Below are 56,853 nucleotides of genomic sequence, written 5' to 3'. Positions count from 1 at the left end.
CCGGCAACGCAGGCGCCGAGGCGCGGGCTGCCGGAAACCGCCGGCAGCGACTTCGGATCTAGCTTGGCGAGTGCTGCCAACGATGCCGGATCGAGTGCCTTGCCGCCGATATCGGTGACGTGAGCGGAGAGATCACGGATCGTTCCATCCGCATCGAGCAGGCCGGGACGTTCGCTTCCCACCTCGCCATAGCGCAGCAGTTTCATCTAAATCCTTCTCCTGATTGCGGCCTCGTGGCCTTTTGCAAACTTTCCGCCAAGGCGATTGCTCCTTCAAGGAACCGGCGGACCGTACCCATCGACCTGACTACGGACAAGCGCGATCGCCATACAAGATAGCCGGCGCGCGGGATTTTCAGACTGTTCGATCCCCTGTTAAACGCCGGCAACGGGCCAGATCGTCCGGCCCACGCAAGATTTCCGCAGTCAGATCGACCAGCCGCCGTCGATATTGTAGGCCTGCCCGGACGTGTACGTGGCGCCGGCCAGGTAGACGGCCAGATCGGCGATTTCCTCCGGCGTGCCGAGCCGGCCCATCGGCTGGCGGGCGATGAAGGCGGCGCGGGCGGCATCATAGTCGCCTTGCGCGTGCATGCGGTCCTGCAGCGACGGGCTCTCGACCGTGCCGGGGCAGATGGCGTTGCAGCGTATGCCCTTGCCGACATAGTCGGCGGCTATCGCCTTGGTCAGGCCGATGACCGCGGCCTTGGTCAGGCCATAGACGAAGCGGTTGGGCACGCCCTTGGTGGAACTGGCCAGCGAGGCCATGTTGATGATCGATCCGTCGCCGCGTTCCAGCATGCCGGGCAGCACGGCCCGGCTGGTGCGGATCATGGCGCGGACATTGAGGTTCAGCGCGAAATCGAGGTCGCCGTCCTTCATCTCCAGGATCGAGCCCGAATGGACGAAACCGGCGCAATTGAACAGCACGTCGACGACACCGATCTCGGCAAAGGCGGCGTTGACGGCTTCGTCGTTGAGCACGTCCAGCTTGCGGGTCTTGATCCCTGGCGTCTTGGCGAGTTCCGCCAGCAGCGTCTCGTTGATGTCGGTGGCGTAGACGATGGCGCCGGCTTTTGCGAAGGCCAGTGCGCTCGCCTTGCCGATCCCTTGCGCCGCTGCCGTGACGACAACGACCTTGCCTGCCAGATCCGCCATGCTGTTCTCCTCGTCCGCTGGGATAGTCCGGGTCTACCTGCGGCTGGCCAAGGCGTCATGTGCCAGTCACGCGTGATCGTGCAGCCTGCGCCGTTGACCGTTCACTGATAAAGATGTTTTTTCTCGTTAAAGAACATCTGTCCGGGCGTCAAGCCCGAACACGATCTGAACAGTACCGGCAGGCCATCAATCGCCGTAAGGCACCCAGACATTCTTGACCTCGACGGCGCGGCGCAGGAAGGCGTCGCCGGCGGCTTGGTCGGATGCCCAGTCGATGCCGCGGCCATTGCCGCTCCAGACGCGCTTGAGGTTGCCGATGGACTCGGCTTCCGCCTTGGCGCAGGTCTCGGCATCGGCGAACACCCAAAGCCCGTCGACATCGTCATGCTTGGCCAGCACGCCGGCGAGTTCGGCGCTGCGACCGGTGACGACGTTGATGGCGCCTGAGGGAATGTCGGAATATTCGATGACCTGGTAAAGATCGGTCGCCAGCAGCGGGTAGCGCTCCGACGGCACTGCGACCACGGTGTTGCCCATCGCGAGTGCGGGTGCAATCAGCGAGATCAGGCCGAGCAGCGGCGAGGCATCCGGCGCGACGATGCCGACGACGCCGACCGGCTCGTGCAGCGCCAATGTCACGGCACGCGCGGGCGGTTGGTGCACGCGGCCCTCGAATTTGTCGGCCAGACCGGCATAGAGGAACAGCCGCTCGATGGATTGTTCTACCTCTTCCCGCGCAGCCTTGGGCGTGGCGCCGGTCAATTCGGTGAGACGGGCGGCGAACTCGCTGGCGCGGCCGGAAAGGTTCTCGGCCAGATAATAGAGCACCTGGGACCTGTTATAGGCGGTCGCCTCCGGCCAGGCCTTGGCACCGCGGGCGGCGGAGACGGCATCGCGGATATCCTTGCGGCTACCAAGCCCAACTTCGCCGGCAAGCTTGCCCTTGGCGGTGGCGACAGCCAGCGAATAATTGCCGTCCGGCCGTACCTGCTTGCCGCCGATGAACAGCTTTGCCGTACGGTCGATTGCCGCGCCATCGGCCTGCTCGACCGGTTGCGCCGACATCGTCGCCGGCTTGATGACCGGGCCGAGCGGCAATTTTGCCGTGAGATATTCGAACATGCCCTCGCGCCCGCCCTCACGACCGAAACCACTCTCGCGGTAGCCGCCGAAGCCACAGGCGGCGTCGAACATGTTGGTGCCGTTGACCCAGACCACGCCGGCCTTCAATTGCGGCGCGACGTGCAGGGCAAGGTTGACGTTCTCGCTCCACACCGAGGCGGCGAGGCCATAGCGCGTGTTGTTGGCGAGCTCGATCGCTTCCTCGGTGTTGCGGAAGGTCATGGTCGCCAGAACAGGGCCGAACACCTCTTCTTGCGCCAATATGTTAGCCGGCGAAACACCTGTGGCGAGCGTCGGCAGATGGTAGTAGCCGGAGGACGGCAGCGCGGCATCCGGCTGCCAGCAGACGGCGCCCTGTCTGGCGCCTTCGGCAACCAGGCCCTTGACGCGCTCGAGCTGGGTCAGATCGACGAGCGGACCGATATCGGTGTTCTTGTCCAGCGGGCTGCCGACGCGCAGCCGGCTCATCCGCGTCTTGACCTTGGCGATCAGGGCGTCGGCTATGCCTTCCTGCACCAGGAGCCGCGAACCGGCGCAGCAGACCTGGCCCTGGTTGAACCAGATGCCGTCGACCAGGCCTTCGACGGCGCTGTCGAGATCGGCATCCTCGAAGACGATGAAAGCCGATTTGCCGCCGAGCTCCAGCGACAGTTTCTTGCCCGAGCCGGCGGTGGCCTTGCGGATGATCTTGCCGACCTCGGAAGAGCCGGTAAAGGCGATCTTCTGGACGCCGGGATGGTTGACGATGGCGACGCCGGCCTCAGGGCCGCCCTGGACGATGTTGACGACGCCCTTCGGCACGCCGGCACGCTCGCAAATCTCGACGAACAGGATGGCGGTCAGCGGCGTGAACTCGGCCGGCTTCAGCACCACGGTGCAGCCGGCGGCGAGCGCCGGCGCGATCTTCCAGGCCAGCATCAGCAACGGAAAGTTCCACGGGATGATCTGGCCGACGACGCCGACACCCCTATGGCCGGGGAAATCCCTGTCCAGCGCCTGCGCCCAGCCGGCATGGTGGATGAAATGGCGGATCGCCAGCGGCACGTCGATATCGCGGCTTTCGCGGATCGGCTTGCCGTTGTCGATGGTCTCAAGCACCGCGAACAGGCGCTGATGCCGCTGCATGGCGCGGCCGATGGCATAAAGCACCTTGGCACGCTGATAGCCTGAGGCTGCCGACCACTTCGGCAGCGCCTTGGCGGCGGCCGCAACCGCCGCGTCGATATCGGCGGCATTGGCGTCCGAGACCTCGGCCAGCAGCTTGCCGGAAGACGGCTCGCTGGTCTCGAAGGTCTTGCCGCCGGCAGCGGCTTTCCAGTCGCCGCCGATGAACAGCGCCTTGCCGAAATCGCGCGCGGCAAGCCAGGCGTCGGCCTCGTTGCGGGCCTCCGGCGCCGGGCCGTACTCCATGGCGTGGTAGCGGTCGAGAATGTTCATTGGGCGCCTCCTTCACCCTCCCACTTGTGGGGAGGGTCGATCGGCTTGCCGATCGGGGTGGGGGTAAATCTCTCAAGCCATCGCGTGGCGATGATTGGCCGAATAGTGTCCCGTCAGATGGTGCTCGAGCTGGCGCTCGATGTCGGTCAAGAGGCTCGACGCTCCGAAGCGGAACAGGTCCGGCTCCAGCCATGGCCGGCCGAGCTCTTCCTTCATCAGCACCAGCCAGTCGAGCGAGGCCTTGGCCGTGGAAATGCCGCCGGCCGGCTTGAAGCCGATGAGATAGCCGGTTTCCCCGAAATAGGCCCTGATGGCACGCACCATGGCGAGGCCGACGGGCAGCGTCGCGTTGACGCTTTCCTTGCCGGTCGAGGTCTTGATGAAATCGGCGCCCGCCATCATCGCCACCATCGAGGCCAGCATGACATTGCGCAGCGTGGCGAGGTCGCCGGTGCCGAGGATGACCTTCAGATGCGCATCACCGCAGGCGGCGCGCATCGAGACGATCTCATTGTAAAGCTCCCGCCACTTGGCGCCGAACACCAGGCCGCGCGGGATGACGACGTCGATCTCGTCGGCGCCGTCACGGACCGAGGCCTCGATCTCCTGCAAACGGGTCGACAGCGGCGCCAGGCCATGCGGAAAGGCGGTGGAGACGGCGGCGACATGGATGCCAGTGCCGCGCACCGCATCGACGGCGGTGGCAACGAAGGGGTGGTAGACGCAGACGGCGGCCGGGCGGATGGTTTCACCTGATATGCCGAGGCCCTCGACAATGTCGCGGCGGAACGGGTTGATCGCCTTGGCGCAGAGCCGGCGCACGCGCTCCTCGGTGTCGTTGGAATTCAGCGTCGTCAAATCCATGCAGGCGACGGCGCGCAGCAGCCAGGCGGCCTGGTTGTCGGCCTTGATCGAGCGCCGCTTGGTCAGGCTGGCGACGCGCCGTTCCAGCGCCGAGCGATTGACGCTGCGCACCGATTCCATGAAGCCAAGGTCGAGCTTCATGCCGGGGTTGCGCGCAATGCGATGGTCCGGTGGAACGGCTGTATTGGCGGCGGCACGCGCCGGCAGCGGCGTCACCTTGGACGAGCCGACATCGGCTTCGCGGATTGTGCTGCTCATCTCCTGCCCTTTCATTCAGCGACGTGTGCCGAAGATAGCCCGTGAAGCCGTACTTCACGAGTCCTGCGGGCGGTCATAACCGAAAAAGGCGGCGAAAGCAGCAATTTTTGACCGTGCGGTCAAAAACGTAGACTTCGAGATGTTGGTGCGGCTCAGCCGACGAAGGCGCGCTCGACGACAAAAGTCGCCGGATGGCTCAGCGAGCCTTCCTCGAAGCCGAGGCTTTCGGCCAGTTCCTTGACGTCCTTCAGCATATGCATCGAGCCGCAGATCATGATCCGATCGGTTTCCGGGTTGAGCTTGTCGATGCCGAGATCGCTGTAGAACTTGCCGGAGCCGATCAGCGCGGTGATGCGGCCCATGCGTGCCGATTCCTCGCGGGTCGTCGAATTGTAGAGCGTGACGCGCCCAGTGGTCAGTTCACCGATCAGCGGGTCGCTTTCAAGTGCTGCGACCAGCTCCTGGCCGTAGGTGAGTTCCGCATTGTCGCGGCAGGTATGGGTCAGGATCAGCTGATCGAATTTTTCGTAGGTGTCGGGGTCGCGCAGCAGGCTGGCGAAGGGCGCGATGCCGGTGCCGGTCGAGATCATGAACAGCCGCTTGGCCGGCGTCAGTGCGTCGACCACCAGCGTGCCGGTCGACTTCTGGCGCATGATGACGGTGTCGCCGACCTGGATCTTCTGCAGCTCCGAAGTCAGCGGGCCGTCCGGCACCTTGATCGAGAAGAATTCCAGCTCTTCGTCCCAGGCTGGGCTCGCCACCGAATAGGCGCGGTACACCGGCTTCTCTGCATTGGGCAGGCCGATCATGACGAACTCGCCGGAGCGGAAGCGCAGCGACTGCGGACGGGTGATGCGGAACGAGAACAGCCGGTCGGTGTAGTGCTTCACCGAGACCACGGTTTCGGCATAGACATTGGCCGGAATCGGGAACTGCAGCGGTCGGGCGCCGACGGTGTTGAGAGCGGATGTGGTGTTCATCAAATCCAACCTTCTGGCCCAGCTCACGGACGCGGGCGCCAAACCTTCACCTGCGCGCCCGGACCATTCAGGTCCCGGCGTGCTGTTCGCACACTCCAAAGCGGCAAGCTCTTGTGTCCGGAATTTATTAGTATACAAACGATATTTGCGTCAAGATGCTCCCTTAAAACAGCTTTCCAAACTGACGCATATCCGTAGTCCGCGCATTTCGGGTTTCGACGATGGAAGAGAATATTTCGGCGCAAGCGCGCGATCCCCAGGGAAATGTCGTTGCCGGTATCGATGTCGGCGGCACCTTCACCGACCTGCTCCTGATCGACGGAAGCGATGGCGGCAGGGTGTATCTGGCCAAGACGCCGACCACGGTCGACAACCAGGCCTTCGGTGTCGTTTCGGCGCTCGGCGCCACCGGATTTCCGATCGACGGCATCGACCTCATCGTGCATGGCACGACCACCACCACCAATGCGGTGCTCGAACGCCGGCTGGCGAAAACCGGCATGATCACCACGCGCGGTTTTCGCGACGTGATCGAGCTTGGCCGGCGCACGCGGCCGCAGGCCTATGGCATGACCGGCAGCTTCGTGCCGATCATCCCGCGCAATCTCAGGCTCGAAGTGTCGGAGCGCGTCGAAGCGTCGGGTGCGATACGCACACCGCTCGACGAGGCCGAAATGCGCGAGGCGGTAAAGACGCTGATCGCGGCCGGTTGCGAATCCCTCGTCATCCATTTCCTGCATTCCTACGCCAATCCGGCGCACGAGCGGCGCGCCACCGAAATTGCCGCCGAGCTCTGGCCGAACGGCTACATCACGGCAGGCCATGCGCTGCTGTCGGAGGCGCGCGAGTTCGAGCGCGGCGTCACGGCTTCGGTCAACGCCTCGGTGCAGCCGATCCTCGAGCGTTATGTCGAGCGGCTGCGCAAGGAACTGGCTGCAAAAGGCTATGCCCGCGACTTCCTGATCATGAACGGCAATGGCGGCATGATCTCTGCCCGCTTCGTCACACGTGAATCGGCCAAGACTGTCATGTCCGGTCCGGCCTCGGGCGTCATCGCCGCCGCCTACACCGGAAAACGTGCCGGCTTCGAAAACCTCGTCACCTACGACATGGGCGGCACTTCGACCGACGTGGCGCTGATCCGCAATGCCGAGCCGGCTGTCTCGAACGAGATCGAGATCGAATATGCCATGCCGATCCATGTGCCGATGGTGGCGGTGCACACGGTCGGCGCCGGCGGCGGCTCGATCGCCCGCGTCGACGCGGCCGGCCTGATCCAGATCGGCCCGGAAAGCGCCGGCGCCAATCCCGGCCCGATCTGCTACGGGCGCGGCGGCCTCGATCCGACCATGACCGACGCCAATCTGGTGCTCGGCCGGCTGGCGCCGAAGAAGCTGCTGGCAGTCGAAAACCCGGTCACATCAGAGCGCGTCACCGGCATCTTCGAGGAGAAAATCGGCAAGCCGACCGGCCTGTCCGGCGTCGAGGCGGCGGGCGCGGTGCTGCGGCTCGGCAACATGAAGATGGCCGGCGCCATCCGCATGGTGTCGGTGTCACGCGGTCATGACCCCCGTGATTTCGCGCTGTTCGCCTTCGGCGGCGCCGGGCCGCTGCATGCGACTGCCCTGGCGCGCGAACTCGGCCTGCCCAAGGTGTTGGTGCCGGCGCGTCCAGGCATCACCAACGCGCTCGGCTGCGTCGTTGCCGACCTGCGCCACGACTTCGTCAACACCATCAACCAGCCGGTGTCGGTACTCGACGAAACGCATCTTTACGCAGTATTGGAACGGCACCGAAACGAAGGCGAGGAGCTGATCGGCAAGGAAGCGGTAAAGCCGGAGACGATCCGCGTCACCCACTCCGCCGACATGCAGTTCGTCGGCCAGACCCACATCATCAACGTGGCGCTGCCGTCCTCCTCGGTGACCCGGGCAACGCTGCAGCAGCTTTTCGAAAAGGCCTATTTCGCCCGCTTCAAGGTCGAGCTGCCGGAAATCCGAGCCAATCTCGTCAATCTCAATACATCGGTCACCGGCGTGCGTCTGGCGATCGATCTGTCGCGCCTGATCGATCCGGCGGGGCGCTCAGCAACGCTCGACGAGGCGCGGCGCGAAATCCGGCCGGTCTGGTATGCCGGCCGTTGGCACGACACGCCCGTATATGCGCGCGAGAAGCTGCCGCTCGATGCTATCATCGAAGGCCCGGCGATCCTCGAACAGATGGATGCCACCACCGTGCTCGAACCCGGCGACCGCGCACGCAGCGACGCTGACGGCAACATCATCATCGACATTGGCGAGGCCTGATATGGCAAAGCTCGACGCCATCACCCTTTCGGTCCTCCAGGCGGCCCTGCAGCAGGTCTGCGACGAGATGGACCTTACGTTCTCTCGCGCCGCTTTCTCGCCGGTCATCGCCGAGGCCAATGACCGTTCCGACGGCATCTATTCGGCTGTCGACGGTTCGCTGATCGCGCAAGGCAGCCAGGGCCTGCCGGTGTTCGTCGGCGTCATGCAATATTCGACCAGGATGGTGATCGAGATGATCGCCGACGGCCGTTGCCTGGCGCCGGAACCAGGCGACATCTACGTCGTCAACGACCCCTATCTCGGCGGCACCCATCTGATGGATGTGCGCTTCGCCATGCCGGTCTACCGGGACGGCAAGATTTTCTGCTGGCTATCCAACACCGGCCACTGGCCCGACATTGGCGGCTCGGTGCCGGGCGGATTTTCAGCCTCGGCGACTGCCGTGGAGCAGGAAGGCCTGCGACTGCCGCCCGTAAAACTGTTCAAGAAGGGCGTGCTCGATCCGGAAATCTACGCCATCATCTGCTCCAACATCCGTGTCGCCGACCAGCGCATCGGCGACATCCGCGCCCAAGCTGCCGCACTGCTGATCGGTCGGGACAGGCTCAATGGAATCCTGGATCGTTACGGGGATGAAACGGTTGTAGAGGCGATCGCCGAACTGCGCCGCCGCGCGGCCGAGCAGATGCGCGCCAACATCTCAGCCATTCCCGACGGCACCTACCATTCGAAGGCCTTTGTCGATTCCGATGGGGTGGTCAACGAGCCGCTGATCATCGCGCTCGCCGTCGAAAAACAGGGCGACACGCTGACCTTCGATTTCACCGGTTCGTCAAAGCCCTGCGCCGGGCCGATGAACAGCGTGCTGGCGACGACCCTATCCTCGGTCTATCTCGCCATGCGCCACATTTTCCCGGATGTACCGATCAGCGCCGGCGCGTTTGAACCCCTGATCGTCAAACGGCCGGAAGGCACGTTCCTCGACGCCAAATATCCGCGGCCCGTCTCGGGCTGCGCCGCCGAGGTGTCGCAGCGCATCGCCGAGGCGGTGTTCGCGGCGATGGTGCAGGCATTGCCGGACAAGGTGACCGCCGCACCCGCCGGTTCCAGCGGCAATTTCGCACTCGGCGGCAACGACCCGGCACGCGGCCGCGACTACGTCATGTATCAGATCTCCGGCGGCGGTTATGGCGGCAATTCAGGCCATGACGGCCTGACCAATGGCTGCTCGACCATCGGCATCTCCAAGTCGCCGCCGGTCGAGATCATGGAACAGGCATTCCCGGTGCTCTACCGCCACTACGCCTTGCGTGAAGGCTCCGGCGGCGCCGGCAAGCATCGCGGCGGTTTCGGCCTCGCCTATGAGGTGGAAATCCTGCGCGGCGACGCCCGCGCTTCCTTCGTCATGGACCATGGCCGGTTCGGCCCGCAGGGCGCGCTTGGCGGCAAGGACGGCGCCGTCAACACGGTGACCGTCTTCCGCAACGGCGAGGAACACGTGCCGCCGCATTTGTCCAAGGAACAGGACATTGCGCTCAAGGCCGGCGACCGCGTGCGCGTCGGCACGCCGGGCGGCGGCGGCTATGGAGATCCGCTGCAGCGCGATGCCGATCTTGTGCTGCGCGACGTGGCGCTGGGGTACTACACATCAGAGGAAGCCACCGAGAAGTTTGGCGTTGTCCTCTCGGCCGGGGAGTTGGCCATCGACCGGACGGCCACCGACAAGCAGCGCGTCGGCTAACACATCACCGATCGCTCGCCTGGTCTGCTCGCCGCGCCGCGATCGCCGTAGCGCATGTCGTTTCCGTCTCCGCCGCGCGCCTGGAAGACCGTAGACTTCCCGCTTTCAACGGGGATCTCGAACATGCGTCTTTTCGGTCGTTTCGTGCTTGCCGCTTCCGTCGCCCTCACCCTTGCCACGGGTGCCGCCTCCGCCCAGGACAAAAAACTCAGGATCGGCACCGAAGGCGCTTATCCGCCCTTCAACTACGCCAGCGCCGACGGCACGCTGGGCGGCTTCGACATCGAGCTGGGGAAGGCGCTGTGCGCCGAGATGAAGGCTGAGTGCGAGTTCAGCGTGCAGGATTTCGATGGTTCCATACCGGCGTTGCAGGCCGGCAAGTTCGACGCCATCATCAACATCACCATCACGCCCGAACGGGCCGAGAAGGTCGAGTTCACCCACAAATACTACCAGACGCCGCCGGCCATCGCCGTGCCGAAGGATTCGACCATCGCAGGCACCTCGCCGGACGATCTGAAGGGCAAGGCGCTCGGCGTGCAGACCGCGACCATCCACCAGAAATTCGCCGACCAGAAATATGCAGGCTCGACGGTCAAGGCCTATCCGACGGGCGACGATGCCCGCACCGACATGGCCAATGGCCGCCTCGACGCGATGATGGACGGGTCGATCATCTTGACCGAGTGGTTGAAGAAGCCAGACGGCGCCTGCTGCAAGCTGCTCGGCACGCTGACCGCCGATCCGGCCATACACGGCCCCGGCGTCGGCATCGCCCTGCAAAAGGGCAACAAGGAACTGGCCGACAAGCTCAACGCGGCCATCGACGCGCTGCGCGCCAATGGCAAGTACAAGGAAATCAACGACAAGTACTTTTCCTTCGACGTCTACGGCAGCTGAGAACGACAACATGCCTTCCGGCAGCGCCGGCTGGCGCTGCCGTTTTTCTTGAATGATGGAGACTTCCTTGGCTGAGCGGCGTTCCCCTTTCTACAGCAGCATCGTCGGGCTGGGCGCGACCATGGGTCGTGTCGGGGGCGATTTCATCTCCGCTAAAACCTATTCCGGCATTGCCGACGAGCATCTGAACACCCGCAAAAATGTCGGCGTGCAGGATCTCAGCACCATGGGCAAGATGGACATCAAGGGGCCGGACGCCGAGGCGCTGGTCAACCATGTCATCGTCAATAATGCCGCTGCCATGAAACCGGGCCAGGTCCGCTATTCCACGGTGTGCCGCGAGGATGGCGGCATCATGGACGACCTCACCGTGTTTCGGTTGGGTCCGGAGCACTTCATGCTGGTAACCGGCTCGGTCAACCGCCTGAAGATGCTGCCCTGGCTGTTGCATCACGCGCAGGGTCGCAAGGCCTATGTCACCGACATAACCGCAGCCATCGCCTTCCCGACCATCCAGGGCCCGCGCTCGCGCGAACTGCTGAAAGCGTTGATTGCGGATGCCGATCTAGATGGACTGAAGCGCTGGTCGTTCACGTCAGGCCACATCAACGGCACGCGGGTGCTGATCTCGCGCACCGGGGTCACCGGCGAGCTCGGCTTCGAATTGTTCGTGCCGGCCGACGAGGCCGCTTCGGTCTGGGATGCGCTGATGCGGACCGGCCGGGACTTTGGCCTGAAACCCTATGGCGTGCTGGCAATGTTCACGCTGGGCCTGGAAAAGGCCTATCCGGCGCACGGCATCGACATGGACGAGAGCCGCACCCCGTTCCATGTCGGGCTCGACCGCTGGATCAAGTTCGACAAGGGCGATTTCGTCGGCCGGCAAGCGTTGCTCAAGGTTCGCGACAAGGGCCTCGAAGAGCAATGGGTCGGCCTGATCCTCGACGGCGACACGCCGGCCGCCACCGATGCCAGGGTCCTGGCCGATGGCGAGGACGCTGGCACCGTCACCTACAGCGATCACGGCTATTCCCTGGGCAAGGTGCTGGCCACGGCGCACCTGCGGCTGCCTTTCACCGCGATTGGCACCGAACTCAGCATCGACATCGACGGCAGGCCGAGCCGTGCGGTCGTGGCGCCGATACCGTTCTTCGATCCCGAGGGGGGGAGGTTGCGCGGCTAACTGGGCTTACCCTGGAAATCATTTTGGTCTCTCCTCAATGGTTATGATATTGTCTCGAAATGAAGTCTCCTAGCTCACGAGCCAGCCGTTCAGCCAAGACCGGCCAGTTCGTGCTGACCAGCGAGCGCGGCGAGAAAATCAGCGCCGTGGAAGGCATGACCTTATCGCCTCGCATGGCGAAATTACTCGCCCTAGGCGTACGACACGGACTGTCCGGTGATGAGCGGCGTTCGCTCATCAAGGAAGAAATCCGCAAGAAGAAATAGACGTTGGTCTACGCCGCTGAGTTCGATCCGCTGTGCTACCCCGGCACGACGGTGCTCATTAACCTGTTGGACATCCGCGACCAAGCTGAGCTTGATGAAGTCGAGCTCGCGCTGTTCCTGACTCGCGCTGACGAGCCATTGCCGGCAGGCGAACTCGACTACCGTCACTATCTCGGCCTGCACCGGCACCTGTTCCAGGATGTGTGGCTGGGCCGGTCAGCCGCGCACCATCCGCATCGGCAAGGCCGGCAATTGGTTCTGCTATCCCGAACACATCGCCACCGAGATGGCGCGGGTCTTTCGCGAACTCGGCAATCCCGACCGCTTAGCTCATCTCGACGGCACCAGCTTTGCGAAGCATCTGGCGCACATCGTCGCGGAGATCAACGCCGTGCATCCGTTTCGCGAAGGCAACGGCCGAACCCAGCTCACCTTCCTTGCGATGCTCGCCGAGCACGCGGGCCTGACATTCAATGACGACATCCTTGAACGGGATCGCGTCATTCAAGCCATGATCGACAGTTTCAGCGGTTCAGAAGCGTCATTGCAAGCACTGATAGAAGACATCATCGCCTAGTTCGTCGGCCTAACAATCACCCCCGTCTATCCAGCCTCGCCACCAACCGATCCCCCACCCATTGGATGCCGCAGACCAGGATGATCAGCACGATGACCACTGCGATCATCACCGACGTCTCAAAACGCTGGTAGCCGTAGCGGATGGCGAGGTCGCCGAGGCCGCCGGCACCGATGGCGCCGGCCATGGCTGACGCACCGATCAGCGTCACCAGCGTCACCGTGAAGCCGGCGACGATGCCGGGCAGGGCTTCTGGCACCAGCACCTCGCGGATGATCGTCCAGCGGTTGCCGCCCATGGCGCGCGCCGCCTCGATCAGCCCGCGATCGACTTCGCGCAGCGACACTTCGGCGATGCGCGCATAGTAGGGCGTGGCGGCGATCGACAGCGGCACGATGGCTGCCCATGTGCCGATCGAGGTGCCGACGATCAGCCGCGTCACCGGGATCAGCGCCACCAGAAGGATGATGAAGGGTACCGAGCGGAAGCCGTTTATGATGGCGCCGAGCGCCCGGTTCACCCAAAGGCTTTCGGCAATGCCGCCGCGTTCGGTAGCAATCAGCGCCAGGCCGAGCGGCAGGCCGAAGACCAGCGAGATGAGGCCGGAGGCGGCCGTCATCAGCACCGTCTCCCAGATCGAACGCAGCAGAAGTTCAAACAGGATTGGCGACATGGCCAAGCACCTCCACCCGCGCCTGGCGGGCCTTCAGGAATGTGATGATGTCAGCAAGATGATTTGCATCGCTGCCGGGAACCGACAGGAACAGCGTGCCGACCGGCTGCTGCTGGATATGGTCGATGCCGCCATGGACGAGGCGGAAGGCGCCTGGAACAGCCGTGGCAAGGTCGGACAGCAATGGCCTGCTTGCCGCTTCGCCGGCCACATCCACGCGCAGGATCGTCTCCGGGCCGGCTGCCGGCAGCAGCCGGGCCGCCAGTTCGGCTGGCAGCTGCGGCCGGATGGCGCCGAGCAGGCTTTTGGTGATGTCTGATTGTGGGTCGGCAAACACCGACCAGACCGGCCCTTGCTCGACGATGCGTCCGGCGTCGATCACCGCCACGCGGTCGGCGATGGAACGGATCACCTCCATCTCATGGGTGATCAAAAGGATGGTCAGGCCAAGCTGCCGGTTGATGTCCTTGAGCAGTGCGAGGATGGAGCGCGTCGTCTCCGGATCGAGCGCCGAGGTGGCTTCGTCCGACAGGAGCAGCGCCGGGCGCGCGGCAAGCGCCCTGGCGATGCCGACCCGTTGCTTCTGGCCGCCCGACAGCGACGCCGGATAGGCCTTGGCTTTCTCCGACAGGCCGACGAGATCGAGCAGTTCGGCGGCGCGCTTCAGTCGCTCGGCTTTCGGGCGGCCCTCGATCTTCAGCGGCAGCGCCACATTGTCCTCGACGGTCTTGGCCGACAGCAGGTTGAAATGCTGGAAGATCATGCCGATGCGCCGCCGCAGCGGCTGCAGGTCGCGCTCGCCGAGCCGGCTGATCTCGCGGCCCTCGATGAACACCTCGCCGGAGTCAGGCCGTTCCAGCCCGTTCAGGCAGCGGATCAGCGTCGATTTGCCGGCGCCGCTGCGGCCGATGATACCGAGGATCTCGCCCTTGCGCACGGTCAGCGAAATGCCGTCGAGCGCCGCCGTCACACCGAAATGGCGCTTCAGGTCGACAAGGCGCACGACATCCTGAGATGCGTCGGGCCGGGTCTGGGTCGGATCGGCGGTCTTCCCGGATGCCGTGATATGCTGGTTCATGAATATTCCTGTTCCCGAAAACGCAATCGCGGCCCGCGCCTGAGCGCGGACCGCTGTTGCTCTCGAACCGGGCTTCCGGCCGAGGACCGGATCAATAGGCGCTGAGGCCGGTGCCCTTGTAGACCTTGTCGAACTCGGCCTTCACCGCCTCGTTCTGATAGGAAGCCACCAGCGTCTTCACCCAGGCCTCGTTCTCGTTACCGGTCTTCACCGCGATGAAGTTGCGGTAGGGATTGTCGGCGATAGGCTCCTGCGCGATGCGGTTTTCCGGCGACAGGCCGCTTTTCAGCGCCCAGTCGGTGTTGACTACGGCCGCATCGAGATCCTCGACCGAGCGGCCGACGATACCGGCGTCAAGTTCCTTGATCACCACCTTCTTCGCGTTCTCGGCGATGTCGGCGGTGGTGGCCAGAATGCCGGTGCCATCCCTGAGCTTGATCACGCCCTCGTTCTGCAGCACGCGCAGCGCCCGGCCTTCATTGGATGGGTCGTTGGGCACGCCAATGACCGCGCCCTCGGGCAGGTCGGCAACCTTGCTGAACTTCTTAGAGTAGAGGCCGATCGGCCAGACGCCGGTATAGCCGACACGGACGATGTGGTAGCCTTGCGTCTTGATCTGGTTGTCGAGATAGGGCTGGTGCTGGAAGGCGTTGGCGTCGATCTCGCCGCGCTCCAGCGCCTCGTTGGGCTGGGTGTAGTCGTTGAATACCACCGTCTCGATGGCAAGGCCCTTTTCGGCGGCTTGCGCGACGACGACGCGCCAGACGTCCTCGTCCTCGCCGCTGATGATGCCGACCTTGATCGCCTTCTTGTCCTCGGCAAACGACGCATGCGGTGCAATCAGGCTGCCGATCGCGACGACCGAGGCGAACAGCAGAGCAAGGCCACTGCGCCGGTTGACGGTTGACCCAGGGGAAGATGGCAAAGTGTTCTTGAAGTCAGTCATGATTGATCTCTGCGGTTGTGAGTCATGGCAGCGAGGCGGATTGCCTAGCCTTGGTCGCATCCTCAGAAATTCTATCAAGTTTATCAAAGAACGCGTTTCGCCATTCTCGCCAAAGCCGGGAATATCCTCTCAAAATTTTCAAGAGCGTGAGCAAAAGCCGCCGCTTGACCGGCCGCAGCGGATCGCGGCGCGATCTTGCGCGCGTCTGGAGGTCGTCAGATTCTCAGAGAGCTCAGCGTGCCGTCAAAGCGCGATCCAGGCCGTCTTCAGTTCCAAATATTTCTCCAGCGCGTGCAGCGACTTGTCGCGGCCGAAGCCGGACTGCTTGACGCCGCCGAGCGGCACGGTGATGTCGGCGCCGCCATAGGTGTTGACGTGGACGACGCCGGCATTGATGGCGCGCACCATGCGATGCGCGGTGGAGAGATTGGCGGTCCACACCGCGGAGGCAAGCCCGTAGATGGTCGAATTGGCGAGCCGAACCGCCTCCTCCTCGGTCTCGAAGCGCATGACGCCGAGCACCGGCCCGAACACCTCCTCGCGCGCCAACTGCATGTCCTGCATGACATTCTCGAAGATCGTTGGCGCCATGTAGCTGCCACCGGTCTCGGTCAGCATCCGCTGGCCGCCGGTGACGAGACGGGCACCTTCTTCCGTGGCCCTGGCGACGAAACCGAGGTTCTTGTCCAGCTGTTCGGCGCTCGATACCGCGCCGACATCGCTGGTGAGATCAAGCGGATCGCCGACTTTGAGCCGCATGGTTGCCGAGAGCAGTTCGTCCATGAAGCGGTCGTAGACCGCTGACTGGACGAGAAGCCGCGAGCCGGCGACGCAGACCTGGCCGGAATTGCGGAAGATGCCATTGGCCGAGACGACCGCTGTCTGTTTCAGGTCCGGGGCGTCGGCAAAGACGATGTTCGGCGACTTGCCGCCGAGTTCGAGGAAGACGCGCTTCAGATTGGAGCGAGCGGAATATTCGAGCAGCCGCCTGCCGACCGGGCCGGAACCGGTGAAGGCGATGGCGTCGACATCCATATGCAGACCGAGCGCCTCGCCGGTGACCGCGCCAAGCCCGGTGACGACGTTGAGCACACCGGCGGGCAAGCCGGCCTCGCTTGCCAGTTCGGCCAGCCGCAGCAGCGTCAGCGAGGCGATCTCCGGCGGCTTGACCACCACGCAATTGCCGGCGGCAAGTGCAGGCGCGATCTTCCAGGCACCGATCATCAGCGGGAAATTCCACGGCACGATGACGCCGACGACGCCGAGCGGCTCCTTGTGGATCAGTCCGAGCACATTCTCGGCCGTCGGTGCTATCTCGCCATAGACCTTGTCGATGGCCTCGGCATAGTAGCGGATGGTGCCTGCCGCCGACAGCGGTTCTGCCTTGTAGGCCATGCCGATCTCGGTGCCGTTGTCGCGCACACCGAGCACGGCGAGCTCATCGGCGTGTTTCTCGACCAGCTCGGCGAATTTCGTCAGCACCTTCTTGCGAAAGGCGGGTGCGGCGCGCGACCACGAGCCCTTCTCGAACGCCTTGCGCGCCGACTTCACGGCGCGGTCGATATCGGCGGCGTTGCCGTCGGCGATGCTGGCGAAAGGTCGGCCGTCGATCGGCGACGTCACCGGCAGGCTTGCGCCGCTTGTTGCCTCGACCTGCACGCCATCGATGAACAGGCCCTGCGCGCCGATCTCCGTCTTGCGCAGCGTTTCGATGGCATTCTGACTGATCATTGGTGACGGACTCCAAGGGAAACATGCAATGTGATTGGCGCGCGGAATTCCCAGCCGCGAAACACCGGTTCCCTGCTCGGCACAAGGCTGAGATCAGGGAAGCGTTGGAGCAACAGCCGCACCGCAAGGCACATCTGCTCGCGTGCGAAGAACCGGCCCGAACAGAAATGATGGCCGAAGCCGAAGGCGGCATGGTTGCCTTCGTTGCGGTTGATGTCGAAGCGGTCGGGATCGGCAAAGCGGCTCTCGTCGCGGCTTGCCGAAGCGACGAGGGCGGCGACGGCAGCGCCGGCCGGGATCGTCACGCCGCCAAGCTCGACTGCCCGCGTCGTCTGCCGCGTCTGCGTGCCGATCGGCGCCACCCAGCGCAGGCCCTCGTCGACCGCCCTCGGCACGAAAGTCTCGGGATCGGCGAGCACCTGCCGCAATTGCTCGGGATGGGCCAGCAGGCCGGCGAGGATCGAGCCGGCGCCATGTCCGGGCTCCTGCATGCCGCCAAGCAGGATGACCTTGATGCTGGGCATCAGAAAGTCGATCGGCCGCGTCGTGCCCTCCGGCATGCCGTCATGCAGCATATGCGACAGCGCCGAGTCATCTGGCTGGCGCGCAAGTCTTTCCAGCGTCGGCAGGATGGCGTCGCCGACCTCGGCACTGGTTGCGTCGGCGATCTCCTGCCGTTTCGGATCGTTCTCGAAATTGATGGCGCCCTGGGCAAGGCCGTAGAACCAGCGGCGCAGCGTCGGCATATCGATGCCGGCAAGGCCGAGCGAGCGCGCCAGGCTGAGCGTCGACACCGGCTCGAAATAATCGGCCATCAGCTCGGCGGAGCCCTGGTTGACGATCCGGTCCAGAAAAGGTTCGGCAATCGACCGCACGAGGTCGCCGGCATAGGCGGCGACGGTGCGCGGCCGGTATTTCGGGTCGACGCCTTGGCGCAGTTGCTTGTGCGTCTCGCCATCGGTGGTCAGGATGGTCGGCTTGCCGAAGGAACGCTCAACTGGTGACGAGCCGACGACGGCGGAGAAGATCTCGGGCGACTTGGCGACGCTCTCGACATCCTTCCAGCGGGTGACGAACCAAAGATTGACCGCCGGCACGAAAGCGACCGGCGCACTGCGCCTGAGCTCTGCATAGATCGGGTAGGGATCGGCTTCCAATGCCTCGACGGTGATATTTTCGGCAAAGCTCAAATCCGCCACTCCCCTTGTGGTGTAAGGGGCGGCGTGGCATGCCGCCCCTTTGCTTTTCTCAATCTTTCAGCGGCTGGCCGAGGTTTTTGAACGCGACCGGATCGCGGCTCTTCAGCGCGCTGGCCAGCAGCAGGCCGACGATCGCGGCGATCAGCACCAGCCCCGGCAGGAACACGCCAAGGAAACCGCCGGCTCCCGACAGGCTGCCGAAATTGATGACGATCAAATAGATGATGATGACGAAGGCGATGAAGGTCAGCCCGGGCAGGATGGTGGTCTTCAGCGCATTCTCGTGGGCCGCCGGGTTGGCGCGGAAGAACATCACCACGGCAAGCGATGCCACCGCCATCATCACGATGACGCCGAGCGTCGCGACATTGGTCAGCCACGAAAACAGCGCCAGCACCGGATCGAGGCCGAGCACGGCGAACAGGCCGACAACGACCGCGGCGAGCACGCTCTGGACGACGGAAGCGACGTGCGGGCTCTGGTGCACCGGATGCGTCACGCCGATCGTCTGCGGCAACAGCTTCTCGCGGCCCGAGACGTAGATATAGCGCGCAACCGCATTGTGGAACGCCAGCACGCCGGCAAACAGGCTCGACACGAACAGGATGCTCATCGCCTGCGAAAGCATCGTGCCGGCGTAGCGGTCGGACAGGCCGAACAGGAAGGTCGTCGGATCCTGCAATCCCTGCAGCGTCGGCAGCAATTTGTCGACACCGGCGCCGACCGCCATCAGCCATGCCGTGAGCATGTAGAAGACGCCGATCAGCACGACCGAAAAATAGGTGGCGCGCGGAATGGTGACCTTTGGGTCGCGGGCTTCCTCGGCATAGATCGTCGTCGCCTCGAAACCGATGAAGGCGGCGAAGCAGAACAGGATGGCGATGGCCGGCGAGCCGCTGACGATCTGGCTCCAGCTGAATGGCGCCGCCGACAGGCCGCTATCGCCGCCGGTCTTGAGGATGGCGATATCGAGGATCAGCACCACAAGATATTCGCACAGCACCAGCACCGTCAGGATCTTGGCGGAGAGGTCGACCTGCCGATAGCCGAGCACGGCGACCAGCGCGATGGCGATGAAGCTCCACACCCACCAGGGCAGGTTGATGCCCCAGCCGGCGAACAGGCCGGCGGTTGCGGCGCCCAGCAGGCCCATGACGCCGATCTGCATGGCGTTGTAGGACAGGATGGCGATCAGCGCCGTGGCGCCGCCGGCCATGCTGCCGAGGCCGCGTGCGGCATAGGCATAGAAGGCGCCGGCATTGCCGACATGGCGTGACATGGCGACATAGCCGACCGCGAACAAAAGCAGCAGCACGGTCACGATGAGATAGGTGCCGGCAAAGCCGGCGCCATTGCCCATCAGCATGCCAAGCGGCGTGCCGCCGGCGACTGCCGTGAGTGGGGCGGCCGCAGAAATCACCATGAAGGTGATGGCGCCGACGCCAAGACTGTTCTTGCGCAGCCTGTTGGCCGGCGCCTGTTCCGAGACTGCTGTCATTGATCCCTCCTGTTTGCAAACCCTTGAGTTCGCCGGCCGAATGGCCTGTCCCATGCACTCTGGTGGTTGGTTCATTATTTGAACCGTTATTTTGAATATAGACTTGCAAACAATGCTGATGCCTGTCAAGTTAATTCACACGTTAAATGATTGTCCGAACCGGGAGGCAAATTTGAGTACGGTCGGAAAAGCGATCTCGCTTCTGGAGCTGTTCAACGTCGACGAGCCCGAGCTCGGCCTGTCCGATCTGGCGCGCCGCTCGGGCTTGGACAAGGCGACGACAAGGCGGCTGCTGGTAGCGCTGGCCGGCCGTGGTTTCGTCGAGCAGGATGCGGGTACGCGGCACTATCGCCTCGGCGCCGGCCTGTCGCGGCTGGCGCGCATCCGCGAGGCGCGCTTTCCCTTCCTGCAGACGGCCGTTCCGCTGGTGCGGGACCTGGCCGCATCGACGGCCGAGACCGTGCATTTGTCGGAATTCGGCGTCGACAGGCTGGTCACCGTCCATGTCGAGCATCCAGCATGGGCAAACCGGGTCAACATCGACATCGGCCAGTTGCTGCCCCTGCATTCGACCGCGTCGGGCATCGCCTATCTGGCCTTCGCCCGCGACGAGACCGTCAAAGCGTGCCTGGCGGGTTCGCTCGACGCCTTCACGGCCCATACGCTGATCGAGCCGGCCGCCATCTCAAGATCCATGGGCGAGGCGCGCGATCGCGGCTATTCGATCTGCGACCAGGGCTATGAGGAAGGTGTGATCAGCGTCGCGGCGGCAATCCGCGGGGCGGATGGCTTTGCGCTCGGCACCATCGCGGTGGCGGCGCCAAAGGCCAGAACGACGGCGGCCGCGATCACGGAGCGGGGACTTGCCGTGAGGGCGGCGGCACGGGAGATTTCCATGCGCCTCAACGGTGAAAACCTGCAAATCTTGAGGAGGCAGGCCTGATGCCCTCGGAGACAGCACCCCGCATCCTGGTCATCGGCACGGGCGACACAAAGGCCGAAGAGCTGTTGTTCATGAAACAGTGCATCGAGCAGTCGGGCGGCAGCGCCGTGATGATGGATGTCAGTGTGCTCGGCGACCCGCCCTACAGCCCGGACCAGGATAAGCACGCCGTGGCGCGGGCGGTGGATGTGACGATCGCCGAGATCGTTTCGAGCGGTGACGAGAACACCGCCATGACGCTGATGGCCGGCGGCGCCGTGCAACTGGTGCGCAAGCTCCATCAAAACGGCGAGATCGACGCCTTCATCGCCATCGGCGGTTCGATGGGGACAGATCTGGCGCTCGACGTGGCGCTTTGCCTGCCGCTCGGCGTGCCGAAATTCGTCGTCTCGACCATCGCCTATTCGCACCTCATCCCACCCGAGCGCGTCGCGCCCGACCTGATGATGATCCTCTGGGCGGGCGGGCTGTACGGCCTCAACTCGATCTGCAGGCTGGTCCTGTCACAGGCCTGTGGTGCGGTCGTCGGCGCGGCGAAAATCGTGCTGGCGTCGCGCGTGTCGGCGCGGGCAACAGGCCCGACCATCGGCATGACCTCGCTCGGCAGCAGCTGCCTGCGCTACATGAAGACGCTGAAGCCGGCGCTGGAACAGCGCGGCTATGACGTTGCCGTCTTCCACACCACCGGAATGGGCGGCCGCGCCTTCGAATCGATTGCCGGTCAAGACCATTTTTGCGCGGTGTTCGACTTCAGCCTGCAGGAAATCACCAATCATCTCGCGGGCTCAGTCGTCAGTTCCGGCGCCGACCGGCTGGAGAATGCCGGTGCCCGCGGCATTCCGCAGATCGCAGCACCCGGCGCGGTCGACATGGTCGACCTGCCGACCTGGCAGGATTTGCCGGCTAAATTCTCGAAGCGGCCGTTTCACGCCCATAACAGGCTGATCGCTTCGATCACCGTCGATGCCGACGATCGCCGCCAGGTCGCCAGGACCATCGCCGCCAAGCTCGGTGCCGCCAGAGGCCGCTCCGCCTTCATCCTGCCCTCCCAAGGCATCCAGGAATGGGACGTGGAGGGCGAGCCGCTCTATGAGCCGGAAGCCCTGGCCGCCTTCACTGACGAAATTCGCAAGGTCATTCCCGCCGGCGTCGAGTTCCACGAGATCGACGCTCACATCAACAGCGACGACTTCGTCGGCAAGGCGCTCGAGATCTTCGACCGCTGGGTCGAGGAAGGCATCGTCCCGCGCGGCAAGCCGGCCGAGGGAGTGGCGGCGTGAGTGCTGTTCCCGCCCAGGCGCTTGTCCTCGATTTCGGCGGCGTCGTCACCCGCACGCTGTTCGAGACCCACGCCTTGACCGAACAGGCGCTCGGCCTCGCGCCGGGGACGCTGCAATGGCGCGGGCCGTTCGATCCGGGCAGCGATCCGCTGTGGCGCGCCATGCAGGCCGACGAGATCAGCGAGCGTGACTATTGGCGCACACGCACAAGCGAGGTCGGCCGTCTGGTGGGCGAGGACTGGCAGGCTATGGAGACCTTCGTCCGGCGCGCGCGAGGGGCCGAGCCGGAAAAGGTGGTGCGGCCGGAGGCTGACAGCACCATTCGCACGGTGCATGCCGCCGGTTTTCGACTGGCCATCCTGTCCAATGAACTCGACCTGTTCTACGGCGCCGACTTCCGCCAGCGGCTGCCGTTGCTCGGCCTCTTCGATGTGATCATCGACGCCACTTACACCGGCATCCTCAAGCCCGACCCGCGTGCCTATGCCTTCGTCAGCGAGGCGCTCGGCGTGCCGGCCGGCGCTTGCGTCTTCGTCGACGACCAGCGGCGCAATGTCGATGGCGGCTGTGCTGCCGGCATGCGCACGGTGCATTTCGACGTCGCTCGCCCGGCTCATTCCTATGCCGAGGCCCTCGGCCATTTCGACCTCGTCCCAGTTGCCTGAGATTTTTGCGGAGTCCATTATGCGCGACATCAATTTTCTCACCGAAACCAACGCCAAGCCGATCTGGCATCCGATGGCGCATCCGGCCGAGATGCGGGCCAACCCGCCAAAGGTGATCATGAAAGGCGAGGGTGTGATGGTCACCGACATCGCCGGCAACACCGTGCTCGACGCCGTCGGCGGCCTGTGGAACGTCAATCTCGGCTACAGCTGCGACCCGATCAAGAAAGCGATCGCCGACCAGCTTGGCGCGCTGCCCTATTATTCCGGCTTTCGCGGCACCTCGACCGGCCCGTCGATCGAGCTCGCCTACGAACTCTGCGAATGGTTCGAGCCAGAAGGCATGGTGCGGACGTTTTTCACTTCGGGCGGCTCGGATTCGGTCGAAACGGCACTTCGGCTGGCGCGGCAGTACTGGAAGATCCGTGGCCAGGCCGACCGCACCAAATTCATCGCCTTGAAGAAAGGCTATCACGGCACGCATTTCGGCGGCGCGTCGGTCAACGGCAATGCCAATTTCCGCCGCAACTACGAGCCGCTGCTGCCGGGCGTCTTCCACATTCCCGCGCCCTGGACCTTCCGCAACCCGTTCGACGAGACCGACCCAGTGCGGCTGGCAAAACTCTGCGCCAAGGCGCTGGAGGACGAAATCGCCTTCCAGGGTGGCGACACCATCGCCGCGTTCATCATGGAGCCGGTTCTCGGCGCCGGCGGCGTTATTGTTCCGCATGAGAGCTTCATGCCGCTGGTGCGCGAGATCTGCGACCGCCACGAGATCCTTTTGATCGCCGATGAAGTTGTCACCGGCTTCGGCCGCACCGGCGCATGGTCGGGTTCGCGTCTGTCCGGCGTGAAGCCCGATTTCATGACCATCGCCAAGGCGATCACTTCGGGTTATTTCCCGCTCGGCGCCACTTTGATCGGCGCCAAGGTCGCCGATGTCTTCGAGGCCGACAAGACCAGCTTCGGCGCCATCGGCCACGGCTATACCTATTCCGGCCATCCTGTCGGCTGCGCCGCGGGTCTGGCGGCGCTTGCCGAGACCAAACGGCTTCGCCTGAACGAAAACGCCGCCGCGCGCGGCGTCGAACTCGCAGCCGTGCTGGAGGGGCTGAAGGCGAAGCATGCGATCGTCGGCGATGTCCGGTACAAGGGCCTGATGGCGGCACTGGAGCTGGTCTCGGACCGCGCGACGAAAAAGCCCGCCGACAAGAAGACTATGGCATTGGTTTCGGAGGCGGCCTACGAGGCCGGCGTCATGCTGCGCGTCTCCGGTAACGCCATCATCCTGTCGCCGCCGCTTATCGTCAGCGCCGCGGATGTCGCGAGGATCGGCGAAGCATTGGATGCAGGCCTGTCGAAGGTCTGACGGTTTATTGGAGAGAACGGAGTTTCGAGACGCAATGACTCAACCGCAAGAAGCGCTGGTTAGCCGGCGCTCGCGCCTGCTCGGTGCGAAATCGCAATTGTTCTATGACGAGCCCGTGCACCTGGTGCGCGGCGAAGGCGTCTGGCTCTACGATGCCGACGGCCGCAAATATCTCGACGCGTACAACAATGTCGCCCATGTCGGCCACTGCCACCCCTATGTGGTCGAGGCCCTGTGCCGGCAGGCAAGCCTGCTCAACACCCACACGCGCTATCTGCACACCGCCATCCTCGACTATGTCGAGCGGCTGACCGCGACCTTCGATGCCAGCCTGTCGACCGCCATCCTGACCTGCACCGGCAGCGAGGCCAACGACATCGCGCTGCGCATGGCGCAGGCCGCCACCGGCCGCATGGGTATCATCGCCACCGACGCCACCTATCATGGCAACACCGCGGCGGTTTCGCAGCTCAGCACCCGCATGCCGCCGGTCGGCGGCCGCGCCCGCAATGTCAGGCTGGTGCCGGCGCCTGACAGCTATCGCCATCCGGATGCGATGGCCAACGGCAAAGCCTTTGGCGACGCGGTGCGCGAAGCCATCGCCGCGCTGGCAAAGGACGGTATCGGCCTGTCCGGCATCATCCTTTGTCCGCTGCTCGCCAATGAAGGCTTTCCGACGCTCCCATCCGGCTTTTTCGACGACGCGATGCGCGCGGTGCGTGACGCCGGCGGACTGGTCATCGCCGACGAGGTGCAGCCTGGTTTCGGCCGCACCGGCAGTCATTTCTGGGGCCACCAGCGCGCAGGCTTCGTTCCCGACATCGTCACCATGGGCAAGCCGATGGGCAACGGCCATCCAATCGCCGCCGTGGTCACATCAAGGGAGATATTGGCGACCTTCCGCAACGCCTTCCGTTATTTCAACACCTTCGGCGGCAATCCGGTTTCCTGCGCGGTGGCCAATGCCGTTCTCGACGTCATCGAGCAGGAAGATCTCGTTGCCAACGCGCGTGACGTCGGCGCCTATGCACTCAACCTGCTGCGCCCGCTCGCCGATCGCCATGAATGTATCGGCGAGGTCAGGGGCGCTGGCCTGTTCTTCGGCGCCGAACTGGTTCACGACCGCAAGACGCGCGAACCGGCGCCCGACATTGCCGAGCAGGTCGCCAACCGGATGCGCCAGCGCGGCGTGCTGATGGGCAAGACCGGCATCCACGGCAATGTGTTGAAGATCCGCCCGCCAATGCCGTTCTCCCGCGACAATGCCGACTTCCTGATCGGCGTCCTCGACGAAGTGCTTGGCGAAGTCCGCGGAGTGAAGGCGTGAGCGCAGTCTCCGCGCAATCCGAACCCGAGACGGCAGCCGATGTCACGGCGCTGGCCAGGCGCGCGCTCGCCCATTGGGGCATTGATGAGGGTGAGCCGGAGCTGCTGAAATTCCGCGAGAACGCGGTCTTCCGGATCCGTCTACCCGATGGCCAGCCGGCCGCCATGCGCATCCACCGGCTTGGCTATCACACGGACGCCGCCCTGCGCTCGGAACTGCAATGGATGGGTTTTCTGCAATCGGCCGGCATCGCCACGCCATCTGCGGTCGCCACGCCGGCTGGCGAACTGTTCGTGCTTGTCAGCGCGAACGCCTCAATGCAACCCCGGCAAGTCGATTGCCTGAGCTGGCTGGAAGGCCGCGCCGTCGGCGCGCGAGGCGTGCCGCTGGATTTTACGCCCGAGCAGGCAAGACAGATCTTTACCGAGATCGGGCGAACCATCGCCCACATGCACAATGTCACAGCAGCCTGGACGCCTCCGTCCGGCTTTGCCCGCCATGCCTGGGATTTCGACGGCTTCTTCGGCGCGAACCCGAATTGGGGGCGTTTCGAGACCTCGCCCTTCCTCGACGGTCCTCGCCGCGAACTGGTTTTGCGGGCGCGCGAAAAGGCCGTGCGCGCGCTATTGACGTATGAACGCAGTGCCCGCAATTTCGGCATCATCCACGCCGACCTGGTGCGCGAGAATGTGCTCGTCCATGATGGTGCGATCCGCATCATCGACTTCGACGATTGCGGCCATGGCTGGCACATGTACGACCTTGCCGTCGCGCTTTACCAGAACCGCGATGAGGCGATCTACCCGCTGATCGAGGCCGCTTTGCTCGACGGCTATCGGCAGGAGCGGGCGCTGACGGCGCGCGACATCGCCGCGCTGCCGCTGTTCTCGGCCTTGCGGGCCTTCGCCTTCCTCGGCTGGGTGCAGAGCCGCGTCGAAGGCGACATCACCAGGGAGGTCGGCCTGCGCATGTCGGCCATCGCAGCCGATGTGGTGATTGCCTATCTGCATGGCGAATAGGGCCGATTGATAAGAACTGGCGGAACCGTCAGCCCTTCGCGAAATGGATGCTGACCGTGCCCGAACTGCCGAAATCGGCGACGATCGTGTCGCCGGGCCGTGCCTCGACCGGACGCACGAACGACCCGGAGAGAACGACCTCGCCAGCCGCGATCGACATGCCGTAGCGGGCAAGCCTGTCGGCCAGCCAGGCGACACCCATCGCCGGATGGTTGAGCACGCCGGCGCCAAGCCCGGTCTCCTCGACCTCGGCATTGCGCGAGACGATGGCGCCGATCCAGCGCATGTCGGCTTCATCAGGCCGCTGCGGCCGGCCGCCGATGACGATGCCGGCATTGGCGGCATTGTCCGAAATCGTGTCGAAGAAGGTGCGTACCTTCTTGGTCTCGGCATTGACGCGCTCGATGCGCGTATCGAGGATTTCCAGCGCCGGTGTGATGTAGTCGGTGGCGTTGAACACGTCGAAGATCGTCACGCCGGGGCCTTTCAGCGGCGCCTTCATGATGAAGGCGATCTCGGCCTCGACGCGCGGCTGGATAAAGCGGCCGGCCGGAACCGTCGCGCCGTCATTGAAGAACATGTCGTCGAACAGCACGCCCGAATCCGGCGTGTCGATGGCGAGCGCATATTGCATCGCCTTGGAGGTGAGGCCGATCTTCCAGCCCTTCGGCTTCAGCCCGGCATCGATCTTGCGCGTCACCAGCGCTGCCTGCACGCGATAGGCATCCTCCATCGTCGCCTCGGGAAAATCGAGGCTGAGCAGCCGGATCTGGCGGCGTGAGCGCTCGGCCTCGAACAGCCGTGCCGCGGCGTCTTCCACTTGCTCCGGGGTCATGCTGCTTCCTCGTCGACGACGCCGTTTTGAAGCATGCCAATGCCATCGGCCTCCACCTCGATCACATCGTCCGGCTTCAGCCAGATCGGCGGCTCGAAGCGGGCGCCGGCGCCCGTCGGCGTGCCGGTGACGATGATGTCGCCCGGCACCAGCGTGGTGAAGGTCGAGACATAGGCGATAATCTTGCGAAACGAGAAGATCATCCGGCTGGTGCGGTCCTGCTGGCGGATTTCGCCATTGACGCGGGTGGTCAGCGCGATGTCGGCGATCTGCGCCTCGTGGGTGAACGGCACCAGCCAAGGGCCGATCGAGCCGGTGCGGTCGAAATTCTTGCCTTGCGTGACGTTGAACTTGGCATGCCGCACCCAGTCGCGGATGGTGCCTTCATTGCACAGCGACAGTGCCGCGATATGGCCGAGCGCGTCGGCTTCGGCAATGCGCCGGCCGCCCTTGCCGATGACGATGACGACTTCGCCCTCGTAGTCGAGCTGCGGTGATTCCGGCGGCCGCACCAGCGGCGCGTCGTGGCCGACAAACGAACGGGGAAAGCGGACGAACAGCGAAGGATTGGAGGGTGCTGCCTGGCCGTCCTTGTACTCCTCGTTGCGGTCCGGATAGTTGACGCCGACGCAGATGATCTTTTCCGGCGACGGGATCGGGATTTCATAGGCGATGGCGTCGAGCGGGAAATCGGTCGGGAAGGCCTCCGCCTCTTCCGCCAGCCGCCGCAAGGCCCCGGCCTCGATCACTTCGCGCAGTGTCGGCCACTGGCCGTGGCGCGCCGACAGGTCGACGGCGCCCTTGCTCGTGATCGCGCCATAGCGCGCCTTGCCGCCGACGGTGAAGGTGGCGAGCCGCCCATGTGCAATCATCAGGGTCTCCTCGTAAGGTCCATCGTCACGGCGCAATGATCGGCGAGGCCGTCAAATCCGGCTGGCGCGCCTTGGCGCCGGCGAAGGTGCTGCCTTCCTCGAACCAGCTTTTCGGCGCCGGCGCACCCCACAGCGTCTGGCGCTGCGGGTCCTTGAGGTCCCATTTGATCGGCTCGAGGTCCGGGTCGACTGTCTGGTAATCCGAACAGTAGATCTCGATGCGGTGGTTGTCCGGATCACGGACATACAGGAAGAAGGCATTGGAGATGCCGTGCCGGCCGGGACCGCGCTCGATGTTCGGCAAATAGCCCGTCGTTGCCATCAGGTCGAGCAGGTCGATGATGTTGAGCGGCGTCGGCACCCAGAAGGCGACGTGGTGCAGGCGCGGTCCGGTGCCGTTGGTGAAGGCGATGTCGTGCACGCCGCCCTTGCGGTGCGTCCAGGCCGCCCACAGTCTTCCGCTGCTGGCATCCTCGGTATACTCGGTGACGCGGAAGCCGAGCTCGTTGTAGAAGGCGACGGATTCGTCGACATTGGGCGAGAAGCAGTTGAAGTGGTCGATGCGCAGCGGTTTCACGCCCTTGTAGAGCGCATACTTCTGGTGGATCGGCGGCAGCCTTTCCATCTGGGCATAGAATTCGAGCGGAATCCCGTGCGGGTCGCGCGTCCGAAAAGTGCGCGACTGGTAGGGCCGCTCGACCCATTCCACCGGCAGGCCCTTGCCCTTGAAGAAATACTCGGCCTTGTCGAGGTCCTCGTCCGAAAAGACCTTGAAGCCGAGATCGCGCGCTTCCGGCGTCGTCGCCTTGCGCAGCACGATGCAGTGATGGCCACGTTCCTCCATGGCGCGCAGGTAGATGGCGCCTGATGTCTCGTCGGTAACCTGCAGGCCGAGCGTGTCGACATAGAAGGCGCGGGATTTGGCGAGGTCGGTGACAGCCAACTCGACATGGCTGAGGCGCACGATGTTGAAGGCGGGGTAGAGATTGGGTTTGGGCAAGGGCATCCGATTTCCTCCGGTCAGCCGCCGAGTTTCTGGATCGCGTGCGCCGTCGTCGCGAAGGCGACGTTCTTCGTCTCCATGTAGAAGTCGAAGGAATGGTCGCCGCCGTCGCGGCCGATGCCGGAATTCTTGACGCCGCCGAAGGGGGTCGGCAAATGCCGCACGTTCTCGGAGTTAACCCAGATCATGCCGGCCTCCAGCGCATCGGTGAAACGGAAGGCGCGGGTGACGTCAGAGGTCCAGAGATAGCCGGTCAGGCCGTATTGCGTGTCGTTGGCCAGCGCCAGCGCTTCCGTCTCGTCGTTGAACGCAATGGCGCTCAGCACCGGCCCGAAAATCTCCTCCTGCGCGATGCGCATGCCGTTGGTCACGTTGGTGAACAGGGTCGGGCCGACATAACAGCCGCCTCCCGGTCCATCGACCTTGCCGCCGCCGACGGCCAGCGTCGCCCCCTCCGACCTGCCGATGTCGATATAGGACAGCACCTTCTTTTCATGCACCGGATGGATCAGCGGCCCGACCACCGTTTTCGGATCGAGCGGGTGGCCGACGACGATGCGCTTCGCCCTCTCCGCGACTTTGGCGGTGAAGCTTTCATAGATCGAGGCTTCGACCAGAAGCCGCGACGACGAGGTGCAGCGCTCGCCATTCAGCGAATAGATCATGAACACGGCGGCGTCGGCGGCGCGCCCGAGATCGGCGTCGGCAAAGACGATCACCGGGTTCTTGCCGCCAAGCTCGAAATGCACGCGCTTCAGCGTGCCGGCGCCTTGCTTCATGATCATCGAACCGGTGCGGCTTTCGCCGACAAAACCGATCGCCTTGATGTCGGGATGCTCGGTCAGCGCCTTGCCGGCGTCTTCACCAAGGCCGTTGACCAGGTTCCATACGCCTTTCGGCAGGCCAGCCTCCTCGGCGATCTCGACCAGCAGGCGGGCGGTCAGCGGCGAGAATTCAGCCGGCTTATGAACCACGGTGCAGCCGGCCGCCAGCGCTGGCGCAATCTTCCACGTCGACAGCATGAACGGTGTGTTCCACGGCGTGATGATGCCGACCGGGCCGATCGGCACCCGCGTCGTGATATTGACCTGGCCTGTCGTACGCAGTGTCTCGCCGTCGCGCGCTTCGGGCGCGCGGTCGGCGAAGAAACGGAAATTCTCGGCACCGCGCAGCGCTGCCTTGGCCATGAACTTCAGCGCCTGGCCGGTATCCATGCATTCGACAAAAGCGATCTCCTCGGCGCGCGCTTCGATTGCGTCGGCGATTTTGTGCAGCAGCTTCTTGCGTGCCTCGCCAGGCATGGCCGCCCAGGCTGGGAACGCCGCCTTCGCCGCCTTGGCGGCGCGGTCGATGTCGGCGGCCCCGCCGCGCGCGACGCTTGCCAGCGGCTTGAGGTCGACCGGCGACAGCGTTTCGAACGTCGCGCCATCGAGGGCCGGCACCGCCTCGCCGCCGATCTGGTTCAAAACGCCATCGCGCTTGAAGCGGGCCAGATAGGCCTCGGCCTTTTTCAGATTGCCTTGCAGGTCGGACATGTCGGGTTCCGTCACTTGCCGCGCAGCCGCGGGTGGATTGCGTTTTTCTTCCAGCTGAGCACCGGGTCGATTTCCCGGATTTCGAGCGACAGGGCGAAATGCGGGGTCTCGAACAGGGTGGCAAGGTATTCGCTCACCGCCGCGAAGACAGCCTCGCCGGTCCGCTTCTTCTCGTCCGGGCTGCGGCCGGTGCCGATGCGAAACGACATGTCGAGAAAAGCGTTTTCCGGCAGGCTGTCGGCCATCGCGTAGGCCTCGGCGCGAAAGGCCCGCACCCGCACGGCGCCGGTCTCGAACAGCCCGGTGTCCAGCACTGTGCGCAACACCAGCGCGCACAATTCGTCCATATCGACCTTGGCATCGAGATTGGCCGAATACTCGATGGAGAAGTGAGGCACGGCGCTTCGTTTCCCTGGGTTATTGCTTTGTTGTAGTTAACGCGTTAATTACATGCGGCATCCGCGAAGTCAAGTCTTGCATCGGCCTTGGCGCAACGATACGGGATGGCAGGAACGGGCCCCGGCAGGCGGATTCGGCCGAGGGAAGGCCTGTTTCGATCGCAAGCGTGGGAGGCTCTTTTTTGCTGCCTGAAAATACCCGTCGTTCCCTGCCGATGGCGCTGCTTCATGCCCGCGAAGCGGTGATGGCGCGGTTTCGGCCGATGCTTGCGGCGCATGACGTGACCGAACAGCAATGGCGCGTGCTGCGTGTGCTCAGCGAAGCCGGCCCGGTCGAGGCGACGGAACTTGCCGATCGCGCCTCGGTTTTGCCGCCCAGCTTGACGCGCATCATCAAGGCGCTCGAGGGACGCAAATTCATCACCCGCAACAAGGCCGAAGGCGACGGCCGCCGCGTCGTGCTGACCATTGCGCCTGCCGGCTCCGCCCTGATCGACGCCCTGTCGCCCGAGCGTCGCGTCATCTATGACGACATCGAACAGCGTTTTGGGCATGAGAAGCTGGAGCAGCTCCTCGACCTCTTGGAGAGCTTGATCGACGGCGAGAGCTGAGCGGTCGGTCCTGGCCGTTTCGTCCAGGCTCACCCGCCAAAGCTGCCCAACCGTGTCGGCTGCGTATAATTCCGGTCGACATAGAGCAGGGCCGAGCCGCCGCTGCCGTGCCGGACATCGATGACGCGGCCGATCATGACATTGTGCGTGCCGACGACATGCACGGTCTCGATCTCGCAATCGAAGTTGACGATCGCATCCGACAGCGCCGGCGTGCCGGAGGTCAGCGTCTGCCAACGCGCCGAGGCGTAGCGCGCCTCCATGTCCCTGGTCGCGCCGGCGAACTTTCCCGCCAGATGCATGTGGTCATGCGTCAGCACGTTGACGCAGAAGCGCCGGTTGGACAGGAACATGGCGGCCTGCGTCGAGCGCCCGTTCATGCACACGAGCAGCGTCGGCGGCTCGTCCGAGACGCTGCACATGGCGGTGGCGGTGAAGCCGCCGCGTCCTGCCGGCCCGTCTGTGGTGACGATGTTGACCGGCGCGCAGACCCTCGCCATGGCGTCGCGGAAATCGGCTTTCGAAATCTGCGTGGCCATGTGATTTCACTCGGCCGTTGAGACAAGCGGATTGAACCAGGTATCGCCGGTCCAGCCATTCTCGTCATAATCGGCCATGCAGGTGTCGACCAGCTCTTCCATCGCCTTCAGCCGCCCGCCGCGCTCGGCGCCTTTCAGCACCTGCAGCCGTACCTCTTCCGGCGCACCGGCATAGTTGAGCTCATAGAGCGCGTGGCGGCCGCCGAACTCGGTGCCGGTCGCATCCCACAACAGCTTCATGATCTTGATGCGTTCGATGTGGCCCATATCGTTGGAGCCGCGCACATATTGCGACAGATATTTGTCGATCTCGGGGTTGTTGAAGTCGCGCACCGACGACGGCAGGTAGATCAGCCCCGAGGCGATCACCCGGCGCACGGTGTCGATGACGCGCGGATAGGCTTCCGACATGAAGGTGCGGTAGGCAAGCGCGGCTTCCAGATTGGGCAGCACCGCGCCATTCGCCCACGGGATCGGGTTGTAGGCCATGGCGTTGGAAAAGCTCCAGAACATGTGCCTGAGCGCAATGACCTCGCCCAGTGCCGCCTGGTTGCCGCGGAAAGCATCGCCGCCCGTGGCGCGCAGCGCCTTGGCCAGCAGGCCGGCGAGAAAGTCGAGCTTGACGGCGAAACGCGTGCAGCCCTGGAAGCAGTAGCCATGCATGAAGCCGGAGGCCGGATGGAAGGACAGGATTTTTTGCGCATCGCGCAGCACCAGCACGTCCTCCCAGGGGATGAAGACATTGTCGAGCACCAGGATCGCGTCGTTCTCGTCGAAGCGCGACGACAGCGGATAGTCGAAGGGTGCCGCCACCGTGTTGGCCGTCTGCTCGTAGGAGACGCGGCAGAACATCTTTATCCCCGGCGCATTCATCGGCACGATGAACATCACCGACAGCGACGGATCCTCGGTCACCGTCGCCGACCCTTGCGCCAGGAAATTGTAGTGCGTCAGCGCCGAGGACGTCGCCACCACCTTGGCGCCGGACACGTAGATGCCGGCGTCCGTCTCCCTGTTGATGTGGACGAAGACATCCTTCACCTGTTCGGCCGGCTTGTGGCGGTCGATCGGCGGGTTGACGATGGCGTGGTTCATGAACAACGCGGCTTCCTGCGCGCGTTTGTGCCAGGACAGGGCATTGTCCTTGAACGGCCCGTACCAGTCGGCATTGGCGCCGAGCGTGTTCATCAGCGCCGCCTTGTAGTCGGGCGTGCGGCCCATCCAGCCATAGGACATGCGCGACCACTCCGCGATCGCCGCCTGCTGGGCAACAAGCTCGGCGGAAGATTTGGCAACGCGGAAATATTTGTGGGTGTAGCCGCCCGAGCCGGTGTCGGTCGGCGAGGTCAGCGCGTCCCGCCGCTTTGGATCATGCAGGGCGTCGTAGAGGCGCGCCAGCGACCGCGCCGAATTGCGCATCGCCGGATGCGTGGTGACGTCGGCAATGCGTTCGCCGTTGATATAGACCTCGCGGCCATCGCGCAGGCTCTCCAGATACTCGGCCCCGGTGAATGGGCGTGCCTTATCAGTGCGGAAGTCTTCTGATCGCATGATGGTCCTCCTCTTAAGCCGTAACCCTAGCGCCCTGGGCATTGATCGGTTATGGACGGAACGGCAAAACCAATTGGACTTTTTCCGGCGTCATGAGCCAGAGATACATCCCCGACTTCTTCGTCTATGGCGAGCCGGTGCGGCCGCTCGATGTCGGTTTTCTGCATGTCGAGACGGTGCTTGCGCGCAGCAATATCCATCTTGGTGAGGTCGCCGCGCACAAGCACCCGCAGATGGGTCAGATTACCTTCTGGACCAGCGGCTCCGGTACCTACCGCATTGAAGACCGGTCCTGGGACTTTTCGGCGCCTGCCGTGAGTTTCGTGCCGAGCACTATCGTTCACGGCTTCTCGATCGGCCCCGGCACCGACGCCATCGTCGTCTCGGTCGCCGACGGGGCGCTTACGGCCATCGCGGCTCACAGCCTGCTGCCGCTGGACCGGCCGGTCTTTGCCGACGGCATGCCGCAGCACGCAGCGTGGGCCAGATTGGCGGCGGTGCTGGAGATGATCGCCGCCGAATACGCCGAGGCGCAAGCCGGCAAAGACAGGGTCCTGCAGGCGCTGATCGCCGTCGCGCTCTCCCACATCGCGCGCCTCAGTCCCGAGACAAAGGATGCCACGGCGTCTTCTGATGCCTCACTGGCGTTGGGGCTGCGCCGGCTCGCCGATGCGCATTTCCGCGACAACTGGCCTGTTGATCGCTACGTCGAGGCGCTGGCCACGACGCCGCATCTTCTCGACAAGGCCAGCCGCGCGGTGCTGGGCAGCGGCGTCAAACGCGTCGTCAGTGAGCGACGGCTGCTGGAGGCCAAGCGGCTGCTGTTGTTCACCGTACGCTCGGTCGAGGACATCGCCTACGAGATCGGCTTCGACGACCCGGCGTATTTTTCACGATTCTTTCGCGCGCGGGTCGGCGAAGCGCCCGCGTCCTGGCGGCGGAAACAGTTGCAGGGTCATTGATGGGTGACCATGGATGCGGACCTTGGCGCGCCGTTCCGGCGCGAGTCCGCTTCCGCCAGGGCGTTGGCTTCCCGACCGGCCATGATGCAGCCACAGCCACTTTTTCGTGAAGCTGAACGGGTTGATCCGCTCGCCTGTCCGCCTAGGTAGAAAGGAGCGGCGGGCGCCACGCAAAATCTGACAATCGGGCAAATCTGACAGTCGGCATGATATTTTCCTGCATTCGAAAGCTTGGCCTCGCTGCTCTCTGTGTCGGCATACAGTCTTCCTGCGTCGTTCCCGACGATACGTCGCGTATCGCCAAGGTTGATCCAACGGCGGCGGCTGCCCGCAAGGAGATGGTCGGCCTCAGCGAAGCCGATGTTCGAATGTGCGCCGGGTTTCCGACCGCCACCGCCGACGCCGGCCAATCGGGCCAGATCTGGACCTACAAGCGCATCGTCCAGCGCGGCAATCTCAGCATTGTGGTTCCGACGTTGGCGGTCGGCGCGATCCCGGCGGTCGGCGGCTCCGTCAATGTCGCTCCCGGCGGCTATTGCGATACGCAAATTCGCATGGTCGATGGCCGCGTCGCCGAAGTTGCCTATGCCGGCGACAACAATTTGCCGAACAGGCGCGACGCGCTTTGTGTCAGCACGGTGGACGCCTGTGTGGACTATGCTCGCCAACATGGTCAGCGGCCGGCAGCCAGATAGCAGGGCTCCGAACCCAGGTTAGCAAAAGGCTTGACGACGGCCAGTTCGGCGGGTGTCGGCACCTTTGTGCTGGCAGCTTTTCACGATAGGAATTTTTTCTTGACTCGGTGACGGCAGCTATGCTACATTTTTGCCTATGGTGCTGATTTGCGCCAGTGACCCGCCGTACAGGCGGGTTTTTCTTTGATGCTCCGTCAGCCAGCGCGCCGGCGAAGGCTCCGAAGAAACCCGTTAACCTGAGTTCGTAGCCTTGGCGGATATCGTTGAGGGCTTGACTGGACCGCCGGACCGAATACGCTAGCGCAAAATACCGGCTCTGATCGCCGGGCGGCAAGTATGCCTCGTATGCCTCGCCCTTCCGGCGCTGGCTGCGGGGCATTGTCATTTTTGAGGATCTGTTTGAAACGGCGCATCGAGATCGGCATCCTGTATTCCCGCTCGGGGAGCTATCAGCTCGTCTCCGATGCGTGCCGCATGGGCGCCATGCGCGCCATCGCCGACATCAACGCCGACCGGAACTCAGGCATCGAGCTGGTGCCGGTCGAGCGCGATCCGCAGAGCAATGCGGACCGCTACGCGACGCTGTGCGAGGATATTTTCAGGACCAGCGGCGCGCGCCATGTCATCGGCTGCGTCACCTCCTGGAGCCGCAAGGAAACCATCCCGGTGCTGGAGAAGGCCGGCGGCATGCTCTGGTACGCCTGCCCCTATGAGGGCTTCGAGGCAAACGAGCACGTCGTCTATATGCATGCTTGCCCCAACCAGCATCTGGTGCCGCTGATGGCCCATGTCGTGCCGCGTTTCGGCGCCAACGGCTTCCTGCTCGGGTCGAACTACATCTGGGGCTGGGAGATGAACCGCGTCGCGCGCGACCTGATCGCCGATGCCGGCGGCAAGGTGCTGGGCGAGCGTTACCTGCGCATCGGCGAGACCGACGTGTCGCGGCTGATCGCGGAGATCCGCGCCACGCGGCCGAACTTCATCCTCAACAATTTGATCGGCACCTCGTCCTACGCCTTCCTCGCGGCCTATCGCGACCTGGGTCACGAGGATGCCGCCTTCAGTCCCGAGACTTGCCCCGTCATCTCCTGCAACCTGACCGAAGGTGAGCTGCCGGCGATCGGTGAATCCGGCAAGGGACATCTGTCGGTCGGGCCGTATTTCGCGCCGCGCCCGGCTGCCTTTGCCTCATCCTTCGAGGCCTCCGCCTATGCCTCGGTGCAGGTGATGGCCGACGTGCTCTCCAGCAATCCCGACGCCGGTCCGGCGGAATTCTCCAAAGCCTTCGCCGAACGCCGCTTCTCCACCCGGCTCGGTCCGATCGCCATCGACGCCCACTCGCAGCACGCGACACTGCCGGTGATCATCGGGCGCATCGCGGACGGCTTCTTCGAGGTCGTCAGCCGCGAAGACGAAGTCGCGCCGGATCCGTATCTGTCGCGCTACGACCCGGCAAAAACATTCGGCCGCCCGCGCCTGAGGGTGGTGTCGTGACCAGAGCCCCACGCATCCCCAATCTCGGCGGCGCCAGGGCGTTTATCCTGCATCGCCCGCATCCGACGGTGCAGGCGATCACCAGGCAATTGTCGGCCATCGGGCTGATCACGCTGGATTGCTGGCCGGAACTGCCGCCCGAGGCGCTGGCCGCCGATTTCGTCTTCTTCGACGCCGATCTCGGCTTTGACGAGCAGTTTCCGTGGAAGCCGGGCGAGGCACCGATGCCGCTGGTGGCGCTGATCGGTTCCGAGGCGCCGGGCCGCATCGAATGGGCGCTGTCGCACAAGGCCGATGCGCAGCTGCTGAAGCCGGTCGGCAATGCCGGCGTCTACAGCGCGCTGCTGATCGCGCGCCAGAGTTTCGAGGCGCGAAAACACCTGGCCAGCGAGATCGCCTCGCTTCGCCAGCGCGTTGCCGAACGCCAGACCATCGTGCGCGCGGTGACGGCACTGGCGAAAGGCGCCGATGATGGCCGCGCCTATGCGCAGCTGCGCTCGCTGGCGATGAGCTGGCAGATCAGCGTCGAGGATGCCGCGCGGCGGATCGTGGCAATGACAAGCGAAGAAGCAACGGGCGAAGAAGGCGACGATGACCAGTCCCATCGCGCCTGATCTCACCGCGCCAGGGCGCATGCCGGTCAAGCCGCGCGCCGGCGTCTGGCGCCGGCTGGTCAGGCGCCGTCTGGCTCTGCTCGGGCTGGTCATCGTCGCCATCGTCGTTGCCGGCGCCGTGCTGGCGCCATGGCTGACCGGCTATGATCCCAACGAGCAGATGTTCGACGGCCTGACCATCGAGGGCTCGCCCTTGCCGCCGGATGCAAAATTCTGGCTGGGCACCGACTTGCTCGGCCGCGACCTCCTGACCCGCATCCTCTACGGCGCCCGCACCTCGCTGATCATCGGCATCGTCGCCAATGGCGTGGCGCTGTTCATCGGCACGCTGGTCGGTGTTGTCGCCGGCTATTTCCGTGGCTGGATCGGCAGCGCGCTGATGCGTTTCACCGATTTGATGATGGCGTTTCCGGCACTGCTGCTCGCCATTTGCCTGGCCGCGGTGTTCGAGCCCAGCCTGTGGATCGTCGCCATGGTCATCGCTTTGGTCAACTGGGTGCAGACCGCCCGCGTCATCTACACCGAGACCTCATCGCTGGCGGAGCGTGAGTTCATCGATGCCGAACGCACCATCGGCGCGAGCGCGCCGCGCATCCTGTTTCGCCACATCCTGCCGCATCTCTTACCGACCATCATCGTCTGGGGCACGCTCGGCATTTCGACCACCGTGCTGCTTGAGGCGACACTCTCCTTCCTCGGCATCGGCGTCCAGCCGCCGACGGCGTCCTGGGGCAACATCATCTTCGAGAACCAGACCTATTTCCAGGCCGCACCCTGGCTGGTGTTCTTTCCGGGTGCCGCGATCCTGGCGCTGGCGCTCGCCTTCAACCTGATCGGCGATGCGCTGCGCGACATTCTCGATCCGACGCAGAGGGGCCGGGCATGATCGCCTATCTCGGCCGCCGCCTCATCCAGTCGCTGCTGATCCTGCTCGGCGTCTCGCTGATCACCTTCGCGCTGCTCTATCTCCTGCCGGCCGATCCGGTGCGCCAGATCGCCGGCCGCAGCGCCACGCCGCAGACGGTCGAGAACATCCGCCAGCAGCTCGGCCTCGACCAGCCCTTCATCGTCCAGTACTGGCGCTATCTCACGAAGCTCGTCAGCGGCGATTTAGGCCGCTCCTACATCCAGCGCTCCGAAGTCACCGAGCTGATCGTCTCGCGGCTGCCGGCCAGCCTGTTGCTGATGGTCGGCGCCATCCTGTGCGAGCTGTTGCTCGGCCTGAGCATGGGCCTGATCGCCGCCGTCAAGCGCGGCACCGCCACTGACCAGACGCTGATGGTCGCCTCCTTCGTCGGCGTCTCGGCGCCGCAATTCGTCGTCGGTCTGCTGCTGCTCTACGTCTTTGCCGTGCGGCTCAGCTGGTTTCCGATCGGCGGCTACGGCACCTGGCGTCATCTGGTGCTGCCGTCACTGACCATGGGAATCCTCGGCGCCGGCTGGTACGCGCGCATGATGCGCTCGTCGATGATCGACGTGCTGCGCCAGGATTACGTGCGCACCGCCCGCGCCAAAGGCCTGGCGCGGCGAGCTATCCTGTTCCGCCATGCGCTGCCCAACGCCATCCTGCCGGTGATCGCCATGATCGGCATCGACATAGGCATCTTCATGGGCGGCATCGTCGTCGTCGAAAGCGTATTCGGCTGGCCCGGCATTGGCCAGCTCGCCTGGCAGGCCATCCAGCGCGTCGACATCCCGATCATCATGGGTGTGACGCTGGTGTCGGCCTTCGCCATCGTGCTGGGCAATCTGCTGGCCGACATCATCGCGCCCTTCATCGACCCCCGCATCAAGCTCAGATGAAATGAAAACCAGACAGAGAAAGGGAACATAAAAATGAAAAAGTTTCTCGCATCCACGGTAGCGGCATCGGCGCTGGCGCTGATGCTCGGCATGACGAGCGTTCGCGCCGAGGACGCCGTCGATCCGAACGCCAAGCAGGGCGGCGCCATCACCATCACCTACAAGGACGACGTCGCCACGCTCGATCCGGCGATCGGCTATGACTGGCAGAACTGGTCGATGATCAAGAGCCTGTTCGACGGGTTGATGGACTACGAGCCGGGCACCACCAATTTGAAACCCGACCTCGCCGAAAGCTACGAGATTTCGCCCGACGGCAAGACCTTCACCTTCAAGCTGCGCCATGGCGTGAAATTCCACAATGGCCGCGAGATGACGGCCGACGACGTGAAATATTCGCTCGACCGCGTCACCAATCCGAAGACGCAGAGCCCCGGCGCCGGCTTCTTCGGCTCGATCAAGGGCTATGACGATGTCGCCGCCGGTAAGGCCGAGAGCCTCTCCGGCGTCACTGTCGTCGACCCTTACACGGTCAAGTTCGAACTGACCCGCCCCGACGCCACCTTCCTGCATGTGATGGCCATCAACTTCGCCCATGTCGTGCCGAAGGAAGAGGTCGAGAAATACGGCGCCGATTTCGGCAAGCATCCGGTCGGCACCGGCGCCTTCAAGCTCGCCGAGTGGACGCTCGGCCAGCGCATCGTCTTCGAGCGCAATGCGGACTACTGGCACAAGGGCCTGCCGCATCTGGACAAGATCACCTTCGAGATCGGCCAGGAGCCGATCGTGGCGCTGCTGCGCCTGCAGAAGGGCGAGATCGACGTCCCCGGCGACGGCATTCCGCCAGCAAAATTCCAGGAGGTGATGGCCGATCCCGAGCAGAAGGCACGCGTCGTCGAGGGCGGCCAGCTGCACACCGGCTATGTCACCATGAACACCACCATGGCGCCGTTCGACAATGTTAAGGTGCGCCAGGCAGTCAACATGGCGATCAACAAGGCGCGCGTCATCCAGATCATCAACGGCCGCGCCGTGCCGGCCAACCAGCCGCTGCCGCCGTCGATGCCGGGCTACGACAAGGAATACAAGGGCTATCCCTATGACGTCGCCAAGGCCAAGGCGCTGCTCGCAGAGGCTGGCCACCCCGACGGCTTCGAGACACAGCTGTTTGCCATGAACACCGATCCCAACCCGCGCATCGCCCAGGCGATCCAGCAGGATCTGGCGGCGATCGGCATCAAGGCAAGCATCCAGTCGCTGGCGCAGGCAAACGTGATTGCCGCCGGCGGCGACAAGGCCGGCGCACCGATGATCTGGTCCGGCGGCATGGCCTGGATCGCCGACTTCCCGGATCCGTCGAACTTCTACGGCCCGATCCTCGGCTGCGCCGGTGCGGTGCCCGGCGGCTGGAACTGGTCGTGGTATTGCAACAAGGATCTCGACGCCAAGGCGGCCGAGGCCGACTCGGTGGTCGACCCGGCTAAATCAGGCGAACGCGACAAGATGTGGAGCGCCATCTACGACAAGGTGATGGAAGACGCGCCCTGGGCGCCGGTCTTCAACGAGCAGCGCTTCACCATGAAATCGGCGCGCATGGGCGGCGCCGACAACCTCTATGTCGACCCGGTTCATATCCCGATCAACTACGACAATGTGTACGTAAAAGATGTGCAATAACTGCGACTACACCATCCACGGGCGCCAACATCATTTCGGCTGGGACAATTCGTTTGCCCCGGCCGAGCGGGTGGCGCCCGGCTCGACGATCGAGTTCCAGTGCCTCGATTCCTCCGGCGGCCAGTTGCAGGCCGGCAGCACGGTCGCCGACGTCGCCAAGCTCGACTTCGCCACCGTCAATCCGGTGACCGGGCCGATCTTCGTCGAGGGCGCCGAGCCGGGTGACGCGCTGAAGGTGACGATCGAGATGTTCAAGCCGTCCGGCTTCGGCTGGACGGCCAACATTCCGGGCTTTGGGCTGCTCGCCGACGACTTCAAGGAGCCGGCGCTGAACATCTGGAAATACGACGCTGCCTCGCTCGAGCCGGCGCTGTTCGGCAAGAATGCGCGTGTGCCGTTGAAACCCTTCGCCGGCACCATAGGCAACGCGCTGGCGGAAAAGGGCCACCACTCGGTGGTGCCGCCAAGGCGTGTCGGCGGCAATCTCGACATCCGCGATCTCGCCGCCGGCACCACGCTCTATCTGCCGGTGGAAGTGGCGGGCGCGCTGTTTTCGGTTGGCGACACCCATGCCGCGCAAGGTGACGGCGAGGTCTGCGGCACGGCGATCGAAAGTCCGATGGACGTCGTGCTCAAGCTCGACCTGGTCAAGGATGCCAGGCTGAAGACGCCACGCTTCACCACGCCAGGCCCGGTGACGCGCCATCTCGACGCCAAGGGCTATGAGGTGACGACCGGCATCGGTCCGGACCTGATGACCGGCGCCAGGGAAGCGGTTGCGCAGATGGTCGACCTGCTCGCCGGTCGTTATCACATCGACCCAGTCGAGGCCTATATGCTGGCCTCGGTCTGCGGCGATCTCCGCATCAGCGAGATCGTCGACATGCCGAACTGGGTGGTGTCGTTCTACTTTCCGCGCTGCGTGTTTGAATGAGGAGGGGGGTGTGCCGGAGTAAATCCCTCTCCGGGTCACGCGCGCAATGATCGCTGCCAGCGAACCCATACTCGACATCGCCAACCTCTCCGTCAGCGTGCGCGGCGAGGAGGGCGAGCGCGAGGTCGTCTCCGACCTGTCGCTGACGTTGTCTCGTGGCGAGACGCTGTGCATTGCCGGTGAATCCGGCTCCGGCAAATCGATGACCGCTTTGGCCATCATGCAGCTTCTGCCGCAGCCTGCCGCCAGGATTTCATCCGGCAAGGTCCATCTCGGCGATACAGATCTGACGATTCTGGACGAGCGCCGGATGCGGCGCATTCGCGGCAACCGCATCGCCATGATCTTCCAGGAGCCGATGACCTCACTCAACCCGGTGCTGTCGATCGGCCGGCAGCTCACCGAATCCATCGAGGCGCATACCTCCCTGTCGCAGAGCGAGGCTCGCCAGCGTGCCATCGAGGCGCTGAAGGCGGTGCGCATTTCGGAAGCCGAAAGCCGGCTAAAGCAGTTTCCGCACGAACTGTCCGGCGGCATGCGCCAGCGGGTGATGATCGCCATGGCGCTGGCGCTCGAGCCGGACGTGCTGATCGCCGACGAGCCGACGACGGCGCTCGACGTCACCGTGCAAGGCGAGGTGCTGGAACTTTTGCGCGATCTGCAGCGCCAGCATGGCACCAGCGTCATCCTCATCACTCATGACATGGGCGTCGTCGCCGAAATGGCCGACCGCGTCATCATCATGCGGCATGGCCGCATGGTCGAAGAGGGAAAAACCGCTGACATTTTCGCCAGGCCGCAAGCCGGCTACACGCGCGAGCTGCTGGCCGCCGTGCCGCGCATCGGCAGCGGTATCGGTCGCCAGGAATCCAGGAGTGCCGAGACGGCAACGCCGGCCAATGTCGCTGACGTCAAGGACCTGCATGTCCGTTTCGACCTGCATGGCGGCTTCTTCGGCCGGGTCACTCGTCGCGTCCACGCCGTCGAAGGCGTCAGCTTCTCGATCGCGCCCAACGAGACGCTGGCGCTGGTCGGCGAATCCGGTTGTGGCAAGTCGACCACCGCCAAGGCGCTGGCCGGACTGGTGCCCTACAGCGGCGACATCGCCATTGGCGGCCGCAATCTGTCCGGCCTCGGCCGCGACGAGCGCAAGGCGGTGCGCCGCGACGTGCAGATGATTTTCCAGGACCCCTATGCCTCGTTGGACCCACGCATGCGTGTCGGCGACCTCGTCGCCGAGCCGCTGCTGATCCACGGTATCGCCTCGAAGGAAGAGCGCAGCGAGCGTGTCGCAGCGCTGTTCGAGCGCGTCGGCCTGTCGGCCGACCAGATGGAACTCTATCCGCATGAATTCTCCGGCGGCCAGCGCCAGCGCGTCTGCATTGCCCGCGCGCTTGCACTGCGGCCGAAGCTGATCATCGCCGACGAAAGCGTCTCGGCGCTCGACGTCTCGGTGCAGGCGCGCGTGCTCGATCTGTTGAAGGAGTTGCAGCGCGAATTCGGCGTCGCCTATCTCTTCATCTCGCATGACATGGCGGTGGTCGAGAACATCTCCGACCGCGTCGCCGTCATGTATCTCGGCCAGATCGTCGAGATGGGCACCCGCGACCAGGTCTTTTCCAACCCGCGCCATCCCTACACCAGGCGCCTGATCGAAGCCGTGCCCGTGCCCGATCCCGCGCAGCGCAGAAGCCGCTTCGCGCGCCTCGACCAGGAAATCCCGAGCGCCACCCGCAGGATCGGCGAGGCGCCGCTGAAACTGGCGCTGAGGGATGTCGGCAACGGCCACCTCGTCGCCGCCGAGGGCTGAGCCGGCACTGCCGCCGGGCGGTTCACATGTTTGTGTCTCTATCTCTCGCCCAAGGCTCGCGTTCCGCCGCCAAACCGTATCGCTTCGAACACTAAATCCCTAACGGCCTCTTGCCCTCTGTCCCTATCCTCCTCATGTTCAATACCATTGCGATGATCGATCGTAGGAGGGTCGGTCGGATTTATCGCTATGGGAGGAAGTCAACCATGAAGGTAAGCCTTTTCGTTTCCGCGGCACTTCTCGCCGCATCCGCGATCCCCGCTTCGGCCGCCGAAATTTCCGACGGCAAGGTCAAGATCGGCATCCTCAACGACCAGTCGGGCGTCTACGCCGACTTCGGCGGCAAGTGGTCGGTCGAGGCGGCCAAGATGGCCGTTGAGGATTTCGGCGGCAAGGTGCAGGGAGCGCCGATAGAAATCATCAGCGCCGACCACCAGAACAAGCCGGATATCGCCTCCAACATCGCCCGGCAGTGGTACGACACCGAGCAAGTCGATGCCATCATGGAACTGACGACCTCTTCGGTAGCGCTCGCCGTCCAGGGGATTTCCAAGGAAAAGAAGAAGATCGACATCGTCACCGGCGCGGCGACCACGGAGCTGACCGGCAAACAGTGCTCGCCCTACGGCTTCCACTGGGCCTATGACACTCACTCGCAGGCGGTGGGTACCGGCGGCTCTCTCGTGCAGCAGGGCGGCGACAGCTGGTTCTTCGTCACCGTCGACTATGCATTCGGCTATTCGCTGAAGGATCAGACCACCAAGTTCGTCGAAAGCCATGGCGGCAAGGTGCTGGGCGAGGTGCGTTATCCCCTGGGATCGACCGATTATTCGTCCTTCCTGCTGCAGGCGCAATCGTCGGGCGCCAAGGTCATCGGCCTGGCCAATGCCGGCCTCGATACCTCCAACTCCATCAAGCAGGCGGCCGAATTCGGCATCGTGCAGGGCGGTCAGCGTCTTGCCGCACTCCTGTTCACGCTGGCCGAGGTGCATGGGCTTGGCCTTCAGGCGGCGCAGGGCGTCGTGCTGACCGAAGGCTATTACTGGGATCGCGACGACAAGAGCCGCGAATTCGGGCAGCGCTTCTTCAAGCGCACCAACCGCATGCCGAACATGATCCAGGCCGCGACCTATTCGGCGGTGACACAGTATTTGAAGGCGATCGACAAGGCCGGCACGGACGAGACCGAAGCCGTCGCCAAGCAGCTGCATTCGATGCCTGTGGACGACGCGGTGATAACCAACGGCAAGGTGCAGGCGGACGGCAACATGGTCCACGACATGTACCTCTACCAGGTCAAGTCGCCAGCCGAGAGCACCAAGGATTGGGACTACTACAAATATCTCGCCACCATTCCAGGCAACGAGGCCTTCCTCAGCGAGAAGGAAAGCGGCTGTCCGACGGCCGGCCAGTGATCGGCGCGGCCGATGGCGCCGACTGACCTGGACGCGAACGAGCCGCGGGTTGTGCTTTCCGCCCGCGGGTTGCGACGCGACTTTGCCGGCTTCATCGCCGTCAAAAACGTCGATCTCGATGTCCGCCATGGCAACATCCATGCCCTGATCGGACCCAACGGCGCCGGCAAGACGACCGTCTTCAACCTGCTCACCAAGTTCCTGGCGCCGACCAGCGGCAGGATCGAGCTGCTTGGCCACGACATCACCCGCACCTCGCCGGCCAGGGTTGCGCGGATGGGGCTGGTGCGCTCGTTCCAGATATCGGCGATTTTTCCGCACCTCAGCGTGCTCGACAATGTCCGCGTCGCGCTGCAGCGGCCGGGTGGTCTTGCCGTTCAATTCTGGCGCTCGCTCGCGGCGCTCGACCGGCTGACCCCGCGCGCCGAGGAATTGCTGCGCTCGGTTGGTCTCGACGACGCCAGGAACAGGCTCGCCGGCGATCTTTCCTATGGCAGGAAACGCGTGCTGGAGATCGCCACGACGCTCGCGCTCGATCCGAAAGTGCTGCTGCTGGACGAGCCGATGGCCGGGATGGGGCATGAGGACGTGGCCACGGTTTCCAGCCTCATCCGTTCGGTTGCCAGGGATCGCGCCGTGCTGATGGTTGAGCACAATCTGACCGTGGTGGCCGACCTTTGCGACTGGATAACGGTCATGCAGCGCGGCGAGGTGCTGGCCGCTGGCGACTACGCCACCGTTAGCCGCGACGAGCGCGTCAAGATCGCCTATATGGGCACCGCCGATGACTAGTGCCGCACCTCTGCTTGCCGTCACCGGCCTCAACGCCTGGTATGGCGAGGGCCATGCGCTGCACGGTGTCGATCTGGAAGTGTTTGCCGGCGAGACGGTCACGCTGCTCGGCCGCAATGGCGTCGGCAAGACGACGACGCTGCGCGCCATCATGGGGTTGATCCGCAAGCGGACCGGCCGGATCGCCTTCGACGGCAAGGACCTGATGCGGCTGCCGCTGCACCGCACCGCCCATCAAGGCATCGGCTTCGTGCCGGAGGAGCGCGGCATCTTCGCAACGCTGACCGTGGACGAGAATCTGGTTCTGCCGCCGGTCGTCGCGCAGGGCGGCATGAGCGTCGAAGAGATATTCGATCTGTTCCCCAATCTGAAGGAGCGGCGCAACAGTCCCGGCACCAGGCTGTCGGGCGGCGAACAGCAGATGCTGGCGATCGCGCGCATGCTGCGAACCGGCGTGAAGATGCTGCTTCTCGACGAACCGACGGAGGGGCTCGCTCCCGTCATCGTGCAGCGCATCGGCGCGTTGCTGGCGACGTTGAAAAAGCGCGGCATGACGATCCTGCTGGTCGAGCAGAACTTTCGCTTCGCCAGTCGTGTCGCCGACCGTTTCTATCTGATGGAGCACGGCAAGGTGGTGGCGGGGTTTCCGGTCGGCGAACTGCCGGACCGCATGGCGCAGCTCCACGAAGTCCTGGGTGTATGATGGCGCCATGACGATGATCTTCGGAATCCCGGTTCAGGCCTTCCTCGGCCAGTTGCTGGTCGGCCTGATCAACGGCTCGTTCTACGCCATGCTGAGCCTGGGCCTGGCTGTCATATTCGGCTTGCTGCGCGTCATCAATTTCGCCCATGGCGCCCAGTATATGTTCGGCGCCTTCGTCGGCTACCTGCTTCTCACCCATCTCGGCATCGGCTATTGGCCCGCTTTGATCCTTGTGCCGCTGATTGTTGGCGTCTTCGGCGTCGTGGTCGAGCGCCTGGCGCTGTCGAGGCTGTACGATCTCGATCCGCTCTACGGGCTGCTCTTCACCTTCGGCCTCGCGCTCGTGCTCGAAGGCATCTTCCGCTACTATTACGGCGTCTCGGGAAACCCTTACGCCGTGCCGCCGCTGCTTGCCGGCGGCACCAATCTCGGCTTCATGTTCCTGCCCAACTATCGCGGCTGGGTCGTGGTCGCCTCGCTGATCGTCTGCTTCGGCACCTGGGCGCTGATCGAGAAGACCAGGCTTGGATCCTATCTGCGCGCGGCAACCGAGAATCCCCGTCTCGTCCAGGCTTTCGGCGTCAACGTGCCGTTGCTGCTGACCCTCACCTACGGCCTTGGCTCCGCGCTGGCCGGGCTTGCCGGCATTCTAGCAGCACCGATCTATCAGGTGAGCCCGCTTATGGGATCGGACCTCATCATCGTCGTCTTCGCGGTGGTGGTGGTCGGCGGCATGGGATCGATCCTCGGTGCGATCGTCACCGGCTACATGCTTGGCCTCGCCGAGGGCCTGACCAAGGTCTTCTACCCCGAGGCCTCCAATCTCGTGGTCTTCGTCATCATGGCCATCGTGCTTCTGGTCCGGCCGGCTGGCCTGTTCGGAAGGGACGCTTGACATGTCGGAAGGGACATCTGACATGACCGAACTGACGCTTCGCGAGGCATCGGCCAAAACCTCGGCACGGCTGGAATGGATGCTGGTCGGGCTCGGCATCCTGGCGCTGCTGGTAGCGCCTTTCCTGATCTATCCGATCTTCCTGATGAAGATGCTGTGTTTCGCGCTGTTTGCCTGCGCGTTCAATCTTCTGCTCGGCTATACCGGGCTCTTATCGTTCGGCCACGCCACCTTCTTCGGCGGCGCCGCCTACTTCACCGCGCATGCCGTCAAGGTCTGGGGCTGGCCGCCGGAAGCCGGCATTCTGCTCGGCATGGCGGGTGCGGCCTTGCTCGGCCTTGTCATGGGCTTTTTCGCCATTCGCCGGCAAGGCATCTATTTCGCCATGATCACGCTGGCGCTGTCGCAGATGTTCTTCTTCTTCTGTGTGCAGTCGCCCTTCACGCAAGGCGAGGACGGCATTCAGGGCGTGCCGCGCGGCATGTTGCTTGGCGTCCTCGACCTGAACGTCTCGCTGAACATGTATTACTTCGTGCTGGCGGTGTTCCTGATCGGCGTCTTCGCCATCTGGCGCATCGTCAACTCGCCGTTCGGCATGATCCTGCGCTCGATCCGCGAGAACGAGAACCGCGCCATTTCGCTGGGCTATTCCGTCGCCAACTACAAGCTGGGCGCCTTCGTCATGTCGGCGGCCCTGGCCGGGCTGGCCGGCTCGCTCAAGGCGATCGTTTTCCAGTTCGCCACGCTCACCGACGTCACCTGGCAGATGTCGGGCGAGGTGATCCTGATGACGCTTCTCGGCGGCATCGGCACCATGGTCGGGCCGATCATCGGCGCCAGCCTTGTCATTGGCCTGGAAAACACGCTTGCCACTTCCGGCTTTCCGGTGACCATCGCCACCGGCCTCATCTTCATGGTGTGCGTGCTGATCTTCCGGCGCGGCATCGTCGGCGAATTTTATGCGCGGATTTTCAAGCGGGCGGGCAAGGACTGAGCAGTTCAAGCTGGCGGCTGAATACCTGACCGCTCGATTGTCCGGTTGCGTCCTAGTTCTGCCGGTAAGGAACTCGGAACCTGGGGGGCCGCACGCCAATGTTGGACAACTACGCGGTGGACGGGTTTGGCGTGATCCACCAGGTCGACTCCAAACCGATCAAGTATGACAAGCAGTACATTTCCTATTACGAGGACCTGAGTGACCGGACCATCAAGCTCGGATATCAGCGACTCGGCTGGGTGCTGGGGATCACTGGCGAGATCCCCCGGTCCGTGTTGGAGATTGGATATGGCACCGGCACATTCATCGAAGCCGCGAAAATAACCGGGGTCGCCGACTGCGCCGGCTGCGACATAACCAGGTTTCCGCTGCCCAAGGGCGTCCGCTTCGTCGATTGGGATGAGGCGCTCTCCAGCTCGTGGGATCTCGTCGCCATGTTCGATGTGCTTGAGCATATCCCGGATCTGGGTTTCCTCGCCCGGCTTAAGGCCCGCTACCTGGCCGTCGCCGTCCCCTATTGCCGCTGGCGCGAGCTCGGCGCCGACGGCGACGCCTGGTTCCGGACGTGGCGTATGCGTCTTCCCGACGAGCACCTCCACCACTTCGATCGTGACTCGCTGGTGGCATTCCTCGCACACAGCGGCTTCGAATGCATGACGCTGAACGGCTTCGAGGACGGGATCAGACTGCGCCCTGGCGAAGTGGGTCCGAATATTCTGTCCGGATTCTTTAGAAAGCTATAGACCTCGATCAAATCGATGCGGCTGCTTGGGACCTGGGGCAATCGCGACAATCGCCCGATCGGTACGGGAGCACTGCTGTGGGCAAATCGTGATGCGCGCATTCTTTCGATTGGTTGCCGTTATGATCGTGGTGTCCGGCGTGACCGGCTGCACCAGTGTTTCCTACTACGCGCAATCCGTGCAGGGTCATCTGCGGATCATGACGGCGCGCCAGGATGTCGGAAAACTGATCGAGGACCCTTCGACGCCGAAGGCATTGCGCGCTCGAATGGCATCGGCGAGCGCCATACGACAATTCGCAACGGATGAACTGGCGCTGCCCGACAACAACAGCTACCGCAGCTACGTCGACATCGGTCGGGACTCGGTGACATGGGCCGTCTTCGCCGCGCCGGCATTCTCGCTGACGCCGCGAACATGGTGTTTTCCCGTTTTCGGCTGCGTGCCCTACCGGGGATATTTCTCCAGGAAGTCCGCAATTGAAACCGCTGCCGAACTTCAAGGACAGGGCATGGATGTCTATGTGACGGGCATCACCGCATATTCCACGCTTGGCTGGTCGAGTGACCCGCTGCTGAGCACGATGTTCAGCGAGGATAAAACCTACCTTGCAGGGCTGGTGTTCCATGAACTGGCCCACCAGCGCGTCTACGTGCACGACGATTCCGCATTCAACGAGTCGTTCGCTGTCGCCGTCGAAACGACCGGCGTGAAAAAATGGCTGCGCGCGGCTAGCGATACCGCAGCATTGCGCCGTTACGAAGCCGCCCGGAGACGCAAAGCTGAATTTCTTGCGCTGGTGTCGCGGACCCGGGACGAGTTGACGCAAGTCTATTCCAACGCCGGCACCTCGGAGCAAAAACTGGCCGCGAAGACGGCGGCGATCGAACGGCTGCGGATGCGCTACCGACACATGCGCGACAGGCGCTGGGGCCGATACCGGGGATACGATGCCTGGTTCGCTTCCCCGATCAACAATGCAAAGCTCGCCGCGACTTCCGTCTATAGCGATCGGGTGACCGCGTTTCTCCGCCTGTTCGATCTGTGCTCGGGCGACTATGTCAGGTTCTATGCGTCGGTCCGACGGATTGGCGCACTGGACCAAGCTCACCGTACCGAAGCCCTTGCGGCGGCAGATCGCTGTTATTGAGTCGGCCAAATGGGAGGGCCCGGAGCGTCGGAGAACATGCGTCCGAAACCAACCAATCACGGTTGAGATCGCGCGCGGTTCTACTGGTCCGAAAACTTCACGCTCACGCCGCGTTGCCGAAAATAAGCCTGCATCAACTTGCGGCCCGAGCGGTTGTTCTGCGCCAGCTTGGTCGGATCGAACACCGCCTGTTTGATCCCCTCTCGCGTCAGCGCCGCCTTAAGCGCCGCGATATGTGTGTCGATGTCGGCATTGTCCGCCCGGAGCGAGGCATAGATGCTCTCGGTCGCCTCGGCCACGGTCAGTTCGCTCATTGGTGTCGTCCTTTGGTTGGTTGGGCGGCGCTTAGCACAGATTCGCGGTCCGCCGATACCGAGACCGTCAGTACAAAGCGCCCGTCGTGAAAGCGAACCGTTCCTTATGGGGCTTCGTAGAGTTCCAGCGGCAATCCATCCGGGTCCCTGAAAAAGGTAAACCGTTGGTCTGTGTATGGGTCGATCCGGACTGGCTCGACGGCAACGCCTGCGGCTTCCAGGCGGATAATCACGGGATCAAGATGAGCCACCGCGAATGCCAGATGTCTCAGGCCTGTAGCCTCTGGGTGGGACGGCCGCATCGCCGGCGCAGGGAAGGAGAACAATTCCAGTTGGGCCGACCCGATCCGCAGATCCGCCTTCCATGACTGCCGCTCCTCCCGATAAACCTCCCGGATCAGATCGAGGCCGAGGAGTTCGACGTAGAACCGTCGCGACCGGTCGTAGTCGGTGCAGATGAGCGCGACGTGGTGAATGGCGTTCAGCATGCTGCTAACCCTGGTCAAGCTGGGAGATGAGGCCAAGGCGCTTCAAGGCCTGGATCGTCGCGCCCTCGCCACGGTGCTGATCAACCCCGAGCCCATTATCCATAACACCCGCGTTCCACCGCCAGCCGCCGCACCAGCGCCAGCACGGCATCGATGGTCGGGGTCGGCTTGTCCGTTAGCCTGCCAAGTTCCTGCACCGCGCTCACCAGCGCGTCGATCTCCATCGGCCGGCCACGCTCCAGGTCCTGCAGCATCGAGGTCTTGTGCTCGCCGACATCGCCGGCGCCCTTGATGCGCCGGTCGACCGCGATGGGAAAACGCACGCCGAGGCTTTCGCCGATCGCCTGCGCCTCCAGCATCATGGTGCGGGCGAGCGTGCGGGTGCCCTCGTCGGCGACGATCGCGGCAAGCGTGCTGCCGGTCAGCGCCGAGATCGGGTTGAAGGAGAGATTGCCCCACAGTTTTACCCAGATCTCGCTGCGGATGTCTTCGCGCACCGGCGCCTGCAAGCCGCCCTTGACCATCTCCTCGGCCAGAAGCGTGACCCGTTCGCTGCGCTCGCCCGAGGGTTCGCCGAGCGAAAAGCGTTTGCCCTCGACATGGCGGATGAGCCCCGGCGCATCGACCTCGACCGCGGGATAGACGACCGAGCCGATGACGCGGTCCGGTCCAATCCGCTGCCAGATCGCGCCGCCGGGATCGACCGCGTTCAGCCTGGTGCCTTCGAGCGGCCCGCCGACGCCGTGGAAATACCACCACGGCACGCCGTTCTGCATGGTGACGACTGATGTGTGGCCCCCAAGCAGCGGTGCGATCTGGTCGAGCGCCGGGGTGAGGGAATGGGCCTTCAGCGCCAGCACGACATAATCCTGCACGCCAAGTTCCTCGGCCTTGGCGGCGGCCCGGACGGGGACGGACGTCTCCTGGCCGTCCTCGATCAGGCGCAGGCCATCTGCCTTGATCGCTTCCAGATGGGCGCCGCGCGCGACGATCGAGAGATCGGTGCGGCCGGCGGCGGCAAGCTTGGCAGCGAGATAGCCGCCGATCGCACCGGCGCCGAAGATGGTGATCTTCATCGTCAAAGCCCGAGTTTGGCGGCAAGGCCGATGCGCTGCAATTTGCCGGTCGCGCCCTTGGGGATCTCGTCCAGGATCAGGATCTTGCGCGGCACTTTGAAGTCGGCAAGCCGCGTCGCGGCATAGGTGCGGATGTCGCCCTCGGTGGCGCTGATGCCTTCGCGCAGCACAACCGCCGCCGCCACCTCCTCGCCAAGCTTGCCATGCGGCATGGCGAAGGTGACGACCTGCGCCACCGCCGGATGGTCCATCAGCACATCGTCGACCTCGAGTGGCGAGATCTTTTCGCCGCCGCGATTGATGATCTCCTTGAGCCGACCGGTGACCCTGAGATAGCCGTCCCCGTCCAGCACGCCCTGGTCGCCGGTGTGGAACCAGCCATGCGCGAAAGCCGTGGCGTTGGCATCCGGGTTCTTTTCGTAGCCCGTCGTGACATTGGGCCCGCGGATGACGATCTCGCCGGTCTCGCCTGCATCGAGCAGCCGCCCGTCGGGCGCCATCACAGCCACCTCCGGCCCGGCGGAGGCACCAACGCTGCCGGGCTTGCGCTGGCCCGGCGGCAGCCGGTTCGAGGCCATCTGGTGAGCCGCCTCGGTCATCCCGTAGGATTCGATCACTGGGCAGCCGAAGGTCGCTTCCAGCTCGGTCATTACCTGCGCCGGCAGCGACGCCGAGGACGAGCGGATGAAGCGCAGGCGCGCCGCCGCCAGCGCCTCGGTGTTGCGTGCCGCGCGGGCCAGGATCGCCTGATGCATGGTCGGCACCGCCGTGTACCAGCTCGGCTGCGCCTCGCTCAGCCACTGGAAGAAGCGCAGCGCGTTGAAACCCGGCGTGCAGTAGATGCTGCCGCCGGCAGCCAGCGACGACAGCACGGCCGCGATCAGGCCGTGAATGTGGAACAGCGGCATGATATTGAGGCAACGGTCATCGGGCGTCAGGCCAAGCGTGCCGCCGATATGAGCTGCCGAGGCCGCGATGTTGGCATGGCTGAGCGGCACCAGTTTTGGACGCGATGTCGTGCCGGAGGTATGCAGCAGCAGCGCAATGTTGCTGTCTTGCGCCATGTCGGGCGCGGCCTTCGGTCCGATCGCCGCGCCCTCGATAGCAAAACTGCCGGCGGGTGTGCCGGGCTGCACGACGAGCCGCAGCACGCCGATGCCGAGGCGCTCGGCCACCGTCACCGCGGGGCCGGTCTCACCCTCCGCGACAAGGATCGCCTTGGCGCCGATGTCGGTCAGGTAGAAATCGAGCTCGTCGGCCCGGTAGGCGGGGTTGAGCGGCGCCGTCGAGGCGGCGGCCGCCACGGCGACGAAGGCGGTGGCCATCTCGGGGCCGTTCGGCAGCACGATCGCCACCCTGTCGCCGCGGCCGATGCCGCGCGCATGCAGCTGTTTTGCCGTGTCGGCGATCATGCTGCGCAATCCGCCATGGCTGAGCGTTGCCCTGTCGGGCGCCAGAATGGCGGGGGCGTCGTCGGCGCCGGCGGCGAGACGGCGGGAGAGATCTGCGTGGGTTTCAGTTTGGGTCATGATCACCGGCTGGATTTCGAACGATTACTGGCGAGAGCCCTTCTGACGGGCTTGCCTCGATATGGGCGCCATTGGACAACGGATCGCCTCAATAGCCAAGCGCCAAACCATCCTTGCGCGGATCGGAAGCGCCGGTCAGCGTTCCCTTCTCCCAGTCGATCAGCACCACTTGCCCGCCGCCAAGCGGATGATGCGGTTCGGCGATGCGGTGGCCGCGCCGGCGCAGGCCCTCGGTTGCATCAGTGGGAACGCCACGCTCGGCTTCCACTGTGTCATCGTTGTAAAACACCCTCGGCGCATCCAGTGCCTGCTGCGGGTCCATGCCGAAATCGATCATGTTGGTGAGCAGGTGGACATGGCCAAACGGCTGGTAACCGCCGCCCATGACGCCGAACGGCATCACCACGCGGCCGTTCTTGGTCGCCATGCCCGGCATGATCGTGTGCATCGGCCGCTTGCCCGGCGCGATCGCGTTCGGATGCGCCGGCTCGAGGCGGAAGCTCGAACCACGGTTCTGCAGCACGATACCGGTCTTCGGGCCGACGACGCCGCTGCCGAACGAATAATAGGTCGAGTTGATGAAGGAGACCGCGTTGCGGTCGCGGTCGACGATGGAGATATAGACCGTGTCGCTGCCGGGCAGCTCGACGCGCGGCAGATGCGTCATGGCGCGGTCGCGGTCGATCTCGGCGCGTAGCCGGTCGGCATAGGCGCCGGACAGGAGCTGCTTCAGGGGCACCGGGACATGGTCCTGGTCGCCGACATAGCGGTCGCGGTCGCGGTAAGCCAGGCGCCCGGCCTCGATCTCCAGATGCAGGCGTTCGGCGCCATTGGGGTCGAGCCCGCCAAGCTCGAAGCCCGACAGCAAATTGAGCATCAAAAGCGCCGTCAGCCCCTGATTGTTCGGCGGCATCTGGTGGATCTCATGGCCGCCATAGGAGGTGCTGACCGGCGCCACATAGTCGCCTCTGGTCGCGGCAAAATCCTCGGCCGTATGAAGTCCGCCCAATTCGTTGAGCCGGCTCACCATATCGTCGGCGACCGCGCCTTCGTAGAAACCGGACCGGCCGTGTTTGGCGATGATGCGCAAGGTCGCCGCCAGTTCCGGCTGCCGATGGACGTCACCCGCCTTCGGCGCCCTGCCGCCGGGCAGGAAGATGCGCGCGGCATGCTCGTCGGCCGACAGGTCGGTCTCCGGCTCGGCCCAGTCGAAGGCGACGCGGTCGTGCACGACATAGCCGTTCTCGGCATAGTGAATGGCCGGCGCCAGCGCCTCGGCAAGGCCCTTGCGGCCATGGTCTTCGAGCAGGCGGCTCCAGGCGTCGACGGCGCCCGGTACGGTGACCGCATGCGGACCCTGCAGCGGGATGCGGTCGAAGCCTTTTTCGAGATACCAGTCGACCGTCGCCCTGGCCGGCGCCCGGCCGGAGCCGTTGAAGGCCAGCAGATTGCCTTGTCCTCCGGGAGAATAAAGCACGAAGCAGTCGCCACCGATGCCCGTCGATTGCGGCTCGACCACACCCTGCACGGCGGCGGCGCAGACCGCGGCGTCCATGGCATTGCCGCCGGAGCGCAGCATGTCGATGGCCGCAAGCGTTGCAAGCGGATGCGAGGTCGCGGCAACCGCCTCGGTGGCACGAACCGGCGAGCGGCCGGGAAACTGGAAATCACGCATTCTGTCTGAATATCCCCTAGTCACTTCTGCAAATTGGTCACTTCTGCGAATTGATCTGGTGAAATCAATGCCGCCGGCCGAAGATCTGCGCAACCGACAACAGCACGACCGACAGAACGATCAGGCAGGTCGAGATGGCGGCGATCGTCGGGTCGATCTGGTCGCGCAGCGCATTGAACATGCGGCGCGTCAATGTCGTCGTCTCGCCGCCCGAGATGAACAGCGACACCACCACTTCGTCGAAGGAGGTGATGAAGGCGAACAGCGCGCCCGAGACGATCGAGAAGCGGATCTGCGGCATCGTCACCTGCCAGAAGGCGGCGACGCGGCCGGCGCCAAGGCTGCGCGCCACGCGCTCCTGGTCCATGTCGTAGGAGCGCAATCCAGACAGCACGGTCAGCACCACCAACGGCAGCGCCTGCACCGTATGCGCGATGACCAGGCCGGTCAGCGTGTTGTTGAGGCCGATGCGCGCATAGAGAAAGAAGGTGCCGATGCCGATCAGGATCACAGGGACGATCAGCGACGCCGTCAGCAGCGCGTTGATGGTGCCGTTGAAGCGCAGCGTGCCCCGGTTGATGGCATAGGCGGCCGCGGTGCCGAGCGGCGTCGCCATCAGCACGGTCATGACAGCCACCTTGACCGAGACGATCGTGGCATCGCGCCACTCCAGCGAACCGAAATAGGCCTGGTACCAGCGCAGCGACCATTGCTGCGGCGGGAATTGCAGCAGCGTCGAATCGGAAAACGACATGATGACGATGATGATCGACGGTGCGATCAGGAACAGCAGCACGAGGCCGCCGAGGCAATAGAGCCATAGGCGTTGCCGGTGCGAGATAGGCAGGCCGAGATCCCTACTCATCGTGAACTCCACACGCCGGTGGCACGCGCGCCGAGCAGCCACTGGAACAGGCCGAGAAGCGCCAGCGTCACCACCAGAAGCACCACGCCCAGTGCTGCACCCGCGCCCCAGTTTGAATAGAGGCTGGTGGTCTGTTCCATGCGCATCGCCCACATGATGACCTTGCCGCCGCCCATCAAAGCCGGCGTGACGAAGAAGCCCAGGCAGAGCACGAAGACGATGACCACGCCCGAGGCGAGGCCTGGCAGCGACAGCGGAAAGAAGATCTGCCGGAAGGTGGCAGCCGGGCCGGCGCCGAGATTCATGCCGGCGCGCAGGCAGTCGGTGTCGATGGTCTTCATCGAGGCGTAGAGCGG

General features: G+C 64.2%; 54 protein-coding genes (2 of these 54 running past the window's edge). 28 read left to right on the top strand and 26 right to left on the bottom strand.

The features are described from left to right. The 5 genes from A9K65_RS03540 to A9K65_RS03520 form a co-directional block, all read right to left on the bottom strand. Positions 1–206, bottom strand: the start of a protein-coding gene (locus A9K65_RS03540) for a fumarylacetoacetate hydrolase family protein (RefSeq protein ID WP_013528568.1). 640 nt of this gene lie to the left of the window's left edge; only the first 206 of its 846 coding nucleotides appear in the window; it begins with the start codon at positions 204–206; its stop codon lies beyond the left edge, outside the window. A 219-nt stretch (positions 207–425) separates the two neighbouring features. Next, positions 426–1,157 carry an SDR family oxidoreductase gene (locus tag A9K65_RS03535; protein ID WP_013528567.1) on the bottom strand — a complete coding sequence of 244 codons (732 nt, stop codon included), beginning with the start codon at positions 1,155–1,157 and terminating at the stop codon, positions 426–428. A 186-nt stretch (positions 1,158–1,343) separates the two neighbouring features. Continuing rightward, positions 1,344–3,716, bottom strand: a complete 2,373-nt coding sequence (locus A9K65_RS03530; protein ID WP_064992754.1) for an aldehyde dehydrogenase family protein — start codon at positions 3,714–3,716, stop codon at positions 1,344–1,346. Positions 3,717–3,788: 72 nt separating this feature from the next. Then, entirely contained in the window at positions 3,789–4,838 is a 1,050-nt protein-coding gene (gene deoC / locus A9K65_RS03525; protein WP_064993015.1) for a deoxyribose-phosphate aldolase, read from the bottom strand. Between the two features lie 152 nt (positions 4,839–4,990). Next, positions 4,991–5,818 carry a ferredoxin--NADP reductase gene (locus tag A9K65_RS03520; protein WP_027040179.1) on the bottom strand — a complete coding sequence of 276 codons (828 nt, stop codon included), beginning with the start codon at positions 5,816–5,818 and terminating at the stop codon, positions 4,991–4,993. A 221-nt stretch (positions 5,819–6,039) separates the two neighbouring features. Here A9K65_RS03520 and A9K65_RS03515 point away from each other — a divergent pair, with 221 nt between their 5' ends. The 4 genes from A9K65_RS03515 to A9K65_RS03500 all read left to right on the top strand — a co-directional run bounded on the left by A9K65_RS03515 (position 6,040) and on the right by A9K65_RS03500 (position 11,951). Next, positions 6,040–8,124, top strand: a complete 2,085-nt coding sequence (locus tag A9K65_RS03515; RefSeq protein WP_064992755.1) for a hydantoinase/oxoprolinase family protein — start codon at positions 6,040–6,042, stop codon at positions 8,122–8,124. A gap of 1 nt (position 8,125) precedes the next feature. Continuing rightward, complete coding sequence (locus A9K65_RS03510) at positions 8,126–9,868, top strand: hydantoinase B/oxoprolinase family protein (protein ID WP_064992756.1); 1,743 nt, start codon at positions 8,126–8,128, stop codon at positions 9,866–9,868. A gap of 123 nt (positions 9,869–9,991) precedes the next feature. Then, positions 9,992–10,768: an ABC transporter substrate-binding protein gene (locus A9K65_RS03505; protein WP_063170417.1), complete on the top strand. Its 777-nt coding sequence runs from the start codon at positions 9,992–9,994 to the stop codon at positions 10,766–10,768. A 52-nt stretch (positions 10,769–10,820) separates the two neighbouring features. Continuing rightward, on the top strand, positions 10,821–11,951 hold the full coding sequence (locus tag A9K65_RS03500) for an aminomethyltransferase family protein (RefSeq protein WP_064992757.1): 1,131 nt from the start codon (positions 10,821–10,823) through the stop codon (positions 11,949–11,951). A gap of 191 nt (positions 11,952–12,142) precedes the next feature. Here the strand turns inward: A9K65_RS03500 and A9K65_RS35875 are convergent, their stop codons facing one another. Continuing rightward, complete coding sequence (locus A9K65_RS35875) at positions 12,143–12,400, bottom strand: hypothetical protein (RefSeq protein ID WP_244514377.1); 258 nt, start codon at positions 12,398–12,400, stop codon at positions 12,143–12,145. A 16-nt stretch (positions 12,401–12,416) separates the two neighbouring features. Between A9K65_RS35875 and A9K65_RS03495 the strand changes: the two genes are divergently transcribed. Continuing rightward, entirely contained in the window at positions 12,417–12,794 is a 378-nt protein-coding gene (locus A9K65_RS03495) for a Fic family protein (protein ID WP_348626661.1), read from the top strand. Positions 12,795–12,810: 16 nt separating this feature from the next. Here A9K65_RS03495 and A9K65_RS03490 read toward each other — a convergent pair whose 3' ends face one another. The 6 genes from A9K65_RS03490 to A9K65_RS03465 all read right to left on the bottom strand — a co-directional run bounded on the left by A9K65_RS03490 (position 12,811) and on the right by A9K65_RS03465 (position 19,919). Then, positions 12,811–13,467, bottom strand: a complete 657-nt coding sequence (locus A9K65_RS03490; RefSeq protein WP_027161152.1) for a methionine ABC transporter permease — start codon at positions 13,465–13,467, stop codon at positions 12,811–12,813. Continuing rightward, positions 13,448–14,545 (bottom strand): methionine ABC transporter ATP-binding protein, encoded by a 1,098-nt coding sequence (locus tag A9K65_RS03485; protein WP_013528558.1) that lies wholly within the window; start codon positions 14,543–14,545, stop codon positions 13,448–13,450. Before A9K65_RS03485 ends, A9K65_RS03490 begins: the two co-directional genes overlap by 20 nt. A 91-nt stretch (positions 14,546–14,636) precedes the next feature. Beyond that, on the bottom strand, positions 14,637–15,491 hold the full coding sequence (locus A9K65_RS03480; RefSeq protein WP_013528557.1) for a MetQ/NlpA family lipoprotein: 855 nt from the start codon (positions 15,489–15,491) through the stop codon (positions 14,637–14,639). A gap of 243 nt (positions 15,492–15,734) precedes the next feature. After that, positions 15,735–17,222, bottom strand: coding sequence for an aldehyde dehydrogenase (locus A9K65_RS03475; RefSeq protein ID WP_064992759.1), 1,488 nt, complete (start codon positions 17,220–17,222; stop codon positions 15,735–15,737). After that, positions 17,219–18,421: a cytochrome P450 gene (locus A9K65_RS03470; protein WP_064992760.1), complete on the bottom strand. Its 1,203-nt coding sequence runs from the start codon at positions 18,419–18,421 to the stop codon at positions 17,219–17,221. Before A9K65_RS03470 ends, A9K65_RS03475 begins: the two co-directional genes overlap by 4 nt. 49 nt (positions 18,422–18,470) lie before the next feature. Then, the gene (locus A9K65_RS03465) at positions 18,471–19,919 is read right to left on the bottom strand and encodes an APC family permease (protein WP_064992761.1); all 1,449 of its coding nucleotides are present in this window, start codon (positions 19,917–19,919) and stop codon (positions 18,471–18,473) included. A 172-nt stretch (positions 19,920–20,091) separates the two neighbouring features. On the opposite strand from A9K65_RS03465, the gene A9K65_RS03460 reads away from it, so the two are divergent. From A9K65_RS03460 to A9K65_RS03435, 6 genes are read left to right on the top strand one after another with little or no spacing between them, the layout of a single operon-like run. Then, positions 20,092–20,862 (top strand): IclR family transcriptional regulator, encoded by a 771-nt coding sequence (locus A9K65_RS03460; RefSeq protein WP_064992762.1) that lies wholly within the window; start codon positions 20,092–20,094, stop codon positions 20,860–20,862. After that, positions 20,862–22,142, top strand: a complete 1,281-nt coding sequence (locus tag A9K65_RS03455; RefSeq protein ID WP_064992763.1) for a Tm-1-like ATP-binding domain-containing protein — start codon at positions 20,862–20,864, stop codon at positions 22,140–22,142. The genes A9K65_RS03460 and A9K65_RS03455 overlap by 1 nt, the downstream gene beginning before the upstream one ends. Then, positions 22,139–22,807, top strand: coding sequence for an HAD-IA family hydrolase (locus tag A9K65_RS03450; protein WP_064992764.1), 669 nt, complete (start codon positions 22,139–22,141; stop codon positions 22,805–22,807). The genes A9K65_RS03455 and A9K65_RS03450 overlap by 4 nt, the downstream gene beginning before the upstream one ends. 19 nt (positions 22,808–22,826) lie before the next feature. After that, entirely contained in the window at positions 22,827–24,176 is a 1,350-nt protein-coding gene (locus tag A9K65_RS03445; RefSeq protein ID WP_063170913.1) for an aminotransferase class III-fold pyridoxal phosphate-dependent enzyme, read from the top strand. A 34-nt stretch (positions 24,177–24,210) separates the two neighbouring features. Next, positions 24,211–25,503 (top strand): aminotransferase class III-fold pyridoxal phosphate-dependent enzyme, encoded by a 1,293-nt coding sequence (locus tag A9K65_RS03440; RefSeq protein WP_064992765.1) that lies wholly within the window; start codon positions 24,211–24,213, stop codon positions 25,501–25,503. Further along, positions 25,500–26,522: a phosphotransferase gene (locus A9K65_RS03435; protein ID WP_064992766.1), complete on the top strand. Its 1,023-nt coding sequence runs from the start codon at positions 25,500–25,502 to the stop codon at positions 26,520–26,522. Before A9K65_RS03440 ends, A9K65_RS03435 begins: the two co-directional genes overlap by 4 nt. Positions 26,523–26,550: 28 nt before the next feature. On the opposite strand, the gene hpaH is transcribed toward A9K65_RS03435, so the two are convergent. From hpaH to A9K65_RS03410, 5 genes are read right to left on the bottom strand one after another with little or no spacing between them, the layout of a single operon-like run. Beyond that, positions 26,551–27,357 carry a 2-oxo-hept-4-ene-1,7-dioate hydratase gene (hpaH, locus tag A9K65_RS03430; RefSeq protein WP_064992767.1) on the bottom strand — a complete coding sequence of 269 codons (807 nt, stop codon included), beginning with the start codon at positions 27,355–27,357 and terminating at the stop codon, positions 26,551–26,553. Beyond that, positions 27,354–28,226, bottom strand: coding sequence for a fumarylacetoacetate hydrolase family protein (locus A9K65_RS03425; RefSeq protein ID WP_064993016.1), 873 nt, complete (start codon positions 28,224–28,226; stop codon positions 27,354–27,356). The genes hpaH and A9K65_RS03425 overlap by 4 nt, the downstream gene beginning before the upstream one ends. Positions 28,227–28,254: 28 nt before the next feature. Next, positions 28,255–29,235, bottom strand: coding sequence for a 3,4-dihydroxyphenylacetate 2,3-dioxygenase (gene hpaD / locus A9K65_RS03420; RefSeq protein WP_064992768.1), 981 nt, complete (start codon positions 29,233–29,235; stop codon positions 28,255–28,257). 14 nt (positions 29,236–29,249) lie between these two features. Further along, a complete protein-coding gene (gene hpaE / locus A9K65_RS03415; protein ID WP_064993017.1) occupies positions 29,250–30,767 on the bottom strand; it encodes a 5-carboxymethyl-2-hydroxymuconate semialdehyde dehydrogenase in 1,518 nt (505 codons plus the stop codon). Between the two features lie 11 nt (positions 30,768–30,778). Further along, positions 30,779–31,165 (bottom strand): 5-carboxymethyl-2-hydroxymuconate Delta-isomerase, encoded by a 387-nt coding sequence (locus A9K65_RS03410; protein WP_013528543.1) that lies wholly within the window; start codon positions 31,163–31,165, stop codon positions 30,779–30,781. Positions 31,166–31,380: 215 nt separating this feature from the next. On the opposite strand from A9K65_RS03410, the gene hpaR reads away from it, so the two are divergent. Next, a complete protein-coding gene (gene hpaR, locus A9K65_RS03405; RefSeq protein ID WP_224620863.1) occupies positions 31,381–31,776 on the top strand; it encodes a homoprotocatechuate degradation operon regulator HpaR in 396 nt (131 codons plus the stop codon). Between the two features lie 29 nt (positions 31,777–31,805). Here the strand turns inward: hpaR and A9K65_RS03400 are convergent, their stop codons facing one another. Together A9K65_RS03400 and A9K65_RS03395 are read right to left on the bottom strand one after the other, a co-directional pair. Continuing rightward, positions 31,806–32,315 (bottom strand): flavin reductase, encoded by a 510-nt coding sequence (locus A9K65_RS03400; RefSeq protein ID WP_013528541.1) that lies wholly within the window; start codon positions 32,313–32,315, stop codon positions 31,806–31,808. A gap of 6 nt (positions 32,316–32,321) precedes the next feature. Continuing rightward, a complete protein-coding gene (locus A9K65_RS03395) occupies positions 32,322–33,866 on the bottom strand; it encodes a 4-hydroxyphenylacetate 3-hydroxylase N-terminal domain-containing protein (protein ID WP_064992769.1) in 1,545 nt (514 codons plus the stop codon). A gap of 92 nt (positions 33,867–33,958) precedes the next feature. Here A9K65_RS03395 and A9K65_RS03390 point away from each other — a divergent pair, with 92 nt between their 5' ends. From A9K65_RS03390 to A9K65_RS03315, 16 genes are all read left to right on the top strand, one after another. Beyond that, a complete protein-coding gene (locus A9K65_RS03390) occupies positions 33,959–34,828 on the top strand; it encodes a helix-turn-helix domain-containing protein (protein ID WP_064992770.1) in 870 nt (289 codons plus the stop codon). 206 nt (positions 34,829–35,034) lie between these two features. Beyond that, positions 35,035–35,523: a hypothetical protein gene (locus A9K65_RS03385; protein WP_064992771.1), complete on the top strand. Its 489-nt coding sequence runs from the start codon at positions 35,035–35,037 to the stop codon at positions 35,521–35,523. Between the two features lie 399 nt (positions 35,524–35,922). Next, on the top strand, positions 35,923–37,017 hold the full coding sequence (locus tag A9K65_RS03380; protein WP_064992772.1) for a transporter substrate-binding protein: 1,095 nt from the start codon (positions 35,923–35,925) through the stop codon (positions 37,015–37,017). Further along, positions 37,014–37,631, top strand: a complete 618-nt coding sequence (locus tag A9K65_RS03375) for an ANTAR domain-containing protein (RefSeq protein ID WP_064992773.1) — start codon at positions 37,014–37,016, stop codon at positions 37,629–37,631. Before A9K65_RS03380 ends, A9K65_RS03375 begins: the two co-directional genes overlap by 4 nt. 19 nt (positions 37,632–37,650) lie before the next feature. Beyond that, positions 37,651–38,517: an ABC transporter permease gene (locus tag A9K65_RS03370; RefSeq protein ID WP_128278528.1), complete on the top strand. Its 867-nt coding sequence runs from the start codon at positions 37,651–37,653 to the stop codon at positions 38,515–38,517. Next, complete coding sequence (locus tag A9K65_RS03365) at positions 38,514–39,434, top strand: ABC transporter permease (protein ID WP_063170923.1); 921 nt, start codon at positions 38,514–38,516, stop codon at positions 39,432–39,434. Before A9K65_RS03370 ends, A9K65_RS03365 begins: the two co-directional genes overlap by 4 nt. Positions 39,435–39,467: 33 nt before the next feature. Beyond that, the gene (locus A9K65_RS03360; RefSeq protein WP_064992774.1) at positions 39,468–41,111 is read left to right on the top strand and encodes an ABC transporter substrate-binding protein; all 1,644 of its coding nucleotides are present in this window, start codon (positions 39,468–39,470) and stop codon (positions 41,109–41,111) included. After that, entirely contained in the window at positions 41,101–42,045 is a 945-nt protein-coding gene (locus A9K65_RS03355) for an acetamidase/formamidase family protein (RefSeq protein ID WP_024502120.1), read from the top strand. The genes A9K65_RS03360 and A9K65_RS03355 overlap by 11 nt, the downstream gene beginning before the upstream one ends. Before the next feature lie 46 nt (positions 42,046–42,091). Then, positions 42,092–43,855, top strand: coding sequence for an ABC transporter ATP-binding protein (locus A9K65_RS03350; RefSeq protein WP_064992775.1), 1,764 nt, complete (start codon positions 42,092–42,094; stop codon positions 43,853–43,855). A 206-nt stretch (positions 43,856–44,061) separates the two neighbouring features. Continuing rightward, positions 44,062–45,270 (top strand): ABC transporter substrate-binding protein, encoded by a 1,209-nt coding sequence (locus A9K65_RS03345; RefSeq protein WP_013528530.1) that lies wholly within the window; start codon positions 44,062–44,064, stop codon positions 45,268–45,270. Between the two features lie 12 nt (positions 45,271–45,282). After that, positions 45,283–46,062: an ABC transporter ATP-binding protein gene (locus A9K65_RS03340; RefSeq protein ID WP_013528529.1), complete on the top strand. Its 780-nt coding sequence runs from the start codon at positions 45,283–45,285 to the stop codon at positions 46,060–46,062. After that, positions 46,055–46,765, top strand: a complete 711-nt coding sequence (locus A9K65_RS03335) for an ABC transporter ATP-binding protein (RefSeq protein WP_013528528.1) — start codon at positions 46,055–46,057, stop codon at positions 46,763–46,765. Before A9K65_RS03340 ends, A9K65_RS03335 begins: the two co-directional genes overlap by 8 nt. Positions 46,766–46,772: 7 nt before the next feature. Next, a complete protein-coding gene (locus tag A9K65_RS03330; protein ID WP_024502116.1) occupies positions 46,773–47,660 on the top strand; it encodes a branched-chain amino acid ABC transporter permease in 888 nt (295 codons plus the stop codon). Positions 47,661–47,682: 22 nt separating this feature from the next. Then, positions 47,683–48,654, top strand: coding sequence for a branched-chain amino acid ABC transporter permease (locus A9K65_RS03325; protein WP_024502115.1), 972 nt, complete (start codon positions 47,683–47,685; stop codon positions 48,652–48,654). 98 nt (positions 48,655–48,752) lie between these two features. After that, positions 48,753–49,400, top strand: a complete 648-nt coding sequence (locus A9K65_RS03320) for a class I SAM-dependent methyltransferase (protein ID WP_063173505.1) — start codon at positions 48,753–48,755, stop codon at positions 49,398–49,400. A gap of 91 nt (positions 49,401–49,491) precedes the next feature. Next, positions 49,492–50,550 (top strand): aminopeptidase, encoded by a 1,059-nt coding sequence (locus tag A9K65_RS03315; RefSeq protein WP_064992776.1) that lies wholly within the window; start codon positions 49,492–49,494, stop codon positions 50,548–50,550. Between the two features lie 80 nt (positions 50,551–50,630). Here A9K65_RS03315 and A9K65_RS03310 read toward each other — a convergent pair whose 3' ends face one another. The 7 genes from A9K65_RS03310 to A9K65_RS03280 all read right to left on the bottom strand — a co-directional run. Further along, the gene (locus tag A9K65_RS03310; RefSeq protein WP_063169708.1) at positions 50,631–50,864 is read right to left on the bottom strand and encodes a hypothetical protein; all 234 of its coding nucleotides are present in this window, start codon (positions 50,862–50,864) and stop codon (positions 50,631–50,633) included. A gap of 104 nt (positions 50,865–50,968) precedes the next feature. Continuing rightward, positions 50,969–51,352 (bottom strand): VOC family protein, encoded by a 384-nt coding sequence (locus A9K65_RS03305; protein ID WP_084015513.1) that lies wholly within the window; start codon positions 51,350–51,352, stop codon positions 50,969–50,971. Between the two features lie 95 nt (positions 51,353–51,447). Then, the gene (locus A9K65_RS03300) at positions 51,448–52,428 is read right to left on the bottom strand and encodes a 2-dehydropantoate 2-reductase (protein WP_064992777.1); all 981 of its coding nucleotides are present in this window, start codon (positions 52,426–52,428) and stop codon (positions 51,448–51,450) included. A gap of 2 nt (positions 52,429–52,430) precedes the next feature. Further along, the gene (locus A9K65_RS03295) at positions 52,431–53,957 is read right to left on the bottom strand and encodes an acyl--CoA ligase (RefSeq protein WP_064992778.1); all 1,527 of its coding nucleotides are present in this window, start codon (positions 53,955–53,957) and stop codon (positions 52,431–52,433) included. Between the two features lie 88 nt (positions 53,958–54,045). Further along, positions 54,046–55,632 carry a gamma-glutamyltransferase gene (gene ggt / locus A9K65_RS03290; protein WP_064992779.1) on the bottom strand — a complete coding sequence of 529 codons (1,587 nt, stop codon included), beginning with the start codon at positions 55,630–55,632 and terminating at the stop codon, positions 54,046–54,048. Positions 55,633–55,696: 64 nt separating this feature from the next. Then, positions 55,697–56,497: an ABC transporter permease gene (locus A9K65_RS03285; protein ID WP_013528518.1), complete on the bottom strand. Its 801-nt coding sequence runs from the start codon at positions 56,495–56,497 to the stop codon at positions 55,697–55,699. After that, positions 56,494–56,853 carry the 3' end of an ABC transporter permease gene (locus A9K65_RS03280; RefSeq protein ID WP_084015515.1) on the bottom strand. Its footprint extends 567 nt past the window's final position, so only the last 360 of its 927 coding nucleotides appear in the window; its start codon lies beyond the right edge, outside the window — the gene reads right to left on this strand; its stop codon occupies positions 56,494–56,496. The genes A9K65_RS03285 and A9K65_RS03280 overlap by 4 nt, the downstream gene beginning before the upstream one ends.

The sequence above is a fragment of the Mesorhizobium sp. WSM1497 genome (genome assembly GCF_001672455.2).
Classification (GTDB): domain Bacteria; phylum Pseudomonadota; class Alphaproteobacteria; order Rhizobiales; family Rhizobiaceae; genus Mesorhizobium; species Mesorhizobium ciceri.
This window is presented reverse-complemented; position numbering and strand designations above follow the sequence as displayed.

Bases quoted from the DNA above. Each gene is read 5' to 3' on its own strand.
- A9K65_RS03535 (WP_013528567.1), bottom strand. From the start codon at position 1,157: ATGGCGGATCTGGCAGGCAAGGTCGTTGTCGTCACGGCAGCGGCGCAA.
- A9K65_RS03530 (WP_064992754.1), bottom strand. From the start codon at position 3,716: ATGAACATTCTCGACCGCTACCACGCCATGGAGTACGGCCCGGCGCCG.
- deoC (WP_064993015.1), bottom strand. From the start codon at position 4,838: ATGAGCAGCACAATCCGCGAAGCCGATGTCGGCTCGTCCAAGGTGACG.
- A9K65_RS03520 (WP_027040179.1), bottom strand. From the start codon at position 5,818: ATGAACACCACATCCGCTCTCAACACCGTCGGCGCCCGACCGCTGCAG.
- A9K65_RS03515 (WP_064992755.1), top strand. From the start codon at position 6,040: ATGGAAGAGAATATTTCGGCGCAAGCGCGCGATCCCCAGGGAAATGTC.
- A9K65_RS03510 (WP_064992756.1), top strand. From the start codon at position 8,126: ATGGCAAAGCTCGACGCCATCACCCTTTCGGTCCTCCAGGCGGCCCTG.
- A9K65_RS03505 (WP_063170417.1), top strand. From the start codon at position 9,992: ATGCGTCTTTTCGGTCGTTTCGTGCTTGCCGCTTCCGTCGCCCTCACC.
- A9K65_RS03500 (WP_064992757.1), top strand. From the start codon at position 10,821: ATGATGGAGACTTCCTTGGCTGAGCGGCGTTCCCCTTTCTACAGCAGC.
- A9K65_RS03495 (WP_348626661.1), top strand. From the start codon at position 12,417: ATGTGTGGCTGGGCCGGTCAGCCGCGCACCATCCGCATCGGCAAGGCC.
- A9K65_RS03490 (WP_027161152.1), bottom strand. From the start codon at position 13,467: ATGTCGCCAATCCTGTTTGAACTTCTGCTGCGTTCGATCTGGGAGACG.
- A9K65_RS03485 (WP_013528558.1), bottom strand. From the start codon at position 14,545: ATGAACCAGCATATCACGGCATCCGGGAAGACCGCCGATCCGACCCAG.
- A9K65_RS03480 (WP_013528557.1), bottom strand. From the start codon at position 15,491: ATGACTGACTTCAAGAACACTTTGCCATCTTCCCCTGGGTCAACCGTC.
- A9K65_RS03475 (WP_064992759.1), bottom strand. From the start codon at position 17,222: ATGATCAGTCAGAATGCCATCGAAACGCTGCGCAAGACGGAGATCGGC.
- A9K65_RS03465 (WP_064992761.1), bottom strand. From the start codon at position 19,919: ATGACAGCAGTCTCGGAACAGGCGCCGGCCAACAGGCTGCGCAAGAAC.
- A9K65_RS03455 (WP_064992763.1), top strand. From the start codon at position 20,862: ATGCCCTCGGAGACAGCACCCCGCATCCTGGTCATCGGCACGGGCGAC.
- A9K65_RS03445 (WP_063170913.1), top strand. From the start codon at position 22,827: ATGCGCGACATCAATTTTCTCACCGAAACCAACGCCAAGCCGATCTGG.
- A9K65_RS03440 (WP_064992765.1), top strand. From the start codon at position 24,211: ATGACTCAACCGCAAGAAGCGCTGGTTAGCCGGCGCTCGCGCCTGCTC.
- hpaH (WP_064992767.1), bottom strand. From the start codon at position 27,357: ATGACCCCGGAGCAAGTGGAAGACGCCGCGGCACGGCTGTTCGAGGCC.
- hpaD (WP_064992768.1), bottom strand. From the start codon at position 29,235: ATGCCCTTGCCCAAACCCAATCTCTACCCCGCCTTCAACATCGTGCGC.
- hpaE (WP_064993017.1), bottom strand. From the start codon at position 30,767: ATGTCCGACCTGCAAGGCAATCTGAAAAAGGCCGAGGCCTATCTGGCC.
- hpaR (WP_224620863.1), top strand. From the start codon at position 31,381: ATGGCGCTGCTTCATGCCCGCGAAGCGGTGATGGCGCGGTTTCGGCCG.
- A9K65_RS03400 (WP_013528541.1), bottom strand. From the start codon at position 32,315: ATGGCCACGCAGATTTCGAAAGCCGATTTCCGCGACGCCATGGCGAGG.
- A9K65_RS03395 (WP_064992769.1), bottom strand. From the start codon at position 33,866: ATGCGATCAGAAGACTTCCGCACTGATAAGGCACGCCCATTCACCGGG.
- A9K65_RS03390 (WP_064992770.1), top strand. From the start codon at position 33,959: ATGAGCCAGAGATACATCCCCGACTTCTTCGTCTATGGCGAGCCGGTG.
- A9K65_RS03385 (WP_064992771.1), top strand. From the start codon at position 35,035: ATGATATTTTCCTGCATTCGAAAGCTTGGCCTCGCTGCTCTCTGTGTC.
- A9K65_RS03370 (WP_128278528.1), top strand. From the start codon at position 37,651: ATGCCGGTCAAGCCGCGCGCCGGCGTCTGGCGCCGGCTGGTCAGGCGC.
- A9K65_RS03365 (WP_063170923.1), top strand. From the start codon at position 38,514: ATGATCGCCTATCTCGGCCGCCGCCTCATCCAGTCGCTGCTGATCCTG.
- A9K65_RS03360 (WP_064992774.1), top strand. From the start codon at position 39,468: ATGAAAAAGTTTCTCGCATCCACGGTAGCGGCATCGGCGCTGGCGCTG.
- A9K65_RS03355 (WP_024502120.1), top strand. From the start codon at position 41,101: ATGTGCAATAACTGCGACTACACCATCCACGGGCGCCAACATCATTTC.
- A9K65_RS03350 (WP_064992775.1), top strand. From the start codon at position 42,092: ATGATCGCTGCCAGCGAACCCATACTCGACATCGCCAACCTCTCCGTC.
- A9K65_RS03345 (WP_013528530.1), top strand. From the start codon at position 44,062: ATGAAGGTAAGCCTTTTCGTTTCCGCGGCACTTCTCGCCGCATCCGCG.
- A9K65_RS03340 (WP_013528529.1), top strand. From the start codon at position 45,283: ATGGCGCCGACTGACCTGGACGCGAACGAGCCGCGGGTTGTGCTTTCC.
- A9K65_RS03335 (WP_013528528.1), top strand. From the start codon at position 46,055: ATGACTAGTGCCGCACCTCTGCTTGCCGTCACCGGCCTCAACGCCTGG.
- A9K65_RS03330 (WP_024502116.1), top strand. From the start codon at position 46,773: ATGACGATGATCTTCGGAATCCCGGTTCAGGCCTTCCTCGGCCAGTTG.
- A9K65_RS03325 (WP_024502115.1), top strand. From the start codon at position 47,683: ATGACCGAACTGACGCTTCGCGAGGCATCGGCCAAAACCTCGGCACGG.
- A9K65_RS03320 (WP_063173505.1), top strand. From the start codon at position 48,753: ATGTTGGACAACTACGCGGTGGACGGGTTTGGCGTGATCCACCAGGTC.
- A9K65_RS03315 (WP_064992776.1), top strand. From the start codon at position 49,492: ATGCGCGCATTCTTTCGATTGGTTGCCGTTATGATCGTGGTGTCCGGC.
- A9K65_RS03310 (WP_063169708.1), bottom strand. From the start codon at position 50,864: ATGAGCGAACTGACCGTGGCCGAGGCGACCGAGAGCATCTATGCCTCG.
- A9K65_RS03305 (WP_084015513.1), bottom strand. From the start codon at position 51,352: ATGCTGAACGCCATTCACCACGTCGCGCTCATCTGCACCGACTACGAC.
- A9K65_RS03300 (WP_064992777.1), bottom strand. From the start codon at position 52,428: ATGAAGATCACCATCTTCGGCGCCGGTGCGATCGGCGGCTATCTCGCT.
- A9K65_RS03295 (WP_064992778.1), bottom strand. From the start codon at position 53,957: ATGACCCAAACTGAAACCCACGCAGATCTCTCCCGCCGTCTCGCCGCC.
- ggt (WP_064992779.1), bottom strand. From the start codon at position 55,632: ATGCGTGATTTCCAGTTTCCCGGCCGCTCGCCGGTTCGTGCCACCGAG.
- A9K65_RS03285 (WP_013528518.1), bottom strand. From the start codon at position 56,497: ATGAGTAGGGATCTCGGCCTGCCTATCTCGCACCGGCAACGCCTATGG.